The sequence below is a fragment of the Streptomyces sp. NPDC032940 genome, assembly GCF_040636935.1.
In the GTDB taxonomy this organism is placed as follows: domain Bacteria; phylum Actinomycetota; class Actinomycetes; order Streptomycetales; family Streptomycetaceae; genus Streptomyces.
Genome location: NZ_JBEZVJ010000038.1, coordinates 1 through 50,227, shown reverse-complemented (window position 1 = coordinate 50,227; position 50,227 = coordinate 1). Strand labels below are relative to the sequence as shown.

The window sequence follows — 50,227 nt, the reverse complement described above, 5'->3', positions numbered from 1 at the left end:
CCTCGCGCGCCCCGGCCCGCGTGTGCGGACGCGCCCGCCCCGCGCCGGTCCGGCCCCCCTCGTCGCCCGGGCCTCTCGTCCTGCGGGCCCCCGGGCCCCGGTCCTTTCCCGTTCCGTCTGTTCCCCGTCCGTACCCCGGCCTCCGCGGAGGAGTCACACCCATGTCCCTCGCCCCACCCCGCCCCGCCGCCACGGCCCGCTTCGCCGCGGCCGACCTGGGCGCCACCAGCGGGCGCGTCATCCTGGGCGAGCTGTCGCACGGCCGGCTCCGCCTGACCGAGACGCACCGGTTCCCGAACACGCCGGTCCGTCTGACCGACGGGCTGTGCTGGGACGTCTTCGCGCTCGTCCAGGGCATCCAGGACGGGCTGCGCGCCGCCGCGCGAGCGACCGGCGGGCAGCTGACGTCCGTCGGCGTGGACAGCTGGGCCGTGGACTACGGTCTGCTGGACGCGGGCGGCGCGCTGCTCGGCGCTCCCTACCACTACCGGGACACCCGCACCGAATCGGTCGCCGAGAGGGTCTGGGAAGACCTCCCGCCGGAGGCGCTGTACCGGATCACCGGGCTGCAGCACCTGCCGTTCAACACGGTGTTCCAGCTCGCGGCCGAGGCCGCCGGCCCCCGGCTGCGCAGCGCGCGGACCCTGCTGCTCATACCCGACCTGATGGTCCACTGGCTCACCGGCTCCCTGGGCACCGAGGAGACCAACGCCTCCACCACGGGCCTCTACGACGCCGGCGCGCACACCTGGTCCCCCGAGGTCCTGGACGCCCTCGGTCTGGGCGCGGGCCTGCTGCCCCCGCTGCGCTCCCCCGGTGACCCGGCCGGCACGCTGCTGCCGCACGTGGCCCGGTACACCGGCCTGTCCCCCGGTACGCCGGTGACGACGGTCGCCTCGCACGACACGGCCTCCGCCGTGGCCGCCGTTCCGGCCACCGAGGCGGACTTCGCCTACATCTCGTGCGGCACCTGGTCGCTCGCCGGCCTGGAGCTCGACGCCCCGGTGCTGAGCGAGGCGTCCCGCCGGGCCAACTTCACCAACGAGCGCGGCGTCGACGGGACCATCCGCTATCTGCGCAACATCATGGGCATGTGGCTGCTGGAGGAGTGCCGGCGCACCTGGGCCGAGCGGGGCATGCGCACGGAACTGCCGCACCTGCTCGAGGAGGCCTCCCGGAGCAAGCCGTTCACCAGCGTCATCGACCCCGACGCACCGGAGTTCCTCGCCCCGGGCGACATCCCGCGGCGCATCGACGCCTACTGCCGTCGCACCGGGCAGCCCGTGCCGGAGGAGCAGGGCGCCGTGGTCCGCTGCATCCTGGAGAGCCTGGCGCTCGCCCACCGGCGCACCCTGCGCCAGGCCGCCGCGCTCGCCGACCGCGAGATCCGCCGCGTCCACCTCGTCGGCGGCGGCTCACGCAACGAGCTGCTGTGCCAGTTGACCGCCGACGCCACCGGCCTGCCCGTCGTCGCCGGCCCCACCGAGGCGACCGCCCTCGGCAACATCCTGGTCCAGGCCCGTGCCGCCGGCCTCGCCGGCGACCTGCGCGACATGCGCCGGCTCGTCGCCGCCACGCAGGAACTGCGCCACTACACACCCCGCGGGAACCAGGCGTCCTGGGACGCCGCGGAGGCCCGTCTCGCCGCCACGGAAGGAGCCCTGTGATGCGTGTCGCCCTGTTCGCCACCTGTGTCAACGACGCGGTCTACCCGTCGACGGCCGTCGCCACCGTCAGACTTCTCGAACGCCTGGGCGTCGAGGTGGACTTCCCCGCCGCCCAGACGTGCTGCGGACAGCCCCAGTTCAACACCGGCTACCGGCGCGAGACCGAGCCGCTGGTGCGCCGCATGGGCCGGGCCTTCGAGGGCTACGACTACGTGGTGACCCCCTCGGGGTCCTGCGTGGCGATGGTCCGCGACAACTATCCGCGCATCGCCCGCGGCGGCGACGACGCGGAGCTGACGCGCGTCTCGGAGTCCCTGGTGCCCCGCACGTACGAGCTGACCGAGTTCCTGGTCGACGTGCTCGGGGTGACGGACGTCGGCGCCTACTATCCGCACCAGGTCACCTACCACCCCTCCTGCCACGGACTGCGCATGCTGGGCCTGGGCGACCGGCCCTACCGGCTGCTGCGTGCCGTGAAGGGGCTGGAGCTGGTCGATCTGCCGGGCGCGGAGGAGTGCTGTGGTTTCGGTGGCACCTTCGCCGTGAAGAACGCGGACGTCTCCGCGGCCATGGGGACGGACAAGGTACGCAACTCCCTGGCGACCGGCGCCGGAACGCTGTGCGGCGCGGACAACTCCTGTCTGATGCACATCGGCGGCATCCTCCGGCGCCAGGACGCCCCGCAACGCGCCCTGCACATCGCGGAGATCCTGGCCGCCACTGAAGAGGAGCCCCTGGTATGAGCGGGACGTTCGTCGGCATGCCGGCCTTTCCCCAGGCGGCGCGGGAGGCCGTACGGGACACGACCCTGCGCGGCAATCTGCGCCACGCCACCCACACCATCCGCGACAAACGCGCCCGCGCGGTCGCGGAGTTGGACGACTGGGCCGCCCTGCGCGAGGCGGGCAAGCAGATCAAGGACCACACCCTGCGCCACCTCGACCACTACCTGCTCCAGGTCGAGGAGGCGGTCACCGCGGCGGGCGGCACCGTGCACTGGGCCGCCGACGCCGACGAGGCCAACGCGATCGTCGCCCGGCTGGTCGAGGAGACCGGCGAGCGCGAGGTCGTCAAGGTCAAGTCCATGGCCACCCAGGAGATCGGCCTCAACGAAGCCCTGGAGGCCCGCGGCATCCGCGCCTACGAGACCGACCTCGCCGAACTCATCGTGCAGCTCGGCAAGGACCGCCCCTCCCACATCCTCGTCCCCGCCATCCACCGCAACCGCGGCGAGATCCGCGACATCTTCCGCACCGAGATGAGCGAATGGGGCCGGCCGGCGCCCGAGGCACTGACGGACACCCCCGCCGAACTCGCGGAGGCGGCACGCCTGCACCTGCGCGAGAAGTTCCTGCGCGCCAAGGTCGGCATCTCCGGCGCCAACTTCATGGTCGCCGAGACCGGCACCCTCGTCGTCGTCGAGTCCGAGGGCAACGGCCGCATGTGCCTCACCCTGCCCGAGACCCTGATCTCCGTCGTCGGCATCGAGAAGATCGTGCCCACCTGGCAGGACCTGGAGGTATTCCTCCAGACCCTCCCCCGCTCCTCCACGGCCGAACGGATGAACCCGTACACCTCCATGTGGACCGGCACCACCGACGAGGACGGCCCGCAGAACTTCCACCTCGTCCTGCTCGACAACGGCCGCACCGACACCCTCGCCGACGAAGTCGGCCGCCAGGCCCTGCGCTGCATCCGCTGCTCGGCGTGCTTGAACGTCTGCCCGGTGTACGAACGCGCCGGCGGCCACGCCTACGGCTCCGTCTACCCCGGCCCCATCGGCGCCATCCTCAGCCCCCAACTCCGTGGCACCGACAGCGCCATCGACGCCTCACTCCCCTACGCCTCCTCCCTCTGCGGCGCCTGCTACGAGGTGTGCCCCGTCGCCATCGACATCCCCGAAGTGCTCGTACATCTCAGGGAGAAGGTGGCCGATCAGGGCGGGCCCGGGCACCGTCTGGAGAAGGCGGCCATCAAGGCGGCCGGATGGGTTCTCGACCGGCCCGGCGTCCTCGCCGCCGGCGAACGCGTCGCCTCCAGGACCCGCCGTCTGCACCCGAAGAAGCTGCCCGGTCCCGGCGCGGGTCAGTGGAGCAAGAGCCGGGACCTGCCGGAGATGCCCGCCGAACCGTTCCGCGACTGGTGGAAGAAGAACCGCACATGACGACCGAGCCCTCCTCGCGCGAACGGATCCTCTCCCGGGTGCGCGCCGCGCTGTCCTCCGACGGCGGCCGCCCCGGGACGCCGGACACCTCTGCCCTCGAGCGCGGCTACCTCACCGCTCACGTCCCGGACGTTCCGGCCGGTGTGCTGGACCTGCTGCACGAGAACCTCGTCGACTACCGGGCCTCGGTGCGGCGTTGCACCGAGGCGGAGCTGCCCGCCGTGATCGCCGGACTGCTCGGGGATCACGAGGCGCGCAGCGTGGCCGTTCCCGCGGACCTGCCCGCGGCATGGCTGGCGAGTGCGCGGGCCGAGAAGCGGTACGACACTCCCGCTTCCCGGCTGTCCGCGCGGCGGCTCGACGAGACCGGCGCCGTCGTCACCGGGTGCGCCCTCGCCATCGCCGAGACCGGCACCATCGTCCTCGACGGCGGGCCGGGCCAGGGGCGGCGCGCCCTCACCCTCGTGCCCGACCTGCACATCTGTGTCGTCCGGGCGCCGGAGCAGGTGGTGGCGTCCGTGCCGCAGGCCATGCCCCGGCTGGACCCGGCCCGGCCGCTGACCTGGATCTCGGGCCCGTCCGCCACCAGCGACATCGAACTGGACCGCGTCGAGGGCGTCCACGGCCCGCGCACACTGGAAGTCGTCCTGGTCCGGCGCCCGGCGGAGGACGCCGGGGTGTGAGGTGCCCGGCGGCACCCGGCACCGTCACGTCCAGCGCGCTCCGGTCAGCTCCTCCGACCGTTCCCAGATCCGGCGGGCGTCCTCCGGGCTCCGCAGGCGGCTGTAGAGCGTCTGCGGCGCGGGGGGGGCCGTTGGGCAGGCGCGCATGCCGTCGTAGGAGCGTTCCCAGCCGAGGTCGTCCCAGTTGACGGCGTTCCGGTCCGCCGCGACGCTGATCTGCGAGGTCACGCGCGCCCGGCCGGCCCGCAGCAGCGGCGGCAGGCGGGCGACGAGGGCGACGTGGCCGAGGCGGTTGGTGCCGAACTGCAGCTCGAACCCGTCGGCGGTCGTCTGCCGTGCGGGCGGTGTCATGACGCCGGCGATGTCGACCAGCAGGTGGCTCGGCCGGCCCTCCGCCGGCAGGGCCTCGCCGAGGGCCGCCACGTCGATGTCCCTTCACCAGGCCCTGGAGGGAATTAGCCGCGCGGTGCGCGCACGCTGTCGCGGCGGACCAGCTCGGGCAGGATGACCGGGTGGTCCGCCGGCTTCGCACCGCCGGCGATCCGGTGCAGCAGCAGATCGAGCGCGGCGACGGCCACCGCGTCGAAGTCCTGCCGCACCGTCGTGAGGGGCGGCGTGTAGAAGGGGGCCTCGGGGACGTCGTCGAAGCCGACGATGCTCACCTCGTCCGGCGCCGCACGGCCCCGCTCGGCCATGGCCCGCAGGACGCCCAGCGCCTGGTGGTCGTTGGCCGCGAAGACGGCGGTGACCTCGGGCATCCGCGCCAGCATCTGTCCCGCGCGGTAGCCGGAGGCGGCGCTCCAGTCACCGGCACTGACGGGCGGGATCTCCGCGCCCGCCTCCGTCAGGGCACGGCGCCAGCCGCGGACGCGTCCGGCGGCGTCGAACCAGCCAGGGGGGCCGGAGACATGCCACACCGTGTCGTGGCCCGCCTCCAGCAGATGCCGGGTCGCCTCGTAGGCGCCCTGCTCCTGGTCGACGAAGACCGTGGGCGCACTGCGCGCCGGATCCCCGTCGATGGAGATGAGCGGCACCTCGTCGGGCACCCTGGCCAGCGCCTCCTGGGCCGAGGCGGTCGGCGCGATGGCCACGATGCCGGCGACGCGGTCGTCCCGGTGGCGTTCCACCGCCGCGGTGATCGAGCGTTCCTCCAGCTCCCGCACGCGGTGCACGCTCACCGCGAAACCCTGCTGGCTCGCGGCGATCTCGAAGGCGGCGAGCAGGGACGCCGGACCGTACAGGGTGGAGTTCTGCGCCACGACCCCGATGAGCTGGGACCGTCCGGTGGCGAGTGCGCGCGCCGCGCGGTTGGGGCGGTAGCCGAGTTCCTGGACGGCCGCCAGCACGCGCAGCCGGGTCTGCTCACGCACGTTGGCGTGGCCGTTGAGGACCCGGGACACCGTCTGGTGCGACACGCCCGCGAGCCGGGCGACATCCGTCATCGCCGGTTCCCGTACGGCCGATCCCTCCACGACCTCCACGCTCACCCCTCCCTCGACCGGCCGGCAGGGACCGGTCGTCCACGGCCGGGTGCGACATGGTCGACCCGACGAACACGGCTCAGAGTACGCCGCGCCCCGCGGAGGTCGCGCACTGCTCGTCCCGTCGGCCCAGGTGGGGCCGGTGAGCACCGGGCACGTCATCGTCACAGGTCACAGGAGGGGGGATCCGGCTCGGCCGCCCGCGTGGTGGCGAGCGGCCGGGGGTGCGGTGTGCGCCGCACGGGATGGCGCCGTGCGGCGGCGCCGTCAGGACGCGTAGGTGGCGTTCCGGGCCGTGGTCACCACCTTCTGTGCGTCGGCCTGGCCGAGCAGGCCCCCGGAGACCCATGTGTTCACGGTGGACTGCACATGGGTCACCAGTGCGTTCTTCGAGGCGAAGGGGGCCGCCGCCCAGATGTCGTCCAGGAGTGTGGTGCCGTCGGACCTCGCCGGGTTGGCGACCCCTGAGTCGGTGCCGCCGAAGACCACTCGGGGTTCCGTCCGCCGGACGTAGGCGTGGGTGGGGTCCTCCGTGCCCTCGTAGAAGGGGGCGTATTCGACTCCGTCCAGCGTGTAGTGCAGCGGCTTGCCCGCCACGGGGGCGAGCGAGGGCAGCAGGTCGCCCGAGAGGGCGGCGTTGCGGTAGAGCCCCACCTGGAGGTGGGTGGTGCCGGCCGTGCGGCCCACCAGGTTGACGGGGCCGTAGAACAGGGCCTGCAGGGAGGGGTCGTCCGGTGTCTTCTCGACCCGGAGCCGGAAGGGCAGGGTCACCCGCACCACGTCGCCGTTCCTCCAGGTCCGGTTCACCGTGACGTACGTGCCCGGGGCCGCGGTGCCGCCTATGGCACTGCCGTTGACGGTCACCCGGAAGCCCGTCGTCGCCCAGGAGGGCACCCGGAGCTTCAGTTCGAAGGCGGCCGAGCCGCCGCCGACGGTGATCGTGGAGCCCTGTTCGCGGGGGAAGTCGGTGGTCTGCGTGACGGTGACGCCCTTGGCGGCCCAGGTCAGGGTGGTGGAGCTGTACAGGTTGACGTACAGGGCGCCGCCGTCGGCGCGCTGGAAGAACACGGAGTCCTGGTACTTGGTGGCGCTCTCCATGCCGGTGCCCTCGCAGCAGGTCGTGCCCTGCTTGGGGGTGTAGTCGCGCACATGGCCGGGGGTGAGCCCGATGAAGTAGGTGACCAGCGGCTTCTCGGCGTCCGCCCGGTCCTGCTTGGAGCCGAGGACCTGGTTGAACAGGGCGCGCTCGTAGTAGTCCATGTACTTCGGGTCCTGCTCGTGGAAGAACAGCGCCCGGCTGAGCTTGAGCAGGTTGTAGGCGCAGCAGGTCTCCGCCGTGGTCGCGCCGATGGTCCCGGCGATCACGTCGCGGGCCTTCCAGAACTCGCCCGTGCTCGTGCCGCCGATGCCGTACATGCGGTGCGGCACGACCATGCCCCAGAAGTTCTTCGCTGCGGCCAGATAGCGCTGTTCGCCGGTCGCGTCGTACAACCGCAGGTAGCCGGTGAAGATGGGGATGTGCTGGTTGGCGTGGAGTCCGTCGAGGATGTCGGTGCCCGCGGCGCAGGCGTCGATGAGCCGGTCCAGGTCGAACAGGCGGCACAGCGCGAGGTGTTCGGGCTTTCCGGTGAGGGCGTGAACGTCGGCGATGGCCTCGACGATGCCGCCGAACTCGCCGCTGGAGAAGATGCCCCACATGCGCTGCAGCGTCGCGTCGGGCAGCTTGGACAGCCGGGAGTGCATCCAGTCGCACATGCCGGACGCCAGGTCGAGCGCGCGGGCGTCACCGACGGCGGTGTAGGTGTCCAGCAGGCCACGGAGGATCTTGTGCGCGGTGTAGTACGGCGCCCAGACCCGGGTGTAGTTGCCGCTGGTCATCGACTCCAGCTCGATGAACTGGGTCTCGGGGTAGGCCGCGAGGAACCCGGGGTGGCTCGGTGCTCCCCAGGTGCGGCGCAGGGTGGCGGTCAGGTTGCGGCCGGAGGCGTCGCCGAAGGTGCCGCCCGAGGTCTCGTAGAAGTCGTACGAGACCAGGTTGCCGCGGCCTGCGGGGGTGGCGGGGGCGCGGTCGGTCTGGAGTGAGGTGATCTCGGCGGCGGTCAGCGCCCGGGACCAGATGTTGAACTCGTCGAAGGCGCCCGCGAAGACGGGGTCGGAGGCGTAGAGCGAGCGGCCGAGCCAGTGGTTCGTGAGCGCCCCGAGGGCGGCGGGGTTCAGGCTCATCGACGTGTTCCGGGCGACGGCCCGGCCGTTGACGTAGAGCGTTCCCGTGCTGCCGCCGATGGTCACGGCGAGGTGGCTCCACTGGTTCAGCGGCAGCGCCGCGGTCCCGGTGAGTGCCTGTTCACCGCCCGCGCCCGAGGTCGTGACGGCGAAGCGCGGTACGCCGCCGGCGTCGCGGGCGGCCAGGTACATGTACCGCGTGGTGTCGTTGCCGAAGTCGAACACCCGGGCCCAGTCGTCGGCATGGGTGGGCTTCACCCACGCCGACACGGTGACGGCGGAGGCTCCGCCGAGCACGGTGTCCGGCAGGTCGACGTACTGGTAGGAGCCCCGGACGTTGTCCTGCCCGGTGCCGAATCTGCCCGGGACGCTCAGCATGCGCGGCTCTCCGCGCAGGGCCTCCCGGACCTCGGTCAACGCGCCGATCATGTAGCGGATCCGGTCCGCGTCGCCGGTGCCGGCGTAGGCCTGGGCCAGCATCGTGAGGAAGTGGCCGGTGTAGTGGCCGCGCAGATTGCCGTTGGCCTCGCCGTCGAGTCCCTCCCAGCCTCCCGGAGCGACGGCGCCGCCCGTCGGCAGGCCCGCGTTGACGCGGAACACCTGGAGCAGCCGGTTCACGTCGTAGCCGCGAGCGTAGTCGAGCATCAGCTGTCGCTTGGTGGAGAAGACGCCCGACCCGAGCTTCACCTCCTTCAGTTCGAAGGGGCGCACCGTCCACGCGGACGGCGCGGGGACGGCCGCGGAGGCGGCCCGGGCGGCCGCGCCGGCGGGAGCGGGGGCGGCCAGGCTCACGGCCGGTGCGGCCGCGGCCAGCATCGCGGTGCGCAGGATGTTGCGCCTGGACAGAGCAGGGTTCATGCGGTCCTCGTCATGGGCTCGATTGCAGACTGGTCACGCCGTTCGACATATCGGCCACTCTTCGGTTTTTCGGTCAGAAGGTAGGAGTGCGATGTGAGCGCGTCAACAGTTTCGACACGTTCCATCGAAGTCCACTGACGCGTCCTCAGACATAGGCCCAGTTGAGAGGCGTTGGATGAAGGCAACCGCTGTCCACAGTCTTGAATGTGAGCGCGCAACCACCTCATACTTGCGAAGCCCGAGCGACCCTCGGGCAGTTCACGCGCATCCTGGATTTCGATGCAGCTCCCCCGTTTCGACTCGTGAGTCGCCGCCGGCGCTCACTGCTCACGGGCGACGGCACGGGGTGCGAAGGCCGACCGCTCACCGCCCGCCCCAGACGGTCCTTCCGGCTGCCCGGGCCGCCTTTCCCTCGCCAGATGAGGAGGAGTCCCCATGCACCGACGAGGACGCGTACTGACGCTCCTGCTGACCCTGTTGGCACCCGCTCTGTCCGCCTCCCCCGCCCGGGCGGCGGACGTCACGCTGCCCACGGGGGCCCACTCGCTGGAGTCGGTGAACTTCCCCGGCCGCTTCGTCCGCCACACCGACTACCTGGGCCGGCTCGGCCCCGTGACGTCCGCCGGTACGGAGCAGACGAAGAAGGACGCGACCTTCACCGTCGTCTCCGGGCTCGCCTCGCCGTCGTGCTACTCCTTCCAGGCGGCCAACGGCATGTTCCTGCGCCACCGCGACTGGCGCATACGCCTGGAGACCAACACCGGGACCCCCACGTTCCGCGCGGACGCCACCTTCTGCCCCACCACCGGCTCCACGTCCGGCTCGGTCTCGCTGGCCTCGTACAACCACCCCGACCGGCGCCTGCGGCACCGCAACTTCGAACTCTGGCTGGACCCGTACGAGGACACCGCGCAGTTCCACGCCGACAGCTCCTTCCGCGTCACCGCACCCTGGAGCCCGAAGACGACGAAGGGCCCCGTCGTCCCGGGGCTGTACGCCGACCCGCACCTCACGTACCTCGACGGCAGGTACTACCTGTATCCCACGACGGACGGCTACGCCTCCTGGTCCGCCCCCTACTACAAAGCCTTCTCCTCCACGAACCTGGTCGACTGGACCGATCACGGGGTCGTGCTCGATCTCCGGCCGGACGTGTCCTGGGCGGACGACTCGGCGTGGGCCCCCGCGGTCGTGGCGAAGAACGGCCGCTACTACCTGTACTTCAGCGGTGGCGCCACCTCCGGCGACACGGCGAAGCAGCTCGGCGTGGCCGTGTCGGACTCCCCCACCGGCCCGTTCCGCGACGCGCTGGGCAAGCCGCTCGTGCCGGCCGGCCGCTACTCGGGCCAGGCCATCGACCCGATGGTGTTCACGGACTCCGACGGACAGTCCTACCTCTACTGGGGCAACGGCGCCGCTCATGTGGTGCCCCTCGGCGACGACATGACCTCCTTCGACCCGGCGGCCGTTCGGACGTTCACACCGGACGGCTTCCGGGAGGCGTCGTTCATGTTCGAGCGCGCCGGCATCTACTACTTCATGTGGTCCGAGAACGACACCCGTGACGAGAACTACCAGGTGGCCTACGCGACCGGCTCCTCTCCGCTCGGTCCGTTCACCAAACGCGGGGTCGTGCTGCAGAAGCGGCTGGACATCGGGGTCAGGGGCACCGGCCACCACTCGGTGGTGAAGGCGCCGGACTCCGACACCTGGTACATCGCCTACCACCGGTTCGCCGTCCCGGCCGGGAACGGCACCAACCGCGAGGTCGCGGTGGACCGCATGACCTTCAGGCCCGACGGCACCATCGAACCCGTCGTACCGACCCTGTAGCGGCGGCGACGCGTTCCCCCCTCCCCTTGATCCCGCGATCCCTCTTCGACAGGAGACGCCATGCCAGCGGTTCTCACCCGGCTCGCGACGACCCTGGTCGCCGCCTGCCTCCTCCTCGCCTCCTACGTCGTGGGCACACCCCAACGGGCCGCCGCCGCCGAACCGGGCTACCTCATGACCCACTTCATCGGCGAAGGTGCCACCGGCCAGCAGATCTACTTCTCCCACAGCGCCGACGGCCTCCACTGGAGCGACCTCAACGGCGGCGGCACGGCCCTGCGCTCCACCGTGGGGACGCGCGGCGTGCGCGACCCCTCGCTGGTCCGCTCGCCGTCCGGTGACCGGTACTGGATCATCGCCACGGACCTGTGCATCGGCTGCGGACAGTCCTGGGGCGACGCGCAGACCGACGGCAGCCGCAACCTCGTCGTGTGGGAGTCGACGGACCTGGTCACCTGGTCGCAGCCGAGGCTCCTCGACGTCGCCGGCGCCATCCCCGACGGCCGCAACGCCTGGGCCCCGGAGGCGATATGGAACCCGGAGACCAACGACTACGTCCTGTACTGGGCTACCAACGCCACGCTGAACGGGGTGCTCAAGCACCGCATCTACTACGCCCGCACGACGGACTTCCGCACGATCACCACCCCGCGGCTGTACATCGACCGGCCCGGCACGCAGGGCATCATCGACACACAGGTCCTCGCGGTGCCGTCCGGCACCGGCGGCTACCGCTATGTGCGGGCCTCCGGTGACGGACAGATCACCCTCGAGGGCAGCAACTCGATCCTCGGCACCTGGACGAACCTCGGCAACCTCTCCGGCATCGGGCTGACCGGCTCCCAGGTCGAGGGCCCGATGTGGATGAAGTTCCGGGACCGCGCCGAGTGGGCGCTCTACCTGGACCAGTACGCGACGGGCCGCGGATACCTGCCGGTCCTGACCACCGGTCCCGCGTCCCCGGACGGCTACCGGCTGCCCGCGGCGGGGAGTTACCAGATGGGCGGCACCAAGAAGCGGCACGGCTCGATCCTGAACCTCACGGCCGCCGAGGAGAGCCGCGTCCAGGCGCGCTGGCCGGCCACGGCGGTCAACCGGCTCCAGTCGTACAACTACCAGGACCGCTATGTGCGGCACGTCGACTTCGACGTGCGCGTCGACCCGAATGTGAGCCCCGCCGAGGACGCGCAGTTCCGGCTGAGGGCCGGTCTGGCGGGCTCGGGCACCGTCTCCTTCGAGTCGGTGAACTTCCCCGGCTGGTTCCTGCGGCACGCCGGCTCCGACCTCGGACTCGCCCACGACGACGGCACGGCCGCCTTCGCCGAAAGCGCCACCTTCCGCCGGGTCGCGGGCCTGGCCGACGCGCAGTGGTCCTCGTTCCAGTCCTACGACGACCCCGCACAGTACCTCCGCCACTACGCGTTCCGGCTGCGCCTGGACCCGATCACCACGGCGACCGGACGCGCGGACGCCACGTTCCGCGTGACCGGCTGATGCCCCCGACGGGAAAGGGAAGAAACATGTTGGTGCGACTGCTCAGGAGATGTGCGCTTCTGATCGCCCTGGCCGCCCTCACGACCGGCCTTGCCCGCCCACGCGGGCACGGGGCGCGGAGGCCGATTCCGCCTATGTGATGGGCTGCTTCAAGGAGTCCCTCAGCGGCGCGGGCAACATCAACGCCGTGCACCTGGCGGTCAGCGACGACGGGCGGGAGTGGACCCCGCTCAAGGACAACGAGCCGATCCTCACCCCGACCGCCGGCACCAAGGGCATCCGGGACCCGTTCGTGCACCGGCTCAACGACGGCACCTGGGTCGTCGTCGCGACCGACATCCCGGTGGGCGGCGACTTCACCAGGCCCGACCCGTACATCCATGTGTGGACCTCCCCGGACCTGGTGAACTGGTCCGCGGACCGGCTGCTCAAGGTCAACGGCACGAACCCGGACTCCTACAGCTGGGCTCCGGCCGTCCACTGGGACCCGGTGCGCAACACGTACGGCATCACTTTCAGCACGATGCCGCAGGGCCGCTCGTACTCGGTGATCGCGGTCTCCTACACGACCGACTTCGTCGACGCCACCGACCCCCAGGTCTTCTACGACGCGGGCAGCGGAGTCATCGACTCGCACGTGGTCACCGGCGTCGGCGGGCTGAACTACCTGTACTACAAGGACAACGCGACGGGCCGGCTGGCCGGGGCCCGGTCCGCCTCGGTGGAGCCGGGCAGCTTCACCAAGTACACCGCCGGTGTCGCGGAGAACCGGTGCACCGAGGCGCCGACGCTGGTGAAGTCCCTGACGTCCGCGGACTGGTCGCTGTGGGGCGACACCTTCTGTCCGAACGCGAGGTTCGACCTGTGGCAGGGCGACCTCGTCTCGGGTACATGGTCCCAGGGAGGCCGCCAGTCCTACACGGCGCCGCTCAACGCCAAGCACAACACCGTCCACCCGATCACGGCGTCCGACCGCAACCACCTGCTCGCCCGCTACAGCGGCACGAGCTGGAACCTCCCCAAGTCGTACAACTACCCCGGCCACTACGTGCGGCACGCGAACTACTCCGGTGGTGTCAGCGAGCTGCCCTTCGACCCGTACCAGGACGTGCAGTGGCGGCTGCGTCCCGGCCTGTCGGACAGCGGCGGCGTGTCCTTCGAGTCCGTCGACTTCCCCGGCCACTACCTGAAGCAGGAGAACTTCGCGGTCAGGCTGGTCCGGAACGACGGCACCGCGGGCTTCGCCACCTACGCCACGTTCTTCCGCGTGCCCGGCCTCGCGGACGGCGCGTGGTCCTCGTTCCGTTCGGCCGCCCATCCGACGCGCTATCTCCGGCATTCCTCCTTCGCGCTGCGGATCGACGAGATCACGACGGCGACGGACCGGTCCGACGCCACCTTCCGCGTGGTCCACTGAGCCGCCGGGCCCGCAGGCCACGGCGCCCTGCCCTCACGGGGCGGGGCGCCCTGGCCTGTGCGCAGTGCCGGACTCGAAGGCGACCGTGAACGAGACCGGCCGGGCGGGGAGCCGGTGTTCGGGAAGGGCCCCCGGGCCGCAGGAGGCGCTGCCGATGCCGTGCAGGGCCGCGTCGATGTTCGTCGTCGGCCGAGGCCCACCGCTGGGAGTCCTCCCTGCGCCTGCCCTGCGCACCGGTGGAGCACTGGCCGGGGACCGGGCACTACCTGCACGAGGAACGTCCGGGGCGCACCGTGCGCCGCATCCGGGACTGGGCGTGCCTCAGCGGCCGGGGGCCTGGTCCAGGGCCAGCGTCGCGAAGGTGGCCAGCCAGTGGTCGGTGGTGAAGTCGCCGCGTTCCACGGCGGGCAGGCCCGCCGCGAGGTGTTCCTCGGCCGCGGCGCTCAGCCGGTCGCGGACCGGCCCGTCGGGCAGGGCCCCCGCGAGGGAGCGCAGCGCGGCCGCCCTGCTGAGGGTCAGGCCGAGCAGGTGGCCGATCTGCGGGTCTGCGTGGTCGGAGACGACCGGAACGTCCAGCGGCGGGCAGGGGGCGCCGGAGCCGAGGGCGGGCAGGAAGCGGTCGAGCCACGCCGCGAACTCGTCCTTCGGGAGCACCCTGCGCACCGCGTCGGCCTCGCTGAGGGCCGGGGACAGGAAGTCCTGCCCTGAGGGCTCCCAGTGCGCGGGTGCGTCGTGGTCGTCGGTGAACCAGGACAGCAGCCGTTCCCGTACCGCCCGTTCGGTCGTGGCCGACAGCTCCCCCGAGTCGAGGGCGAGGCCCAGCGCGAAGGCGCTGTTGGGGTGGTTGCCGTGGCGCACGGGGTACGTCGCCTTCGGCAGCCAGTCGGCCAGCAGCCGGTCGACGGCGGCGACGGCCGGGGCCAGGGCCTCGGCCCAGCGGGCGCCCGTGGGGCCCCCGCAGGCGCGGCACTCGGCGGCGAGGGCGAGCAGCCAGGCCCAGCCGTAGGGCCGCTCGAAGGAGGGGTGGTCGCGGAGGTAGGCGGCCTCGGCGGCGAGGTTCTCGGCGGTGAGGTGCCGGTCTAGGGCGTCGACGGCCGGCCCGGTGTCCGGCAGGGCGGGGGTGCCGCCGTGGCGGCGCAGCAGGCGGACGAGCAGCCAGTGCATGTGCACCGAGGAGTGCCAGTCGTAGGCGCCGTAGAAGGCCGGGTGCAGGGAGCGGGGTGCGACGCGTTCGTCGGCGGAGAGGGTCAGGTGGGCCGGGAAGTTGGGGTACTCCCGGGTGATGTTGGCGAGGGCGAGCCGCACGAAGGGTGCGGCGTGGGTGCTGAGCGGCATCAGTGGGTGGCTCCCTCGGTGACCTTGAGGTCGTGGTCGGCCGGTGTGTCGGCGGCGGTGGCCAGCAGGGCGCGCAGGCCCTGGGCGACGGTGGCGGGCGGCAGGGACGGCGCCTGGCCGTCGGGCACCTGTTCCGGCGCCCAGGGGACGTGGACGAAGCCGCCCCGGACCTGCGGGAACTCCGTGGCGATGAGGTGGCCGAGGCCGTAGGCGACGTGGTTGCACACGAAGGTCCCGGCGGTGTTGGACACGGCGGCCGGGACGCCGGCGGCGCGCATCGCGGCGACGCATGCCTTGACGGGGAGGGTGGAGAAGTAGGCGGCGGGGCCGCCCGGGACCACCGGCTCGTCGATGGGCTGCCGGCCCGCGTTGTCGGGGATGCGCGCGTCGTCGACGTTGACGGCGACGCGCTCGACGGTCACGCCGGGGCGTCCGCCCGCCTGCCCCAGGCAGAGCACCAGGTCGGGGGCGGTCGCGCGGACGGCGTCGCGCAGGGCGTCGAGGGAGTCGCCGAACACGCAGGGCAGTTCGGCGGCGGTGACGGAGAGCCCGGCGGGCGGTTCGGCGGCCACCAGGGACGCCGCCTGCCAGGACGGGTTCACCCGCTCGCCGCCGAAGGGGGCGAAGCCGGTGATGAGGACGCGGGTCACGGCACTTCCTTACGGTGACGGGGCGGGTGGCACTGCGGTCGGCAGGCGGCAGGCGGCAGGCGCCGGACTGCGGACTGCGGACTGCCGCCTGCGGACTGCGGGCTGCGGGCTGTTCAGAAGGCGAAGACCGCCATGATCACGGTGCAGCAGCCGAGGAGCGCGATGCCCGTGGGCAGCTGGGCCTTGATCGGTCCGTACTGGTCCTTCAGTTCGAGCAGGGTGGCCGGGACGATGTTGAAGTTGGCGGCCATCGGCGTGCAGAGGGTGCCGGCGAAGCCGGCCAGCATGCCGATCGCGAGGACGGCGGGCTCGTTGCCGTGCATCTGCTGGATGAGCACCGGCCAGCCGATCGCCGCGGTCATCACCGGGAAGGCGGCGAAGGCGTTGCCCATGATCACGGTGAACAGGAACATGCCGACGCAGTAGGCGACGACCGCGAGGTACTTGGAGTCGTCGGGCAGGACCTTGTTCACGAGGTCGCCGACCTGGTCGCCGACGCCCGCGACGGCGAAGATCGAGCCGAGCACGGCGAGGAGCTGGGGCAGCAGCAGGGCGGAGCCCATGGCCTCCAGCATGGAGCGGCCGGAGTGGATCGGGACGGAGATCTTCTTCTCGCCGGTGACGAGCATGCCGACGACCAGGGCGACGACGCAGCCGACGCCGAGTCCGAGGAGCGTGGCCTTGCCGGTCTCGAACAGGCCGGACTCGTCCAGCACGGAGGCGCAGACGATGGCGACGAGCGGGATCGTCAGGGCCGGGATGAAGATCTTGTTGCCGAGCCGGGCGGCGGACGCCTCACGCTGTTCGCCGGTGGTGGTGACCGGGACGCCCTTGCCGAGGAAGTTGAAGCCGGCGAGCACGATCAGGGCGAGGACCGCCACGCCGAGCGGTTCGGCGGGCAGGGTCCAGTCGCCGTTGCCCGCGGTGGCGTTGGCGACGCCGGTGCCGTAGGGGAAGGTGAGTCCGAGCAGGCCCCAGAAGGCTGCGGACGCCCACCGCTTGGGGTTGCTGCGGTCCGTGGCCATCTGCACGGCCATGACGACGAAGACGAGGCCTATCAGCCAGTACAGCCATTCGACCTTGATCACTTCTCGGCTCCCTCGGGCAGTGGCAGGTCGTGCTCGGCCGCGGCGAGCGCCATCTCGCGCTCCAGCTGCCGGTCCATGAGCAGCAGGCGCGCGCCGTGGATCAGGAAGGCGCAGACGGCGAGCGGGATCGCCCACAGGGCCAGCTGGGTCGGTTCGATGTCCTGGTGGTAGGTGGAGTTCACGAAGCCGGTGATCAGCAGGATGGAGCCGATCGCGATGAAGCAGTCCTCGCCGAAGAAGACGCCCACGGTGTCGGCCGACGCGGAGTAGGAGCGCACCTTCTCCCGCAGTCGGTCGGGCAGCTTGGCGCCGGTCGAGCGCTCGGCGGCGGCTTCGGCCATGGGTGCCACGAGCGGCCGCACGGTCTGCGCCGGGCCGCCGATGCTGTTCAGGCCGAAGGCCGCGGTGACCTGCCTGACCAGCAGGTAGACGGTGAGGAAGCGGCCGGCGCTGAGCCTGCCCAGGCGGCCGATGAGGTTGCGGGCCTGCTCGCGCAGGCCGTAGCGCTCGAGCAGCCCGATCACGGGAAGCACGATCGCGTAGACGGTGACCGAGCGGCTGTCGGCGAAGGACCGGCCGAAGGCCGCGAGGACCTCCTGCGGGTTCATCTTGCCGAGGAGTCCGGTGACGATACCGGCGACGCCCACCACGAGGACGGGATTGCGGCGCGTGACGAATCCGAGGATCACCACGACCACACCGAGCAGAACGATCATTCGGTGGCCTTCTTCAGGCGTTGGGGGCAGGGCACGGACCCGGGAGTCTCTCGGAGTCGGCGCTTCGGCGGTCCAGGGACCATAACTCCGGATGCGTGGCAGTTGCACGGACCCTAGACGATCGTTCAACGATCTAACAAGAGGTGACTTTCACATCCGGATCAGCCGGTCCGGACTTCGCCACCTCTTGTCGAATCGTTCAACGATCCATTACGTTCCCCTCTGTGATCGACCTCAACGCAGACCTCGGTGAAGGCTTCGGCCGCTGGACCCTCACCGACGACGAAGCCCTGCTCTCCGTCGTCACCAGCGCCAACGTCGCCTGCGGCTTCCATGCCGGCGACCCCTCGGTGATGCGGCGGGTCTGCGACCTCGCCGCCGAGCGGGGGGTGCGCATCGGGGCCCAGGTGTCCTACCGCGACCTGGCGGGCTTCGGGCGGCGCACCATGGACGTGCCCGCCGACGAGCTCGCGGCCGAGGTGGCGTACCAGGTCGGCGCCCTGAGGGTCTTCGCCGAGGCCGCCGGGGCCCGGGTGGCCTATGTGAAGCCGCACGGCGCGCTCTACAACCGCACCGTCCACGACACGGATCAGGCGGGCGCCGTGGTGGCGGGCGTGCGGCTGGCCGGCGGGGACCTGCCCGTCCTCGGTCTGCCGGGGTCGCGCCTGCTCGCCGCCGCCGAGGACGCCGGCCTGACCGGCGTGCCCGAGGCCTTCGCGGACCGCGCCTACACCCCCGCGGGCACCCTCGTCCCGCGCCGCGAGGCGGACTCCGTGGTGACGGACGAGGACGCGGTGGTACGGCGGGCGCTGTCGTTCGCGGTGAAGGGCGCGGTCGAGGCGGTGGACGGGACGACCGTCGCGGTCGCCGCCCGCTCCCTGTGCCTGCACGGCGACACCCCGGGCGCGGCCGGGATCGCGGTGCGGGTGCGCGCGGCGCTGGAGGAGGCCGGGGTCGGGGTCGGGGCCTTCGCATGACCCGGAACCCGCCGTTCACGGCCCGCCCCGCCGGGCGGCACGCGCTGCTCGTGGAACTGCCCGACGCGGAGCGCACCGCCGCCTTCCACGCCGAACTGCTGCGCCGGCGCGCGGCGGGGACCCTGCCGCCGGTGGCGGAGATCGTGCCGGGGGCACGGACCGTCCTGCTGGACGGAGTGCGGGACCCCGAGGCCCTGGCCCGTGGGCTCGCCGGCTGGGAGATACCGGCGGGCGCCGCCGACGACGGGGCCGTCGTGGACATCGCCGTACGGTACGACGGTCCCGACCTGGCCGACGTGGCGGCCCTGTGGGGAGTCGCCCCGCACGAGGTCCCGGCCCTGCACGCCTCCCATACGTACCGTGTCGGCTTCTGCGGTTTCGCGCCGGGCTTCGGCTACCTCACCGGGCTCCCCCCGCACCTGCACATGCCCCGCCGCGCCACCCCGCGGACCCGGGTGCCGGCCGGCGCGGTCGCGCTCGCCGGCCCCTACAGCGCGGTCTACCCCCGCGCCACCCCCGGCGGCTGGCAGCTGATCGGCACCATGCCGGACCCGGGCCGCCTGTGGGACCCCGCGCGAGAACGGGCGGCGCTCCTCACACCCGGGACGCGGGTGCGTTTCGTCGAGGCGGAGGACGCGGCATGAGGGCCGAGCTGACGACCGTGCGCGCCGGCGCCCTGACCACGGTGCAGGACGCGGGCCGGCGCGGCCACGCCCACCTGGGGGTGCCCCGCTCGGGCGCCCTGGACGCGCAGGCGATGCGGCTCGCCAACCGGCTGGCCGGCAACGACGCCGACGCCGCCGTCCTGGAGACCACCCTGACCGGCTGCGCCCTGCGGCCCGACCGCGCCGTCACCGTCGTGGTCGGCGGCGCGCCCTGCCCGGTGACGGTGGAGGGGCGGCCGGTGGCCTGGGGCGCGCCGGTGCATGTGCCGGCCGGCGCCGTGCTGGACGTGGGGGCGGTGACCGCGGGCGTGCGCTCGTACGTGGCCGTCGCCGGCGGCATCGCCGTCGAACCGGTCCTCGGCAGCCGCTCCACGGACCTGCTCTCCGGGCTCGGCCCGGCGCCCCTGCGCGACGGGGACGTCCTCCCGGTCGGCCCGCCCCCGCCGCCGGCGCCGTCCGTCGCCGCGCCCTGGCCGGGCCCGGCCGCCGAACTGGTCCTCCCCGTGCGGATCGGCCCCCGCTCCGACTGGTTCACCCCGGCCGCGCTGCGCACCTTCACCTCGGCGACGTACCGCGTCTCCCCGCACAGCAACCGGATCGGTCTGCGTACCGAGGGGCCGGCGCTGCAACGGGCGTCGACGGGCGAACTGCCCAGCGAGGGCATGGTCCTGGGCGCCGTCCAGGTTCCGCCGGACGGGCGGCCCGTGGTGTTCCTGCACGACCATCCGACGACGGGCGGCTACCCGGTGATCGCGGTGGTCGCCGAACCGGCCCTCGCGGCGGCGGCCCAGGCGGCGGTCGGGACACCGGTGCGCTTCACACTCGGCTGAGCGACGACAGGGTCCGTCAGCCGCCCGCCCGCGCCGGGAGCCCGGGACGCGGTGAGGGGCGCGCCGCCGTGGCGACGCGCCCCTCACCGCCGTATCCGGTGCGGCCGGACCCCGGGTGCCTACGCCTCCTCGGGACGGCGCGCCGTCACGATCAGGTAGCCCACCTCGGGCATCTCCATGTTCTCCCCGTCCGCGGGCTTCAGCTTGGCGAAGACCTCCGGGTCGACCTTCGCGGCCAGTTCGGCCATGTTCTCGGCGAGCGCCTCGCCGAGCCGCCGGACCGACTGCCGGGTGGTGTTCTCACTGACGTCGACGATCTCCGCACAGCGGAGCCCCGCCTCGCGCAGCATGGCCGGGTACGCCTCGAAGGACGCCGGCGACTGCGTGAGGTACCGCTTGAGGATGCCCTCGATCACCGGGCGCCGCTCCGCCGAGATGGTCTCCCGCTCGTAGTTGTCCGTGAGCGCGAGCCGGCCGCCCGGGCGCAGGACCCGGCCCGCCTCGGTGAGCGCGGCCTTCCGGTCCGGCATCTGCATGACGGACTCCAGCATCCACACGGCGTCGAACGAGGCGTCGTCGAACGGCAGGTTCATCGCGTCGCCGTGCTGGAAGCTGACCTTGCCGCTCAGCCCGGCCTCCTCCGCCAGCAGGTTGGCCTTCTGCACCTGCTTGAGGCTGACGCTGACACCGACGACCTCGGCACCCGTGACCTTCGCCAGGCGCAGTGCCGGCCCGCCGAGACCACAGCCGATGTCCAGCACGCGGGCGCCGGGGCGGAGCTGCAGCCGCTCGATCATCATGTCCGTCAGACGGTTGGCGGCCTCCTCCAGTCCGGTGGAGTCCTCCTGGCTGTCCCAGAAGCCCACGTGGATGTTCGGGCCGTACAGCGAGGCGTCGAACGCCCCCATCAACTGGTCGTAGAACTGGCCGACCTGCTCACCGACGGGGGTGAAGCTCCAAGACGTCACTTTCTCTCCTTCATATATGTGTCAACTGCGTTCCACGGAGACGGAAGGAACGTACGGCGCGCAGGCGCGGGCACGTCCTTCCCGCTTCCGTCATTTCTCGCGACGAGCGAGCGGGCGCACGGCGGGATGCCGTGCGCTCACCTCACACGTTCTCCGCAAGCCAGTCGAGGACGGCCGTGGCGGTGGCACCGGCGTGGTCCTCCATCATGGTGAAGTGGTCGCCGGGCACGTCGGTCACGGTGACCCGGGGGCCCCACGCCGACTCCTCGTCGCTGGTCTGCTCCGACCCGGTGAAGGTCTCCTCGGCCTTCACCGCCAGGATCGGCACACCGACCGGCTCCGGCCCCCAGTTGGAGAAGAGCCGGAGGTAGCCGCCCATCGCGGTCAGCCTGCCCTCGTCCACCACGCCGAACATCTTCTCGCGATCGAACATCTTGCCGGACAGGTTGGTCTGGATCCACGGCAGCGCCTCACTGCGCGGCAGATAGGTGTCCAGCATGACGACCGCCGCCGGCGCGCTGCCGCGCTCCTCCAGCAGCCGTGCGACGGCCTGCGCGATCCATCCGCCCGACGACCGGCCGACGAGCACGAACGGCTCCTGCCCGACGGTCCGCAGGGCGGCCTCCGCCTGCATCTCGACCACCGCGTCGACACTGGCGGGCAGCAACTCGCCCTTGCCGAAACCGGGTTCGGGCAGCACGGTGACATCGCGCCGTCCTCGGAAGCCCGCGGCGAACCGCGCGTACTCACGGGCCCCTGAGATCGCCACCAGCGACGGGAAGCACACCAGCCCCGGCGCCATGCTGCCCTTCGACAGCCGGACCACCTTGGGCGGCGTCGTCAGCTCCGCGGCCGTACGGAACGACGGACGCAGCCGCGCCGCCGCCATCAGCAGCTGGGTGCCGGCCACGTACTCGCCGTCGGCGCACGCCTGCCGGTAGAGCGACTCGATCGTCGAACCACCGCCCGCTGCCCCGGCTCCGCCACCGGCCGCGGGTGTCGGAGCCGCCGGAATTCCGGCCTCTCCGGCCCCGGCGGAGGCCTCCGGCTCGGGAGCCGCGCCCGGCTGCAGCCGGCCCCGCAGATAGGCGGCGAGCGCGGCCGGTGTGGTGTGGTCGAACAGCAGCGTCGCGGGCAGGGTGAGCCCGGTGACGTGGTTGAGCCGGTTACGGATCTCCACCGCGGTGAGCGAGGTGATGCCGATCTCCAGGAAGGCGTGGTCGTCCTCGACCGCGTCCGCGGATCCATGCCCGAGCACGGCCGCGGTGTGCTCCCGCACCAGCTCGGTCAGGACCCGCAGTTGCTCCGCGGGGGTCAGCCCGGCCAGCCGCTGCCCGAGCGGCGCCTGCCCGGACTCGCCCCGGTCGGGACCGGAGGCACCGTCAGCCGCCCGGCGTGCCGGCACCCGCACGAGCCCCCGCAGCAGAGGGGGCGTGCCGATCGAGGACGCCTGCGCCTGAAGCGCGGCGACGTCCAGGCGCACGGGAACCAGGAGCGGGTCCGCCGCCGCCGTGGCCGCCTGTTCGACGGCCAGATCGAAGAGGGCGAGCCCTTCGGTGGAGGAGAACGCGGCCACGCCGGAGCGGCCCAGCCGCTGCACGTCCTCGTCGTCCATGTGCCCGGTCATGGCGCTGCGTTCGGCCCACAGGCCCCAGGCGAGGGAGGCCGCCGCCAGCCCCTCCGCCCTGCGGTGCTGCGCCAGGGCGTCCAGGAACGCGTTGGCCGCGGCGTAGTTCGCCTGTCCCGCGGCACCGAACACCCCGGCCGCCGACGAGAACAGCACGAACGCCGTGAGCGGCAGCTCCCTGGTCAACTCGTGCAGGTTGACGGCCGCGTCGCTCTTGGGGCGCAGCACGGCGTCCAGACGCTCAGGAGTGAGCGAGCCGAGGAGCGCGTCGTCGAGAGCACCGGCCGCGTGCACCACGCCGGTCAGCGGGTGCTCGGCGGGCACGCTCGCCAGCAGCTCCGCGAGTGCGGAGCGGTCCGCCACGTCACAGGCCGCCAGTCGCACCGACGCGCCCGAGGCGGTCAGTTCGTCGGCCAGTTCGGCGGCACCGGCGGCCGCTCCGCCGCGGCGGCTGGTCAGCAGCAGATGGCGTACACCGTGCTCGGCCACCAGGTGCCGGGCCACGAGGGACCCGAGTACGCCGGTGGCTCCCGTGATCAGCACGGTGCCCTGCGGGTCCCACACCGGGGTCTCCGGCGTCTCCGCTGCCGGTGCCGTGCCCGGGGCCGTCTGCACCCGGGCGAGCCGTGCCGCGAACGCCCGTCCTGCCCGCACGACCAGCTGCGGCTCGTCGCCGCTCAGCATGCGGGGCAGCGCGGCGAGCGAGGCCTCGTCGTCGTCCAGGTCCAGCAGAACGAACCGGTCGGGGTTCTCCGACTGCGCGGCCCGCACCAGACCCCACACCGTCGCGCAGGCCGGGTCCAGGACCTGTTCCCCGGCTCGGGCGGCGACCGCCCCGCGGGTCACGAACACCAGACGGGAGCCCGTGAAACGCTCGTCGCTCTGCCACTGCTGCGCCAGCGCCAGCGCCCGGTGCGCCACCGTGCGCACACCGTCCGCGGACAGGGCACGCCGTTCATCGGCGCCGAGGACGGTGCCGGGATCGGTGACGGTGCCCGGCCGGCCCTCGAACGGTACGAACACCAGGTCCGGCAGGCTGCCGCCCGCCGTCACGGACTCCGCGAGGGCGGACAGGTCCGCGAACCGTTCCGCGCCCGCTCCCGCCGACTTCAGCGCCGTCGGCAGCGACGTGGTGTCGTCGTCGCCCAGCACCGCCCACCTGCCCGGCTTTCCGGCCCCGTTGACGGCCGGCGCCGGGGCCCAGTCCAGGCGGAAGAGCGACTCGTGGAACGTCCCGTGCTCCCGGCTGAGCTGCTCTCGGGAGATCGCCCGGGTGACGAGCGAGTCCACCGACAGCACCGAGCGGCCGGAGCCGTCGGACGCGGTCACCGACACCGCGTCCGGTCCCGCCGGGGCCAGCCGCACCCGCAGCGCGGACGCGCCCGTGGCGTGCAGTGACACGCCGTTCCAGGAGAAGGGCAGCCGGACGCGTCCGGTGTCCCCGCCCGGGGCGACGTCACCGGGCAGCCGGACGAACCCGCCGAACGCCATCGCGTGCAGTGCCGCGTCGAGCAGGGCCGGGTGCACGCCCAGGTGCCGGGCCTCGGACCACTGTTCCTCGGGCAGCCGGACCTCGGCGAACACCTCCTCGCCACGGCGCCATACGGCCCGCAGCCCCTGGAACGACGGCCCGTAACCGAAGCCGTTGCGCGCGAACCTGTCGTACAGGCCCTCCACATCGACCGCCTCCGCGTCGGCGGGCGGCCACGGTGCACCATCGCCGGCATCGGCATCGGCATCGGCATCGGCATCGGCATCAGCATCAGCTCGCGCCGCGTCTCCGGCGTCGTCGGCCAGGGTGCCGAGGGCGTGTCGCGTCCAGGAGTCGCCGTCGGTCTGCGAGTACACGCTCACCGTTCGCCGCCCGGACTCGCCGGGGCCGTCGACATGGACCTGGACGGAGACGGCGCCGTCCTGCGGAAGCACCAACGGCGCCTCCAACGTCAACTCCTCCACCCGGTCACAGCCGACTGCGTCCCCGGCACGCAAAGCCAGCTCCACAAACGCCGTACCCGGCAACAACGCCACCCCGGCCACCGCATGATCAGCCAGCCAACCATGCGACACCAACGACAACCGACCCGTCAGCAACACCCCACCCGACGCCGGCAACGACACCGCCGCACCCAACAACGGATGACCAGCAGACACCAGACCCACCGAACTCACATCACCCACACCCGCCGACACCACCTCCGACTCCAGCCAGAAACGCTCACGCTGGAAGGCATAGGTGGGCAGATCGACACGCCGGGCACCCGCACCCGCGAACACACCGGCCCAGTCGACGGCCGCACCACCGACGAACGCCTCGGCGGCGGAGGTCAGGAAACGTTCCAGACCGCCCTCGCCACGACGCAGCGAACCCACCGCCGTGACAGGGATGTTGGTGTGCATCTCGGCGGTCTGCTCGACGCCCATCGTCAGCACCGGATGCGCACTGGACTCGATGAACAGGCGGAAACCGTCATCGAGAAGGGCACGCAGGGTGTCGGCGAAACGGACCGTCTGCCGCAGATTGCGATACCAGTAGCCCGCGTCCAGAGACGACGTGTCCAGGACACCGCCCGTCACCGTCGAGTAGAACGGCACGCTCGACGCCTGCGGGGCGATCCCCGCCAGGTCGCCCAGGAGAACGTCCTCGATCGCCTCCACATGCGCGCAGTGCGAGGCGTAGTCCACCGCGATACGCCGCGCCCGCACGCCGTCGGCCTCACACGCGGCCAGCAACTCGTCCAGCGCATCCGCGTCACCGGACACGACCACGACCGACGGACCATTGACCGCAGCCACCGACAGCCGACCGTCCCAAGCCGACAGACGCTCACCGACCTCGTCAGCGCTCAGCGACACGGACACCATGCCACCACGACCGGACAGCGCACGGATCGCCTTGCTCCGCAGGGCCACCACCTTCGCCGCATCCGTGAGCGACAGGGCACCCGCCACACAGGCAGCGGCGATCTCACCCTGCGAGTGACCGATCACCGCAGCTGGCTCGACGCCGTGCGAACGCCACACCTCGGCCAGCGACACCATCACAGCCCACAACACCGGCTGCACCACATCGACCTGGTCGAGCCAAACGTCCGTGTTCGTGTCGCGCAGGATGTCGATCAGCGACCAGTCCACGAACGGCGCGAGCGCAACCGCACACTCGGCCATACGCGCCGCGAACACCGGCGAGGCATCGAGCAGTTCAGCCGCCATCCCCGCCCACTGCGAACCCTGACCCGGGAACACGAACACCGCACGGCCGTCGGCGCCGCCGGCCCGTCCGCGCACCACGCCCGGGGCCTCACGACCCTCGGCCAGTGCCCGCAGCCCGTCTGTCCCGCCCAGGACCACGGCACGGTGATCGAACAGCGACCGCGTCGTCGCCAACGACAGACCGACATCCACCGGGGGGAGTTCGGAAGGTTCCGCGACCGCGACGAACGACATCAGTCGCTCCGCCTGTGCCCGCAGCGCCGCCTCCGACTTCGCGGACACCACCCACGGCACCACAACCGGCGGCTCGACATCCGCGGTCGGCTCCTCGTCCCCGGTGGAGGCCGGAGCCTGTTCGAGGATGATGTGGGCGTTGGTGCCGCTGAGTCCGAACGACGACACTCCGGCCCGGCGCGGTCGGCCGGTCTCGGGCCACGGTGTGGCCTCGGTGAGGAGTTCGACGGCTCCCGCCGTCCAGTCCACGTGCGGGGAGGGCTGATCGACGTGCAGGGTCTGCGGCAGCAGGCCGTGCCGCATCGCCAGCACCATCTTCATGATCCCCGCGACACCGGCAGCCGCCTGCGTGTGCCCGATGTTCGACTTGATCGAGCCCAGCCACAGCGGCCGGTCCTGGGGACGGTCCTGGCCGTAGGTGGCCAGCAGGGCCTGCGCCTCGATGGGGTCGCCGAGCGTCGTGCCCGTGCCGTGGGCCTCGACGACGTCGACCTCGGTGGCCGGCACCCGGGCGTTGGCCAACGCGGCCCGGATCACCCGCTGTTGCGAGGGGCCGTTGGGCGCCGTCAGGCCATTGCTCGCGCCGTCCTGGTTGACGGCCGAGCCGCGGACGACGGCCAGCACCTGGTGCCCGTTACGACGGGCGTCGGAGAGCCGCTCCAGCAGGAGCATGCCGACGCCCTCGCCCCAGCCCGTGCCGTCCGCGCCCGCAGCGAACGGCTTGCACCGCCCGTTCGTGGCCAGACCACGCTGGCGACTGAACTCGACGAAGGTCGCCGGAGTGGCCATCACGGTGACGCCGCCCGCCAGGGCCAGCGTGCACTCGCCCTGGCGCAGCGACTGGGCCGCGAGGTGCAGGGCCACCAGCGACGACGAACACGCCGTGTCGATGGTCACGGCGGGGCCTTCGAGGCCGAAGGTGTAGGCGATGCGTCCGGAGGCGATGCTCCCGGACCCACCTGTCGCGAGGTAGCCCTCGGCGCCCTCGGGGATGCTCTGCAACTGGGAGCCGTAGTCGTGGTACATGAGGCCCGCGAAGACGCCGGTGGCGCTGCCCCGCAGGTGAGCGGGGTCGATGCCGGCGCGTTCGAAGGTCTCCCAGCTGGTCTCGAGGAGCAGGCGCTGCTGCGGGTCCATGGCCAGCGCCTCACGCGGCGAGATACCGAAGAACGCCGGGTCGAAGTCGCCGGCCGCGTGCAGGAAGCCGCCCTCACGGACGTAGCTCTTGCCGTCCGTGTCCGCGTCGGCGTCGTACAGCCCTTCCGCGTCCCAGCCGCGGCCCTCGGGGAAGCCCGAGATGGCGTCCTGGCCCTCGGCGAGCAGGTGCCACAGCTCTTCGGGGGTGCCGACGCCGCCCGGGAAACGGCACCCCATGGAGATGATGACCACGGGGTCGTCGTCCTCGCCGGTGGCACCGGCGGGGAGGACGGGGCCGGCGGGGTGTGCGGCGTCTTCCTGGCCGGTCAGCTCCTCGTGGAGGCGCCGGGCCAGGGCGGTGGGGGTCGGGTAGTCGAAGACGAGGGTGGAGGGCAGGCGCAGACCGGTGGTCGTGGTGAGCCGGTTGCGCAGCTCGACGGCCGTCAGGGAGTCGAAGCCGAAGTCCTGGAAGGCGCGGCCCGGTTCCACGGCGTCCGCCTCCGCGTGGCCCAGGACCGCGGCCACGTTCCGGCGTACGACGCTCAGCACGAGCCGTTCGCCGTCGGCGGCCGAGACGCCTGCGAGCTGTTCGCGCAGCTGCGCGGGGCCCGTGTCACGGGCGGTGTCGGCGGAACGGCGGTTCGTGGGCCGCACCAGGTCGCGCAGCACATGTGGCACGTCACCGCCGCGGCCGGCCTGCGCCGTGTCCAGGCGCATCGGTATCAGCACGGGCGTGTCCGCCGCGCAGGCGGTGTCGAACAGCGTCAAGCCCTCTTCGGCGGACAGACCCAGCACACCGGACTGTGCGATGCGACGCAGGTCGGCACCGGCCAGGCCACCGGCCATGCCGTCGCCCAGGTCCCACAGACCCCAGGCGAGGGAGAGAGCGGGCAGGCCGGCGGCGCGTCGGCGCCTCGCCAGTGCGTCGAGGAACGCGTTGCCGGCGGCGTAGTTGGCCTGGCCCGCGGTGCCGAAGGTGCCCGCGGCGGACGAGAACAGCACGAACGCCGACAGGTCGAGCGTCTCGGTCAGCTCGTGGAGGTTGACCGCGGCGGTCACCTTCGGACGCAGGACCGCGTCCACGCGTTCCGGGGTGAGCGAGTCGATGACGCCGTCGTCGAGCACACCGGCGGTGTGGACCACCGCGCGCAGCGGACGGTCGGCCGGAACGGCCGCCAGGACGTCCGCGAGCGCCGCCCGGTCCGCCACGTCACAGGCCGCCCAGGTCACACAGGCACCGGCGGCCGACAGCTCCGAGGCCAGCGCTCGGGCGCCGTCGGCGTCCGCGCCCCGGCGGCTCATCAGCAACAGGTGCCGGACGCCGGCCTCGGTGACGAGATGGCGCGCGACCAGTCCGCCCAGTGTGCCGGCGGCACCGGTCACCAGGACGGTTCCCTGGGGGTCCCAGGTCGCCGAAGGCGCCGGTGCCTTCTCGGTGGTCCGGACCCGGCCCAGGCGCGGGGCCAGCAGGTTCCCGCCCCGGACCGCGACCTGGGGTTCGCCGCAGGATGCGGCGGCGGCCAGGAGCGACAGGTCCTCGGCGGCCAGCTCCGACGGCCGCGCCGGCTCGGCGGTGGCCTCCGTCCCGGCTTCCAGGTCGACCAGCAGGAATCGGCCGGGGTGCTCGGTCTGCGCGGTCCGCGCCAGGCCCCACACGGCGGCCGCCGCGAGATCCGCGACGTCACCGGCGTCCTCGACCGGCACCGCACCACGGGTGACGATCAGCAGTCGCGAGTCGGCGAGACGCTCCTCGGCCAGCCAACCCTGGATCAGGGCCAGGGCCCGGTGTACGGCCTTCCCGACCTCGTCGGCGCGCACACCGGGTGCGGAGGGCAGCACGCAGGCGACCAGCGGAGGCACGGCCGCGCCCTCGTCGAGCGCCACACACAGCGCGTCGACGTCCTCGTGGAACGAGGTCCGGTCGAACGTCTCCGCTGCCCACACGTCCCGGGACGCCAGTCCGGCGCCGCCCAGCAGGACGGGCGCGGGCCCGGCATGCCGCACAGACGCCTCGGCACCGGGTACACGGCTCCAGCTCAGCCGGAACATCGACCGGTGCAGGACACCGCCCGCGGCGCTGATCTGCTCGGCGGAGACGGGGCGGGTCACCAGCGAGCGCACCGCGGCCACCGTCCCGCCGGCCTGGTCCGTCACCTCCATCGACAGGTCCGAGCCGTCGGCTCCGCCCGGGGTGAGGCGCACACGCAGGGTGGAGGCGCCGGTCGCGTACACCGACACACCGCTCCAGGAGAAGGGCAGTCGGATACCGGCCGACTCGTCGTCGGGCGTGTCCGAAAGGCCGGCCGCCGCTCCCATCGCGTGCAGGGCGGCGTCCAACAGGGCCGGGTGCACACCGAAGCGGTTCGCCGCGGGTTCCGTGTCCTCCGGCAGCAGGACCTCCGCGAACACCTCGGATCCCCGCCGCCATACGGCTTGCAGGCCCCGGAATACGGGGCCGTAGGTGAGCCCCGTCCCGGCGAGCCGCTCGTAGTACCCGTCCAGGGGCACGGCCTCGGCGTCGCGCGGCGGCCACATCCGCTCCGCGTGCTCCGGGCGTGTCTCGTCGGGTGCGACCCGGCCGGTCGCGTGCCGGACCCACGGGTTGTCGTCACCGTCCGGGCGCGAGTGCACGGTCACGGCCCGGGAACCGGAGCCGTCGGCGTCGCCCACGGACACCCGTACCTGTACACCGCCGTGCTCCGGGAGTACGAGCGGCGCCTCGAGCGTCAGTTCCTCGACCCGATCGCAGCCGACCCAGTTACCGGCGTGGAGGGCGAGTTCGACGAAGGCGGTGCCCGGCAGCAGGACGGCTCCCAGCACCGCATGGTCCGCCAGCCAGGCGTGGGACGCCAGCGACAGACGGCCCGTGAACAGACAACCGTCGGAATCGGGCAGGGTCACCGCCGCACCGAGCAGAGGATGATCCGCAGCGCCCAGACCCGCCGACGACACATCGCCGGCGGACGGGGCCGCCTCCAGCCAGTAGCGGTCTCGCTGGAAGGCGTAGGTGGGCAGTTCCACCAGCCGAGGGCGGGACGGGGCGAGGAACGCAGCCCAGTCCACGGCGTGTCCCCGGACGTATACCTGCGCCAAGGCTTCCACGAGCGACCCGGCCTCGTCCCGGTCCTTGCGCAGGACCGGAGCGAACACCATCTCCGGCACGGAGTCCGCGCCCATCCCGGACAGCACACCGTCCGGGCCCAACTCGAGGCAGGCCGTCACGCCGTAGGCCGACAGATGGGTGATGCCGTCGGCGAAGCGCACTGCCTCACGCACATGACGCACCCAGTACTCGGGGTCACACACGCCCTCGGCAGCCGCCAGCTCACCCGTCACGTTCGACAGGACGGACAGCCGGGGCTCGTTGTAGGTGAGGGACTGGGCGATCTGCCGGAACTCGTCCAGCATCGGCTCCATCAACGGCGAGTGGAAGGCATGGGAAACCCGCAGCCGACGCACCCGACGACCCTCAGCCCGCCATGCCTCCTCAAGCTCCGAGACGACAGCACCGTCGCCGGAAACCACCACCGCCTGCGGCCCGTTGACCGCCGCAACAGCCACACCCTCCCGGCCGGCCAGTGACGCGTTGACGACGGCTTCGTCCGCTTCGACGGCGAGCATCGCCCCGCCCGACGGCAGTGCCTGCATCAGGCGTCCGCGCGCGGCCACCAGCACACACGCGTCCTCCAGCGACCACACACCGGCGACATGGGCTGCCGCCAGCTCACCGATGGAGTGCCCGCCGACCACATCAGGACGCACACCCCACGACTCCACGAGCCGGAACAACGCCACCTCGATGGCGAACAACGCCGCCTGCGTGAACACGGTCGCGTCCAGGGCCTCCTCGTCGCTGAAGATGACCTCCCGCAACGGCCGTTCCAGCAACCCGTCGAACCCGGCACACACCTCGTCGAACGCCTCGGCGAAGACCGGGAACGCCTCATACAACCCCCGGCCCATCCCCACACGCTGACTACCCTGACCCGAGAACAACACCGCCAGCCGGCCGGGTACTACGTGACCACTGACCACGCCGGCGACCGGCTCACCCGAGGCGACAGCAGACACCCCAGCCCGGTCGCCCGACAGCACCACAGCCCGGTGCTCGAACGCCGACCGCGACGTCGCCAACGACCACGCCACATCGACGGGATCGGCATCCGACTCGGCCAGGAACGACGCCAGACGCCCCGCCTGACCCCGCAGCGCAGCCTCCGACTTCGCCGACACCACCCACGGCACCACCACCGGCGGCACAGCGTCCGCAACCGGCGTCTCCTCGACAGCCGGGGCCTGCTCCAGGATCACGTGCGCGTTCGTCCCGCTGATACCGAAGGAGGACACACCCGCCCGACGCGGCTCAGCGGCCTCCGGCCACTCGACCGACTCCGTCAGCAGCTCGACGGCCCCGGCCGACCACTCCACCTGCGGCGAAGGCTCATCGACATGGAGGGTGCGCGGCAGCACCCCGTGCCGCATGGCCAGCACCATCTTCATCACGCCCGCGACACCCGCGGCGGCCTGCGTGTGCCCGATGTTGGACTTGATGGAGCCCAGCCGCAGCGGCTGGTTCTCGGGGCGGTCCTGGCCGTAGGTGGCCAGCAGCGCCTGTGCCTCGATCGGGTCACCCAGCGTCGTCCCGGTACCGTGCGCCTCCACCACATCGACGTCAGCGGCAGACACCCCGGCGTTCGCCAGCGCGGCCCGGATCACCCGCTGCTGCGAGGGTCCGTTCGGCGCCGTGAGCCCATTGCTCGCACCGTCCTGATTGACGGCCGAACCACGCACCACCGCCAGCACCCGGTGGCCGTGACGCCGGGCGTCGGAGAGCCGCTCCAGCAGCAGCATCCCGGCGCCCTCGGAGAACCCGGTGCCGTCCGCACCCGAGGCGAACGCCTTGCACCGGCCGTCGGGCGAAAGCCCCTTCTGGCGGCTGAACTCCACGAACAGCGCCGGCGTCGCCATCACCGTCACACCGCCGGCCAGCGCCAGCGAGCACTCCCCCTGCCGCAGCGACTGCACCGCCAGATGCAACGCCACCAGCGACGACGAACACGCCGTGTCCACCGTCACCGCAGGACCCTCGAACCCGAACGTGTAGGACACACGGCCGGACACGATGCTGCCGGGGCTGGGAGAACCGGGAGTGCCGTCGGGGCCCTGCAAGAGACCGTAGTCGTGGTGCATGATCCCGGCGAAGACGCCGGTCTGGCTGCCACGCACCGACGCCGGGTCGATACCCGCCCGCTCCAACGCCTCCCACGACGTCTCCAACAGCAGGCGCTGCTGCGGATCCATCGCCAACGCCTCACGCGGCGAGATACCGAAGAAACCCGGGTCGAACTCAGCAGCGTCGTACAGGAAACCGCCCTCACGGGCATACACCGTGCCCTTGTGATCGGGGTCCGGGTGGTACAGCGCCTCCAGGTCCCAGCCACGGTCCTCGGGGAACGCGGCCATCGCATCCCCGTCCCGCTCCAGGAGACGCCACAACTCCTCCGGAGTACGGACACCACCCGGGAAACGACAGCTCATCGCCACGATCGCGATCGGCTCGTCCACCACCGACCCCGACACCCGCGACGGCACGAGCGCGGGCCGGGCCGCCGCGCCTCCGTCCTCCACCGCGTTCGCCACCACCAGCTCCGCCAGCAGATGACGCGCCAGCACCACCGGCGACGGATAGTCGAACACCAACGTCGCCGGCAACCGCAGACCCGTCGCCCCGTTCAACCGGTTCCGCAGCTCCACCGCCGTCAACGAGTCGAAGCCCAACTCCTTGAAGGCGCGCTCACGGTCGACCGCGGTCTCGTCGGCATGCCCCAGGACGGCCGCGACATGCGTGCACACCAGCGTCTCGAGGGCGTCGACCCGGTCGGTCTCCGGCTGGGACGCCAGGCGCTGCCACAGAGCCGAGGTGCCGGCAGCGGGGCCGGACGCCTCCACCGTACGGCGTGTGGGTATGCGCAGGAGGTCCCGCAGCAGCACGGGTACGGCGCCCGTGCCGGCCTGGGCACGCAGTGCGGGCAGGTCGAGACGTATGGGCAGCAGGACGGCGTCCGCCGTGGCGGGCCCGGTCGCGGTGGCGTCGAACAGCGCCAGGCCCTCGTCCGAGGTGAGGGCGGCGATGCCGGCGCGGCGCATGCGTCGCACGTCCGCGTCGGCCAAGTGGCCGGTCATGCCGCTGCGTTCGGACCAGAAGCCCCAGCCCAGCGAGACGGCGGGCAGGCCCTGCGCCCGCCGGTGTGCGGCCAGGGCGTCGACGTACGCGTTCGCCGACGCGTAGTTGCCCTGTCCGGCGCCGCCGAAGGTGCCGGCGGCGGAGGAGAAGAGGACGAACGCGGCCAGGTCCAGGTCGCGGGTCAGCTCGTGCAGGTGGAAGGCCGCGTCCACCTTGGGGCGCAGCACCGCGTCGATCTGATCCGGCGTGAGGGAGGTGACGACGCCGTCGTCCAGGACACCGGCCGCGTGCACGACCGCGGTCAGCGGGTGCTCGGCGGGCACGCTCGCCAGCAGCTCCGCCAGTGCCGGGCGATCGGCGGCGTCGCAGGCCTCGACGGTCACCGCGGCACCCAAGTCGGACAGCTCTGAGGCGAGTTCCTCCGCACCGGTCGCCGCCCGGCCGCGGCGGGACACCAGCAGCAGGTGCCGTACGCCGTGTTCCGTGACCAGGTGCCGGGCCACCAGTGCGCCCAGCGTCCCGGTGGCGCCGGTGAGGAGGACCGTGCCTTCGGGGTTCCAGGCCGGGCCGGAGCCGTCCGGGGCCGTTGCGGTGCCGGTGGCGCGGGCCAGCCTGGGGGCGTACAGCTCCCCCGACCGTACGGCGATCTGTGGTTCGTCACCGGCGAGTACGACGTCGAGCAACGCATCCGACACCCCGCCCCCGTCCACATCACACAGCACGAACCGGTCCGGATGCTCCGCCTGCGCGGACCGCACCAACCCCCACACCGCGGCAGCCGCCAGATCGGACACGTCCTCACCAGGCACAGCAGACACCGCACCCCGCGTCACCACCACCAGACGCGACCCCGCGAACCGCTCCTCACCCAGCCACTCCTGCAACGCCTCCAACGCACGACGCGTCGCAGACCGCACCTCAGCCGGATCACCCACACCTGGCGTGAAGGGGGCCAGAACCACGTCCGGCACGTCCGTCGCGCCTGCCTCCAGAGCGGATCGCACGTCCGCCAGTTCCGGAGCGGACGCGGTCGCAGAGGCCGTGACCGGGGCGCTCGTCGCGAGCTTGCGCCAGGTGAGGCGGAAGAGCGCCTCGTCGGTGATGCGCGCCGACGCCCTCAGCTGCTCCGGCGACACGGCGCGCGTCACCAGGGACGTCACCGCCGCGACCGGCGCTCCGGTGGTGTCCGCGACGAACACGGACACGCCGTCCGGCCCGGCCGGGGCGAGTCGTACACGCAGCGAGGCCGCGCCGCCGGCGTACAGCGACACGCCTTCCCAGACGAACGGCAGGCCGGGACGCCGCTCGCCGTTCTCCGTCTCCGGGGCCTCGGGTCCCGCCGCCAGGGCGTGCAGGGCGGCGTCCAGCAGCGCGGGGTGCACGCCGAAACGGCTCGCGTCGGCTTGCTGCTCGTCGGCGAGGGCGACTTCGGCGAACACCTCGTCGCCGCGTCGCCAGGCCGCACGTACGCCCTGGAAGGCGGCACCGTACGCGAGGCCGGTGGCCGCCAGCCGCTCGTACAGGTCGTCCACCGCGACCGGCTCGGCACCGGCCGGCGGCCAGACGCCGAGTTCGGCGGAGACGGTGGACTGCTCGCCGCCGTCGGCCGGGCCTTCGGCCAGCGTGCCTGCGGCGTGCCGTGTCCAGGGGCCGTCGGTCTCGTCCTCCGGACGGGAGAACACCGCGACCGGGCGCCGCCCCTCCGCGTCCGGAGCTCCCACCGTCAGCTGCACCTGTACGGCGGTGTCGTCGGGCAGCACCAGCGGTGCTTCCAGGGTGAGTTCCTCGAGCCGGTCGCAACCGACCGCGTCCCCGGCGCGCAGCGCCAGCTCCACGAACGCCGTACCCGGCAGCAGCGTCGTCTCGCCCACGGCGTGATCGGCGAGCCACGGGTGTGTACGCAGGGACAGCCGGCCCGTGAGCAGGAGTCCTTCCGAGTCGGCCAGTGCCACGACCGCGCCCAGGAGCGGATGGTCGGCGGAGCCCAGACCCAGCCCGGCAGCCGACTTCTGGCTCACCGTCTGGCCGGCGGCATCCAGCCAGTAGCGACGACGCTGGAAGGCGTAGGTGGGCAGGTCGACACGCCGGGCACCCGTGCCCGCGAACACACCGGCCCAGTCGACGGCCGCACCACCGACGAACGCCTCGGCGGCGGAGGTCAGGAAACGTTCCAGACCGCCCTCGCCGCGACGCAGCGAACCCACCGCAGTCACGAGGGCGTTGGTGTGCATCTCGGCGGTCTGCTCGACGCCCATCGTCAGCACCGGATGCGCACTGGACTCGATGAACAGGCGGAAACCGTCGTCGAGGAGTGCGCGCAGGGTGTCGGCGAAACGGACCGTCTGCCGCAGGTTGCGGTACCAGTAGCCCGCGTCCAGAGACGACGTGTCCAGGACACCGCCGGTCACCGTCGAGTAGAACGGCACGCTCGACGCCTGCGGGGCGATCCCCGCCAGGTCGCCCAGGAGAACGTCCTCGATCGCCTCGACGTGCGCGCAGTGCGAGGCATAGTCCACCGCGATACGGCGCGCCCGCACGCCGTCGGCCTCACACGCGGCCAGCAACTCGTCCAACGCGTCCGCGTCACCGGACACGACCACGACCGAGGGACCATTGACCGCAGCCACCGACAGCCGACCGTCCCAAGCCGCCAGACGCTCACCGACCTCGTCAGCGCTCAGCGACACGGACACCATGCCACCACGACCGGACAGCGCACGGATCGCCTTGCTCCGCAGGGCCACCACCTTCGCCGCATCCTGCAACGACAGCGCACCCGCCACACACGCGGCAGCGATCTCACCCTGCGAGTGACCGATCACCGCAGCTGGCTCGACACCGTGCGAACGCCACACCTCGGCCAGCGACACCATCACAGCCCACAACACCGGCTGCACCACATCGACCTGGTCGAGCCAAACGTCCGCATTCGTGTCGCGCAGGATGTCGGTCAGGGACCAGTCCACGAACGGCGCGAGCGCAGCCGCGCACTCGGTGATCCGCTCCGCGAACACCGGTGAGGTGTCGAGGAGTTCGGCCGCCATGCCCGCCCACTGCGAACCCTGACCCGGGAACACGAACACCGCGCGGCCATCCGCGCCCGCCGCACTCCCCCGCACCACACCCGACGCCTCACGGCCCTCAGCCAGCGCCTCAAGGCCGTTCAACCCGTCGAGAACCACGGCCCGGTGCTCCAACACCGACCGCGTCGCCGCCAACGACCACCCGACATCAGCCGGAGCAAGCCCAGGACGCTCGTTCAGGAAGGACGCCAGACGCTCGGCCTGGCCCCGCAGCGCCTCCTCCGACTTCGCCGAGACCACCCACGGCACGACCATCGGCGGCTCGGCGTCCGCGGTCGGATCCTCCTCGGCGACCGGTGCCTCCTCCACGATGACGTGCGCGTTGGTGCCGCTGATGCCGAACGACGACACGCCTGCCCGACGCGGCTCGTCGCCCTCGGGCCACGGCATCGCGTCCGTCAGCAGTTCGACGGCGCCGGCCGACCAGTCCACGTGCGTGGAGGGTTCGTCGACGTGCAGGGTCTGCGGCAGCAGGCCGTGCCGCATCGCCAGCACCATCTTCATGACACCCGCGACGCCCGCAGCCGCCTGCGTGTGCCCGATGTTCGACTTGATCGAGCCCAGCCGCAGCGGCCGGTCCTCCGGCCGGTCCTGGCCGTACGTCGCCAGCAGCGCCTGCGCCTCGATCGGATCACCCAGCGTCGTCCCCGTGCCGTGCGCCTCCACCACGTCGACCTGCTTGGGGGTCAGCCTGGCGTCCGCGAGGGCCGCGCGGATCACGCGCTGCTGCGAGGGGCCGTTCGGTGCCGTCAGGCCATTGCTCGCGCCGTCCTGGTTGAGGGCGGAGCCACGGATCACGGCGAGGACCGGATGGCCGTTGCGCTGGGCGTCGGACAGGCGCTCCAGCAGGAGCATGCCCACGCCCTCGCCCCAGCCCGTACCGTCCGCGCCGGCCGCGAAGGGCTTGCACCGGCCGTCGGGCGCGAGGCCGCGCTGGCGGCTGAACTCGACAAAGGTGCCGGGGGTGGACATGACGGTGACACCGCCCGCCAGCGCGAGCGTGCACTCACGTCGGCGGAGGGCCTGGCCGGCCCAGTGGAGGGCCACCAGGGACGACGAGCAGGCGGTGTCGATGGTGACCGCCGGGCCTTCCAGGCCGAGGGTGTAGGCCACCCGGCCGGAAGCGATGCTGCCCGCCGTGCCGTTGCCCAGATAGCCCTCGACGCCCGCGGGGAGGGACTCCAGACCGGTGCCGTAGTCGTGGTACATGACCCCGGTGAAGACACCGGTGCGGGAGCCGCGTACCGAGGCCGGGTCGATGCCGGCCCGTTCGAAGGTCTCCCAGCCGGTCTCCAGCAGCAGGCGCTGCTGCGGGTCCATGGCCAGGGCCTCGCGCGGTGAGATACCGAAGAACGCCGGGTCGAAGTCGCCGGCCGCGTGCAGGAACCCGCCTTCACGCGCATAGCTCTTGCCCACGGCGTTCGGGTCGGGGTCGTACAGACCCGTCACGTCCCAGCCGCGGTCCTCCGGGAACCCGGAGATGGCGTCGGTGCCGTCGGACACCAGCTGCCACAGCTCCTCCGGGGAGCGGACGCCGCCCGGGTAGCGGCAGGCCATCGCCACGATGGCGATCGGCTCGTGATCCGCGGTCTCCGCCTCCTGGAGACGTTGCCGTGTCTGGTGCAGTTCGGCAATGACTCGCTTGAGGTAATCCCGGAGTTTGTCTTCGTTACTCATCGCGCGTTTCCCATCAGAGGCGGAGCGGAGGCGTTCGACGGAAAGGGAGTCGACCGTGTGGGTCGTGTGTTTCCGAGGGGCGGTTCAGATGAGTCCGAGATCCTCTTCCACCATCTTGAAGAGGTCGCCGTCCGTCGCCGATTCGAGTTTGTCGGCGAGAACTGCGCTTTCCGCGCCTTCCTGCCTGTCGCCGTATTTCGCAAGGAGATCCCGTAGCCGTGAGATGACGTCGGTGTGGCCGATCTCCTCCAGGGTCATGGCCGACAGTCCGGCCTCGAGGCGATCGAGGCCCACGGACAGGGGGACGTCGCCGCCGTCGTCCACGGTTGCGTCCTCAGGGGCCAGTTCCTGGTGGATGAATCCGGCCAGGGCCGACGGTGTCGGGTAGTCGAACACGAGGGTGGCGGGCAGCCGCAGCCCCGTGACCGCGTTGAGCCGGTTGCGCAGTTCCACCGCGGTGAGCGAGTCGAAGCCGAAGTCCTTGAAGGCGCGTGCCGGTTCCACGGTTTCCGTGGCGCCGTGGCCGAGGACGGACGCGACGTTCCGCCGCACGGTGTCCAGCACGATGCGTTCGCCTTCCGCCGTCTGCACACCGGCCAGCCGTTCCCGCAGGCCGCCCGGTGCCGTCGTCTCGGTGGCCGCCGTCCGCTGCCGGGGCAGCCGGACCAGTTCCCGCAGCACGTGCGGCACGTCGTCTCCGCCGTCCCGCACGGAAGCCCGGACCGCTGCCGTGTCCAGCCGCATCGGCGCCAGCACCGGGGACCGGCCGGCGCAGCAGGCGTCGAACAGGGCGAGTCCGTCGGCCGTCGGCAGTCCGCCGAGCCCGATGCCGGCCATGCGTCGCTGGTCGGCCTCGCCCAGGCCGCCGGTCAGACCGCTGCGCTGCTCCCACAGGCCCCAGGCCAGCGACAGGGCGGGCAGGCCCTGGGCGTGGCGCCGCGTCGCGAGGGCGTCGAGGTAGGCGTTCGCGGCGGCGTAGTTGCCCTGTCCGGCGCCGCCGAACGTGCCGGCGGCGGAGGAGAAGAGCACGAACGCCGAGAGGTCGGCTTCGGCGGTCAGTTCGTGCAGGACGGCCGCTGCTTCCGCCTTCGGCCGGAGTACCGCGTCGATACGCTCCGGCGTCAGCGACGCGATGATGCCGTCGTCCAGCACGGCGGCTGCGTGCACGACGCCCTTCAGCGGTTGCGCGGCGGGGATGTCCGCCAGCACCGCACGGAGGGCGTCGCGGTCGGCCGCGTCGCAGGCGGCCCAGGTCACCGAGGCTCCCGCCGCGCTCAGGTCGGCCGTCAGCTCCGCCGCCCCGCTCGCGTCGGCGCCCCTGCGGCTGAGCAGCAGCAGATGCCGTATGCCGTGCTCGGTCACCAGGTGCCGGGCCACCAGACCGGCGAGTGTGCCGCTCGCTCCGGTGATCAGCACCGTGCCCTCGGGGTCCCAGGTCGCCACGCCGCGCGGCGCACCTCCGTGCTCGGCGGCCGGGGGCTCGTCCTGCTCGGCCCCGGTGGGCGGAGCGTCCGTCGTGGCGCGTACCAGCCTGGGTGCGAAAAGGCCGCCTCCGCGTACGGCCAGTTGCGGCTCGCCCGAGGACAGGGCGGCGGCGAGGGAAACAGCGGACGCGGTCTCGGCGGGGTCGTCGACGTCGAGGAGCAGCAGCCGGTCCGGGTGCTCCGCCTGTGCCGAACGCACCAGGCCCCATACGGCGGCTGACGCCGCGTCGGGCACGTTCTGTCCGGCGGGGCTCGCGGCGAACGACGCGGTGGTCACCGCGCCTCGGGTGACGATCACCAGCCGCTGATCGGCGAGTTGGTCGTCCGCCAGCCAGTCCTGCACGCGCTCCAGCGCTTCGACCACCGTCGAGCGCAGGGTGGCAGTGCCGGTGCTCGCGTCCGAGTCCGTCGCCGAGGACGTGTCGTCGCCCGGTACGGAGAGGAACACCCATTCCGGGAGGGATGCGCCGTCGTCGTCGTGACGCCGGTCCAGGCTCTTCAGGTCCGGGTGCCGCGCCACATCCCAGCCACCCGCCTGAAGACCGGCGGCGAGAGTGTCGCTCCCCGCGCCGACCACGGCACACCGGGGGGCGGAGGGTCCCGCGGTCACCGGGAGTTGCAGGCTGCGCCAGTCGAGCCGGAACAGCGACTCGCGCAGGGCACCGCGGGCGGCGTCGATCTGCTCGGCGGTGACCGAGCGCGTGACCAACTCGTCCACCTGGGCCACCGGCCGACCGGACTCGTCCGCCATGGTCACCGACACCCCGTCGGCCCCGGCAGAAGCGAGCCGGACCCGGACCCTGCTCGCGCCGTTGGCGTGCAGGGAGACGCCGTTCCAGACGAACGGCAGCGGAATCCGGTTCTGGCCGCCCTCATCGCCCTGGTCGGTCAGCCCGCCCGGCCCGGCCATGTGCAGAGCCGCGTCCAGCAGCGCGGGATGGATGCCGTAGCGCGTGGTCTGGTCCGCGTGCTCCTCCGGCAGTTCGATGTCGGCGAAGACCTCGTCGCCCCGCCGCCAGGCCGCCCGCACGCCCTGGAACATGCGCCCGTATGTCAGCCCGCCCAGCGCGAACCGTTCGTACAGGCCCTCGACGTCCAGTGCCTCGGCCCCGGCCGGCGGCCATACGCCCGGCTCGTCCGACACGGGCCTGGCCGTTTCCGCCGGGCTCGGGGTCAGTACGGCACCGGCGTGACGTGTCCACGGCTGGTCCGGGTCGCCGGACTCCAGACGCGCGTACACGTTGACCGGGCGCCGGCCGCTGTCGTCGGCGCCACCGACGACGACCTGGATCTGGACGGCACCGCTCTCCGGCAGCACCAGAGGGGCCTCAAGCACCAGGTCGTCCAACCGCGTGCAGCCGACCCAGTTACCGGCGTGGAGGGCGAGTTCGACGAAGGCGGTGCCCGGCAGCAGGACGGCTCCCAGCACCGCATGGTCCGCCAGCCAGGCGTGGGACGCCAGCGACAGACGGCCCGTGAACAGACAACCGTCGGAATCGGGCAGGGTCACCGCCGCACCGAGCAGAGGATGATCCGCAGCGCCCAGACCCGCCGACGACACATCGCCGGCGGACAGGGCCGCCTCCAGCCAGTAGCGGTCTCGCTGGAAGGCGTAGGTGGGCAGCTCCACCAGCCGAGGGCGGGACGGGGCGAGGAACGCAGCCCACTCCACGGCGTGTCCCCGGACGTATGCCTGCGCGAGGGCTTCCACGAGCGCCCCGGCCTCGTCCCGGTCCTTGCGCAGGACCGGAGCGAACACCATCTCCGGGACGGAGTCCGCGCCCATCCCGGACAGCACACCGTCGGGGCCCAACTCGAGGCAGGTGGTCACGCCCTGCTCGGAGAGATGCGTGATGCCGTCGGCGAAGCGCACCGCCTCCCGCACATGGCGCACCCAGTACTCGGGGTCACACACGCCCTCGGCAGCCGCCAGCTCGCCCGTCACGTTCGACAGGACGGAGAGCCGGGGCTCGTTGTAGGTGAGGGACTGGGCGATCTCGCGGAACTCGTCCAGCATCGGCTCCATCAACGGCGAGTGGAAGGCGTGCGACACCCGCAGCCGACGCACCCGACGACCCTCAGCCCGCCATGCCTCCTCAAGCTCCGAGACGACAGCACCGTCGCCGGAGACCACCACCGCCTGCGGCCCGTTGACCGCCGCAACAGCCACGCCTTCCCGGCCGGCCAGTGACGCGTTGACGACGGCTTCGTCCGCTTCGACGGCGAGCATCGCCCCGCCCGACGGCAGTGCCTGCATCAGACGACCGCGCGCGGCCACCAGCACACACGCGTCCTCCAGCGACCACACACCGGCGACATGGGCTGCCGCCAACTCACCGATTGAATGCCCGCCGACGACATCTGGACGCACACCCCACGACTCCACGAGCCGGAACAACGCCACCTCGATGGCGAACAACGCCGCCTGCGTGAACACGGTCGCGTCCAGGGCGTCACCATCGGTGAACACCACGCCCCGCAACGGTCGTTCCAGCAGACCGTCAAAGGCGGCGCACACCTCGTCGAACGCCTCGGCGAAGACCGGGAACGCCTCATACAGCCCCCCGCCCATCCCCACACGCTGACTACCCTGACCCGAGAACAACACCGCCAGCCGACCCGGCACCACCTGACCACTGACCACGCCGGCAACCGGCTCACCCGACGCGAGCGCAGACAACCCAGCCCGATCACCCGACAGCACCACAGCCCGGTGCTCGAACGCCGACCGCGACGTCGCCAACGACCACGCCACATCGACAGGATCGGCATCCGACTCACTCAAGAAGGCGGCCAGACGCTCGCCCTGACCCCGCAGCGCAGCCTCCGACTTCGCCGACACCACCCACGGCACCACCACCGGCGGCACAGCGTCCGCAACCGGCGTCTCCTCGACAACCGGAGCCTGCTCCAGGATCACGTGCGCGTTCGTCCCGCTGGCGCCGAACGACGACACACCCGCCCGGCGGAGCCAGCTCGTCTCGGGCCACGGCGTTGCTTCGGTCAGCAGCTCGACAGACCCGGCCGACCATTCCACATGCTGTGACGGCTCATCGATGTGCAACGTCCGCGGCATGACACCATGCCGCATTGCCAGCACCATCTTCATGATCCCCGCGACACCCGCAGCGGCCTGCGTGTGCCCGATGTTCGACTTGACGGAACCCAGCCACAACGGCCGTTCCTCCGCATGCTCCTGGCCGTACGTCGCCAGCAGCGCCTGCGCCTCGATCGGGTCACCCAGCGTCGTCCCGGTACCGTGCGCCTCCACCACATCGACCTCAGCCGCAGACACCCCGGCATTAGCCAACGCAGCACGGATCACCCGCTGCTGCGACGGACCGTTCGGCGCCGTCAGCCCATTGCTCGCACCGTCCTGATTGACGGCCGAACCACGCACCACCGCCAGCACCCGGTGGCCGTGACGCCGGGCGTCGGAGAGCCGCTCCAGCAGCAGCATCCCGGCGCCCTCGGAGAACCCGGTGCCATCCGCACCCGAGGCGAACGCCTTGCACCGGCCGTCGGGCGAAAGCCCCCGCTGGCGGCTGAACTCCACGAACAGCGCCGGCGTCGCCATCACCGTCACACCGCCCGCCAGCGCCAGCGAGCACTCCCCCTGACGCAGCGACTGCACCGCCAGATGCAACGCCACCAGCGACGACGAACACGCCGTGTCCACCGTCACCGCAGGGCCCTCGAACCCGAACGTGTAGGAGATACGCCCCGAGGCGATGCTGCCCGCGGTGCCGTTGCCGATGTAGCCCTCGACGCCGTCGGGCACCGAGAGGGAGCCGTAGTCGTGGTGCATGATCCCGGCGAAGACGCCGGTCTGGCTGCCACGCACCGACGCCGGGTCGATACCCGCCCGCTCCAACGCCTCCCACGACGTCTCCAACAGCAGGCGCTGCTGCGGATCCATCGCCAACGCCTCACGCGGCGAGATACCGAAGAAACCCGGGTCGAACTCAGCAGCGTCGTACAGGAAACCGCCCTCACGGGCATACGCCGTGCCCTTGTGATCGGGGTCCGGGTGGTACAGCGCCTCCAGGTCCCAGCCACGGTCCTCGGGGAACGCGGCCATCGCATCCCCGTCCCGCTCCAGGAGACGCCACAACTCCTCCGGAGTACGGACACCACCCGGGAAACGACAGCTCATCGCCACGATCGCGATCGGCTCGTCCACCACCGAAGCCGATACGGGCGCGGGCCGCCGGGCACGCGCACCCTCGTCCGCCGCGTTCGCCGCCACCAGCTCCGCCAGCAGATGACGCGCCAGCACCACCGGCGACGGATAGTCGAACACCAACGTCGCCGGCAACCGCAGACCCGTCGCCCCGTTCAACCGGTTCCGCAGCTCCACCGCCGTCAACGAGTCGAAACCCAACTCCTTGAAGGCCAGGTCGGCTGCGACCGCGTCGCGTGTCGCGTAGCCGAGTACGGAGGCGATCTGGGTACGCACCAGGTCCAGTACGGTCTGTTCCCGATCGGCCTCCGGCAGTCCGGCGAGGGTGCCGGCCAGGCCGTCGGCCGTGTCGGGTGCCGTCGCCGCCGCGGCGCGTCGCACGCGGGGACGCACCAGTCGGCGCATCAGCGGCGGAACGGGTCCGTTGCCGCCCTGGAGGGCGGCGCCGGTGAACCGTACCGGGACGAGGAGCGTCTGGTCCCCGGCGGTCGCCGCGTCGAAGAGCGCGAGGCCCTCCTGCGTGGACAGCGGTACGACACCGCCGCGCGCCATGCGGGCGAGATCGGTGTCGGCCAGGTGGCCGGTCATCTCGCTGCGCTCGGCCCAGAAGCCCCAGGCCAGCGAGACGGCGGGCAGGCCCTGCGCCCGCCGGTGTGCGGCCAGGCTGTCCAGGAAGGCGTTCGCCGACGCGTAGTTGGCCTGGCCGGCGGCGCCGAAGACCGCGGCGGCCGAGGAGAAGAGCACGAACGCGGACAGGTCCAGGTCCCGGGTGAGTTCGTGCAGGAGCAGGGCCGCGTCCGCCTTCGGCCGTAGGACGGTGTCGATCCGTTCGGGCGTCAGCGCGTCCACGACGCCGTCGTCCAGGACGCCCGCCGCGTGCACCACCGCGCGCAGGGGCGCGCCCTCGGGGATACGCGCCAGTACGCCGGCCAGTGCGTCGCGGTCCGTCACGTCGCAGGCCTCGAAGACGGCGTCGGCGCCCAGGGCGTCCAGTTCGGCGGCGAGTTCCGGTGCTCCGGTGGCGTCCGCGCCTCGGCGCGACACCAGCACCAGGTGCCGTACGCCGTGCTCGGCTGCCAGGTGGCGGGCGACCAGGCCGCCCAGGAGTCCGCTGGCTCCGGTGATCAGGACGGTTCCCTCGGCGTTCCAGGGGGCGTTCGCCTCACCGTCCGTCGTGGGTATGGAAGCCCTGACGAGACGGGGAGCGCGTACCTCACCCACCCGGACGGCAATCTGGGGCTCCTCGGTGGCGAGGGCCACGCGTACGGCGTCGCCGGCGGCCTCCCAGGTGTCGAGGTCGACCAGGTGGAACCGGTCCGGGTGTTCCGTCTGCGCGGAGCGGACGAGACCCCAGACCGCTGAGGCCGCCACGTCCATGACGTCCTCGCCGGTGGCCGTCGCCATGGCGCCGCGTGTCAGGAGGACCAGCTTCGAGCCCGTGGCGGCGGTACTGCCGAGCCATTCCCGTACGGCGTGCAGTGCGCGGCCGGTCAGCTCGCGCACGGCGGTGGGGATGTCGTCCGTCTCCGTCGGGGAGACGCACGGCAGTACCACGACGTCCGGGAACGACCCTTCCGTGGCTGAGGACAGCTCGGCGAGGGTCGCCGCCCGCCGCACGGCCGTGTCGCGGAATGCTTCGGCGCCCGAGGGGTCCGTGCCGAGCACGGCCCACCGCTGAGCGGCGTCGGCCGGTGCGGCACTGGCCGGGAGTGCCTCCCAGCTCACCCCGTACAGCGAGTCCAGCGACGGCCGGGCGGCGCTCTCGAGCAGTTCCGGGGCGACGGGACGGCCCACCAGCGAGCCGACCGACGCCACCGGCGCACCGGCGGGGTCGGCGACCAGCAGCGATACGCCGTCGGTCCCCGCCCTGGACAGCCGGACCCGCAGCATGGAGGCGCCGGTGGCGTGCAGCGAGACCCCGCTCCAGGCGAACGGCAGCTGTGCCGTACCGGGCTCTCCCGCGCCGCCGTCGCCGGCCGGGCCGGTCGGACGACCGACGCCGGTCACGTGCAGCGCCGCGTCCAGCAGTGCCGGGTGGATGCCGTAGCGGCCCGCCTCGTCCCGATCCTCCTCCGGGAGGGCGACCTCGGCGAACACGTCGTCGCCCTGCCGCCAGGCCGCCCGTACGCCGCGGAAGACGGGGCCGTAGTCGAGACCGAGGCCGGCCAGTCGTTCGTACAGGTCGTCCACCGGGAGCGGTGCCGCGTCCGCGGGCGGCCACACGGCCAACTGGTGCCGTTCCTCCCCGGCCTCGGTCTCGGACAGGGCGAGCAGGCCCTTGGCGTGGCAGGTCCACGGTGCTTCGTCGTCGCCCTCGGCGCGGGAGAAGACTCCCACCGCGCGACGCTCCGGATCGTCCGTGCCGCTCACGACGACCTGCACCTGTACCGCGCCCGACTCGGGCAGCACCAGCGGGGCCTGGAGCGTCAGCTCCTCCAGCACCCGGCTGCCGGCCGCGTCCGCCGCCCGCAGGGCCAGCTCAACGTACGCCGTTCCCGGCACGACCACCCTGCCCAGTACGAGGTGGTCGGCCAGCCACGGCTGCGCCGCCAGGGACAAGCGGCCCGTCAGGACCAGTCCGTAGTCGTCCGCCAGCGACACCACCGCGCCCAGCAGCGGGTGATCCGCCGACCCGAGACCGACGGCCGCCACGTCACCGACGCGGGAAGCCGGCGTCTTGAGCCAGAAGTGCTCGTGCTGGAAGGCGTAGGTGGGCAGGTCGACACGCCGGGCACCCGCACCCGCGAACACACCGGCCCAGTCGACGGCCGCACCGCCGACGAACGCCTCGGCGGCGGAGGTCAGGAAACGTTCCAGACCGCCCTCGCCACGACGCAGCGAACCCACGGCCGTGACAGGGATGTTGGTGTGCATCTCGGCGGTCTGCTCGACGCCCATCGTCAGCACCGGATGCGCACTGGACTCGATGAACAGGCGGAAACCGTCATCGAGGAGTGCGCGCAGGGTGTCGGCGAAACGGACCGTCTGCCGCAGGTTGCGATACCAGTAGCCCGCGTCCAGAGACGACGTGTCCACGACGCCGCCCGTCACCGTCGAGTAGAACGGCACGCTCGACGCCTGCGGGGCGATCCCCGCCAGGTCGCCCAGGAGAACGTCCTCGATCGCCTCGACGTGCGCGCAGTGCGAGGCATAGTCCACCGCGATACGCCGCGCCCGCACGCCGTCGGCCTCACACGCGGCCAGCAACTCGTCCAGCGCGTCCGCGTCACCGGACACGACCACGACCGAGGGACCGTTGACCGCAGCCACCGACAGCCGACCGTCCCAAGCCGCCAGACGCTCACCGACCTCGTCGGCGCTCAGCGACACGGACACCATGCCACCACGACCGGACAGCGCACGGATCGCCTTGCTCCGCAGGGCCACCACCTTCGCCGCATCCGTGAGCGACAGGGCACCCGCCACACAGGCAGCGGCGATCTCACCCTGCGAGTGACCGATCACCGCAGCTGGCTCGACGCCGTGCGAACGCCACACCTCGGCCAGCGACACCATCACAGCCCACAACACCGGCTGCACCACATCGACCTGGTCGAGCCAAACGTCCGTGTTCGTGTCGCGCAGGATGTCGGTCAGGGACCAGTCCACGAACGGCGCGAGCGCAGCCGCGCACTCGGTGATCCGCTCCGCGAACACCGGTGAGGTGTCGAGGAGTTCGGCCGCCATCCCGGCCCACTGCGAACCCTGACCCGGGAACACGAACACCGCGCGGCCATCCGCGCCCGCCGCACTCCCCCACACCGCACCCGACGCCTCACGGCCCTCAGCCAGCGCCTCAAGGCCGTTCAGTCCATCCAGGACCACGGCGCGGTGCTCGAAAGCCGAACGCGTCGTCGCCAACGACAATCCGACGTCCACCGGCGACACGTCCGCCTGGTCGCGTACGTACGCGGCGAGCCGTTCCGCCTGTGCCCGCAGTGCCGATTCCGACTTCGCGGACACCACCCACGGCACCACCGCCAGCGGCTCGGCGTCCGCGGTCGGCTCCTCCTCGGCGGCCGGTGCCTGCTCCAGGATCACGTGGGCGTTCGTGCCGCTGACGCCGAAGGCGGAGACGCCTGCCCGTCGGGGTTCGTCGCCCTCCGGCCACGGCATGGCGTCCGTCAGCAGTTCGACAGCGCCGGCCGACCACTCCACCTGCGGCGAAGGCTCGTCGACGTGCAGGGTCTGCGGCAGCAGCCCGTGCTGCATGGCCAGGACCATCTTCATCACACCGGCCACACCGGCCGCGGCCTGGGTGTGTCCGAAGTTCGACTTGATCGATCCCAGCCGCAGCGGCCGGTCCTCAGGGCGGTCCTGACCGTACGTCGCCAGCAGCGCCTGCGCCTCGATCGGGTCGCCCAGCGTCGTCCCCGTGCCGTGCGCCTCGACGGCGTCGATCTCGGTGGCGGACAGTCGGGCGTTCGCCAGGGCCTGGAGGATGACGCGCTGCTGGGAAATGCCGTTCGGCACGGTCAGGCCGCTGCTGGTGCCGTCCTGGTTGACGGCGGAGCCGCGGACCACGGCGAGTACCGGGTGGCCGTTCCGCCGGGCGTCGGACAGCCGCTCCAGCAGGAGCATGCCCACGCCCTCGCCCCAGCCGGTGCCGTCGGCGCCCGCGGCGAACGCCTTGCAGCGGCCGTCGGGAGCGAGGCCGCGCTGGCGGCTGAACGCCACGAACAGCCCCGGTGTCGTCATCAGGGTGGCTCCGCCGGCGAAGGCGACCGAGCACTCGCCCTGGCGCAGTGACTGCACCGCCATGTGCAGGGCCACCAGCGACGACGAGCAGGCCGTGTCCACCGTCACGGCGGGGCCCTCGAGCCCGAAGGTGTACGAGAGGCGGCCGGACATCACACTGGCCGCGCTGCTGGTGGCGAGGTAGCCCTCAACGCCCTTCGGGGCCTGACGCAGGGCCTCGACGTAGTCCTGACCGTTGGTGCCGACGAAGACCCCGGCCTTGGTACCGCGCACCGAGGCCGGTGCGATGCCGGCCCGCTCCATGGCCTCCCAGCTGGTCTCCAGGAGGAGCCGTTGCTGCGGGTCCATGGCCAGCGCCTCGCGGGGCGATATGCCGAAGAACGCCGGGTCGAAGGCGCCCGCGTCGGACAGGAAGGCGCCTTCCTTCACGTACGACGTGTCGGCGCGGTCCGGGTCCGGGTCGTAGAGGGCGGCGAGGTCCCAGCCACGGTCGTCCGGGAACTCGGACACGGCGTCGCCGCCGGCGGCGAGCAGTTCCCACAGTTCCTCCGGGGACCGCACCCCTCCAGGGAAGCGACAGCTCATCCCGACGATCGCGATGGGCTCCTGGGACTTCTCCTCGACGTCACGGAGGCGGCGTTGGGTCTGACGCAGGTCAGCCATGACCCGCTTCAGGTACTCAACCAGCTTCTCTTCGTTCGACACTTAGTCCTGCCCCCTCGCGGACACCAAACGGTTCTTGATCATTCTCAGGCATCCCCGAGCTCTCGGTCGATCACGTCGAAGAGTTCGTCGAGCGACGCGTCCTCGAGATCGTCGTCCGCCGCCTCGTCCGGGTCGGCACCCTCCGTGAACGCAGCGCTGGGCTGGTCCAGCTTGGCGAGCATCGCCTGGAGTCGGACGACAGCCCTGGTACGGGCGATGTCGTCCTGCGGCAGCGCGGTGAGTACGGCCTCGATGCGGTCGATCTCCACGGGCAACGCCTTCTCCGGTGCGTCGTCCTCCGGTGCCAGCTCCCCCAGAAGGTGGTGAGCCAGTGCGGAGGGTGACGCGTAGTCGAACAGCGTGGTGGGCCGCAGCTTCAGGCCGGTGGCCGTGTTCAGCCGGTTGCGGAGTTCCACCGCGGTGAGCGAGTCGAGACCCATTTCGAAGAAGCCCCGCTCCGCGTCGATCCCCGCGTGGGAGGCGTGCCCGAGCACCGTAGCCGTGTGCTTGCGGATCAGGTCGAGCAGCAACGTCTCCCGCTCGGCTGCGGGAAGGGCTGCGAGGGTCTCCGCGAGTGGCACAGCGCCCTCGGCCGAGGCATCCTCGGCGGACTCGCCCACGTTCTGGTGCAGTTGTCGCACCTCGGCGATCTCACCGAAGAGCGCGCTGGTGCGGGAGCCAGTCAGTTCCTTGGCAAACCGCGACCAGTCGACATCGGTGATCACCGGGCAGGCATCGGGCCCTGTGATGGCCTGCTCCATGGCCTTGACCGCGAGTCCGGGCTCCATGGGAGGCAACCCGAACCGCTCCATGCGGCCACTGACCAGAGCATTCTGAGCCGCCATGCCGTCGTCGGCCCAGGGGCCCCACGCGATCGACGTCGCCGGCAGACCCTCACCACGCCGCGCCTCGGCCAACGCATCCAAATACGCGTTCGCCGCCGCATAGTTCGCCTG

General features: G+C 72.2%; 20 protein-coding genes and 3 pseudogenes. 11 read left to right on the top strand and 12 right to left on the bottom strand.

Annotated features, from left to right (window positions below):
* Nucleotides 1–161: 161 nt before the first annotated feature.
* The 4 genes from AB0E77_RS30770 to AB0E77_RS30755 are packed head-to-tail and all read left to right on the top strand — an operon-like array spanning nucleotide 162 to nucleotide 4,514.
* A complete protein-coding gene (locus tag AB0E77_RS30770; RefSeq protein ID WP_361577184.1) occupies nucleotides 162–1,667 on the top strand; it encodes an FGGY-family carbohydrate kinase in 1,506 nt (501 codons plus the stop codon).
* Nucleotides 1,667–2,410 (top strand): (Fe-S)-binding protein, encoded by a 744-nt coding sequence (locus AB0E77_RS30765; protein WP_361577181.1) that lies wholly within the window; start codon nucleotides 1,667–1,669, stop codon nucleotides 2,408–2,410. The genes AB0E77_RS30770 and AB0E77_RS30765 overlap by 1 nt, the downstream gene beginning before the upstream one ends.
* Nucleotides 2,407–3,831 carry a LutB/LldF family L-lactate oxidation iron-sulfur protein gene (locus AB0E77_RS30760; protein WP_361577178.1) on the top strand — a complete coding sequence of 475 codons (1,425 nt, stop codon included), beginning with the start codon at nucleotides 2,407–2,409 and terminating at the stop codon, nucleotides 3,829–3,831. The genes AB0E77_RS30765 and AB0E77_RS30760 overlap by 4 nt, the downstream gene beginning before the upstream one ends.
* Nucleotides 3,828–4,514, top strand: a complete 687-nt coding sequence (locus tag AB0E77_RS30755; RefSeq protein WP_361577175.1) for a lactate utilization protein C — start codon at nucleotides 3,828–3,830, stop codon at nucleotides 4,512–4,514. Before AB0E77_RS30760 ends, AB0E77_RS30755 begins: the two co-directional genes overlap by 4 nt.
* 24 nt (nucleotides 4,515–4,538) lie before the next feature.
* Here the strand turns inward: AB0E77_RS30755 and AB0E77_RS30750 are convergent.
* The 3 genes and pseudogenes from AB0E77_RS30750 to AB0E77_RS30740 all read right to left on the bottom strand — a co-directional run.
* Nucleotides 4,539–4,937 (bottom strand): annotated as a pseudogene (locus tag AB0E77_RS30750) (hypothetical protein); the annotation flags it as partial.
* A 32-nt stretch (nucleotides 4,938–4,969) separates the two neighbouring features.
* A complete protein-coding gene (locus AB0E77_RS30745) occupies nucleotides 4,970–5,956 on the bottom strand; it encodes a LacI family DNA-binding transcriptional regulator (protein WP_361577187.1) in 987 nt (328 codons plus the stop codon).
* A 306-nt stretch (nucleotides 5,957–6,262) separates the two neighbouring features.
* Complete coding sequence (locus AB0E77_RS30740) at nucleotides 6,263–9,076, bottom strand: beta-L-arabinofuranosidase domain-containing protein (protein WP_361577172.1); 2,814 nt, start codon at nucleotides 9,074–9,076, stop codon at nucleotides 6,263–6,265.
* 435 nt (nucleotides 9,077–9,511) lie between these two features.
* On the opposite strand from AB0E77_RS30740, the pseudogene AB0E77_RS30735 reads away from it, so the two are divergent.
* The 4 genes and pseudogenes from AB0E77_RS30735 to AB0E77_RS30720 form a co-directional block, all read left to right on the top strand.
* Nucleotides 9,512–10,006: pseudogene (locus tag AB0E77_RS30735) on the top strand (AbfB domain-containing protein); the annotation flags it as partial.
* 39 nt (nucleotides 10,007–10,045) lie between these two features.
* A pseudogene (locus AB0E77_RS30730) lies at nucleotides 10,046–10,909 on the top strand (family 43 glycosylhydrolase); the annotation flags it as partial.
* A gap of 60 nt (nucleotides 10,910–10,969) precedes the next feature.
* The gene (locus tag AB0E77_RS30725; RefSeq protein ID WP_361577169.1) at nucleotides 10,970–12,403 is read left to right on the top strand and encodes a glycoside hydrolase family 43 protein; all 1,434 of its coding nucleotides are present in this window, start codon (nucleotides 10,970–10,972) and stop codon (nucleotides 12,401–12,403) included.
* Nucleotides 12,404–12,542: 139 nt separating this feature from the next.
* Nucleotides 12,543–13,820: a glycoside hydrolase family 43 protein gene (locus AB0E77_RS30720; RefSeq protein ID WP_361577166.1), complete on the top strand. Its 1,278-nt coding sequence runs from the start codon at nucleotides 12,543–12,545 to the stop codon at nucleotides 13,818–13,820.
* Between the two features lie 33 nt (nucleotides 13,821–13,853).
* Here the strand turns inward: AB0E77_RS30720 and AB0E77_RS30715 are convergent, their stop codons facing one another.
* From AB0E77_RS30715 to AB0E77_RS30695, 5 genes are all read right to left on the bottom strand, one after another.
* A complete protein-coding gene (locus tag AB0E77_RS30715; RefSeq protein ID WP_361577163.1) occupies nucleotides 13,854–14,054 on the bottom strand; it encodes a hypothetical protein in 201 nt (66 codons plus the stop codon).
* Nucleotides 14,055–14,141: 87 nt separating this feature from the next.
* Nucleotides 14,142–15,155, bottom strand: a complete 1,014-nt coding sequence (locus tag AB0E77_RS30710; protein ID WP_361577160.1) for a DUF2891 domain-containing protein — start codon at nucleotides 15,153–15,155, stop codon at nucleotides 14,142–14,144.
* Entirely contained in the window at nucleotides 15,155–15,805 is a 651-nt protein-coding gene (gene pcp, locus AB0E77_RS30705) for a pyroglutamyl-peptidase I (RefSeq protein WP_361577157.1), read from the bottom strand. The genes AB0E77_RS30710 and pcp overlap by 1 nt, the downstream gene beginning before the upstream one ends.
* Nucleotides 15,806–15,918: 113 nt before the next feature.
* On the bottom strand, nucleotides 15,919–16,893 hold the full coding sequence (locus AB0E77_RS30700; protein WP_361577154.1) for a DUF979 domain-containing protein: 975 nt from the start codon (nucleotides 16,891–16,893) through the stop codon (nucleotides 15,919–15,921).
* On the bottom strand, nucleotides 16,890–17,609 hold the full coding sequence (locus AB0E77_RS30695; protein ID WP_361577151.1) for a DUF969 domain-containing protein: 720 nt from the start codon (nucleotides 17,607–17,609) through the stop codon (nucleotides 16,890–16,892). The genes AB0E77_RS30700 and AB0E77_RS30695 overlap by 4 nt, the downstream gene beginning before the upstream one ends.
* 224 nt (nucleotides 17,610–17,833) lie before the next feature.
* On the opposite strand from AB0E77_RS30695, the gene AB0E77_RS30690 reads away from it, so the two are divergent.
* The 3 genes from AB0E77_RS30690 to AB0E77_RS30680 are packed head-to-tail and all read left to right on the top strand — an operon-like array spanning nucleotide 17,834 to nucleotide 20,081.
* A complete protein-coding gene (locus AB0E77_RS30690; RefSeq protein ID WP_361577148.1) occupies nucleotides 17,834–18,586 on the top strand; it encodes a 5-oxoprolinase subunit PxpA in 753 nt (250 codons plus the stop codon).
* Nucleotides 18,583–19,230 (top strand): allophanate hydrolase subunit 1, encoded by a 648-nt coding sequence (locus AB0E77_RS30685; RefSeq protein ID WP_361577145.1) that lies wholly within the window; start codon nucleotides 18,583–18,585, stop codon nucleotides 19,228–19,230. The genes AB0E77_RS30690 and AB0E77_RS30685 overlap by 4 nt, the downstream gene beginning before the upstream one ends.
* Nucleotides 19,227–20,081 (top strand): biotin-dependent carboxyltransferase family protein, encoded by an 855-nt coding sequence (locus tag AB0E77_RS30680; protein WP_361577142.1) that lies wholly within the window; start codon nucleotides 19,227–19,229, stop codon nucleotides 20,079–20,081. Before AB0E77_RS30685 ends, AB0E77_RS30680 begins: the two co-directional genes overlap by 4 nt.
* 119 nt (nucleotides 20,082–20,200) lie before the next feature.
* On the opposite strand, the gene AB0E77_RS30675 is transcribed toward AB0E77_RS30680, so the two are convergent.
* The 4 genes from AB0E77_RS30675 to AB0E77_RS30660 form a co-directional block, all read right to left on the bottom strand.
* The gene (locus AB0E77_RS30675; RefSeq protein WP_361577139.1) at nucleotides 20,201–21,049 is read right to left on the bottom strand and encodes a methyltransferase domain-containing protein; all 849 of its coding nucleotides are present in this window, start codon (nucleotides 21,047–21,049) and stop codon (nucleotides 20,201–20,203) included.
* 142 nt (nucleotides 21,050–21,191) lie between these two features.
* Nucleotides 21,192–38,201: a type I polyketide synthase gene (locus tag AB0E77_RS30670; protein ID WP_361577136.1), complete on the bottom strand. Its 17,010-nt coding sequence runs from the start codon at nucleotides 38,199–38,201 to the stop codon at nucleotides 21,192–21,194.
* Nucleotides 38,202–38,285: 84 nt separating this feature from the next.
* Nucleotides 38,286–49,271 (bottom strand): type I polyketide synthase, encoded by a 10,986-nt coding sequence (locus AB0E77_RS30665; RefSeq protein WP_361577133.1) that lies wholly within the window; start codon nucleotides 49,269–49,271, stop codon nucleotides 38,286–38,288.
* Between the two features lie 44 nt (nucleotides 49,272–49,315).
* On the bottom strand, nucleotides 49,316–50,227 hold a 912-nt coding region (locus tag AB0E77_RS30660; RefSeq protein ID WP_361577130.1), incomplete at its 5' end, for a phosphopantetheine-binding protein.

What these genes read in the sequence shown, in the direction of transcription:
- AB0E77_RS30770 (WP_361577184.1), top strand. Translation starts at nt 162, where the DNA reads ATGTCCCTCGCCCCACCCCGCCCCGCCGCCACGGCCCGCTTCGCCGCG.
- AB0E77_RS30765 (WP_361577181.1), top strand. Translation starts at nt 1,667, where the DNA reads ATGCGTGTCGCCCTGTTCGCCACCTGTGTCAACGACGCGGTCTACCCG.
- AB0E77_RS30760 (WP_361577178.1), top strand. Translation starts at nt 2,407, where the DNA reads ATGAGCGGGACGTTCGTCGGCATGCCGGCCTTTCCCCAGGCGGCGCGG.
- AB0E77_RS30755 (WP_361577175.1), top strand. Translation starts at nt 3,828, where the DNA reads ATGACGACCGAGCCCTCCTCGCGCGAACGGATCCTCTCCCGGGTGCGC.
- AB0E77_RS30745 (WP_361577187.1), bottom strand. Translation starts at nt 5,956, where the DNA reads ATGACGGATGTCGCCCGGCTCGCGGGCGTGTCGCACCAGACGGTGTCC.
- AB0E77_RS30740 (WP_361577172.1), bottom strand. Translation starts at nt 9,076, where the DNA reads ATGAACCCTGCTCTGTCCAGGCGCAACATCCTGCGCACCGCGATGCTG.
- AB0E77_RS30725 (WP_361577169.1), top strand. Translation starts at nt 10,970, where the DNA reads ATGCCAGCGGTTCTCACCCGGCTCGCGACGACCCTGGTCGCCGCCTGC.
- AB0E77_RS30720 (WP_361577166.1), top strand. Translation starts at nt 12,543, where the DNA reads ATGGGCTGCTTCAAGGAGTCCCTCAGCGGCGCGGGCAACATCAACGCC.
- AB0E77_RS30710 (WP_361577160.1), bottom strand. Translation starts at nt 15,155, where the DNA reads ATGCCGCTCAGCACCCACGCCGCACCCTTCGTGCGGCTCGCCCTCGCC.
- AB0E77_RS30695 (WP_361577151.1), bottom strand. Translation starts at nt 17,609, where the DNA reads ATGATCGTTCTGCTCGGTGTGGTCGTGGTGATCCTCGGATTCGTCACG.
- AB0E77_RS30685 (WP_361577145.1), top strand. Translation starts at nt 18,583, where the DNA reads ATGACCCGGAACCCGCCGTTCACGGCCCGCCCCGCCGGGCGGCACGCG.
- AB0E77_RS30680 (WP_361577142.1), top strand. Translation starts at nt 19,227, where the DNA reads ATGAGGGCCGAGCTGACGACCGTGCGCGCCGGCGCCCTGACCACGGTG.
- AB0E77_RS30670 (WP_361577136.1), bottom strand. Translation starts at nt 38,201, where the DNA reads ATGAGTAACGAAGACAAACTCCGGGATTACCTCAAGCGAGTCATTGCC.